The organism is Alishewanella sp. WH16-1 (assembly GCF_001441695.1).
GTDB lineage: Bacteria > Pseudomonadota > Gammaproteobacteria > Enterobacterales > Alteromonadaceae > Alishewanella > Alishewanella agri.
The window spans coordinates 57,672-113,206 of the sequence record NZ_LCWL01000001.1; the positions used below are offsets into that span (position 1 = coordinate 57,672).

The 55,535-nt window shown below is 52.0% G+C and carries 52 protein-coding genes and 1 riboswitch; of the genes, 25 read left to right on the plus strand and 27 right to left on the minus strand.

Going from position 1 to position 55,535, the window contains the following annotated elements; translation table 11 throughout:
• Positions 1-40: 40 nt before the first annotated feature.
• Positions 41-661 carry a TetR family transcriptional regulator gene (locus tag AAY72_RS00295; RefSeq protein WP_057785121.1) on the minus strand — a complete coding sequence of 207 codons (621 nt, stop codon included), beginning with the start codon at positions 659-661 and terminating at the stop codon, positions 41-43.
• Between the two features lie 151 nt (positions 662-812).
• Positions 813-1,241 carry an HPP family protein gene (locus tag AAY72_RS00300; protein ID WP_057785122.1) on the minus strand — a complete coding sequence of 143 codons (429 nt, stop codon included), beginning with the start codon at positions 1,239-1,241 and terminating at the stop codon, positions 813-815.
• Positions 1,242-1,438: 197 nt separating this feature from the next.
• Here AAY72_RS00300 and AAY72_RS00305 point away from each other — a divergent pair, with 197 nt between their 5' ends.
• The 3 genes from AAY72_RS00305 to AAY72_RS00315 are packed head-to-tail and all read left to right on the plus strand — an operon-like array spanning position 1,439 to position 6,431.
• The gene (locus tag AAY72_RS00305; protein ID WP_057785123.1) at positions 1,439-2,182 is read left to right on the plus strand and encodes a helix-turn-helix domain-containing protein; all 744 of its coding nucleotides are present in this window, start codon (positions 1,439-1,441) and stop codon (positions 2,180-2,182) included.
• 45 nt (positions 2,183-2,227) lie between these two features.
• On the plus strand, positions 2,228-3,346 hold the full coding sequence (locus AAY72_RS00310; RefSeq protein ID WP_057785124.1) for an efflux RND transporter periplasmic adaptor subunit: 1,119 nt from the start codon (positions 2,228-2,230) through the stop codon (positions 3,344-3,346).
• 10 nt (positions 3,347-3,356) lie between these two features.
• On the plus strand, positions 3,357-6,431 hold the full coding sequence (locus AAY72_RS00315) for an efflux RND transporter permease subunit (protein WP_057785125.1): 3,075 nt from the start codon (positions 3,357-3,359) through the stop codon (positions 6,429-6,431).
• Positions 6,432-6,476: 45 nt separating this feature from the next.
• Here the strand turns inward: AAY72_RS00315 and AAY72_RS00320 are convergent, their stop codons facing one another.
• The gene (locus AAY72_RS00320; RefSeq protein WP_057785126.1) at positions 6,477-7,334 is read right to left on the minus strand and encodes a DMT family transporter; all 858 of its coding nucleotides are present in this window, start codon (positions 7,332-7,334) and stop codon (positions 6,477-6,479) included.
• A gap of 261 nt (positions 7,335-7,595) precedes the next feature.
• Between AAY72_RS00320 and AAY72_RS00325 the strand changes: the two genes are divergently transcribed.
• Positions 7,596-8,873 carry a DUF3422 family protein gene (locus AAY72_RS00325; protein ID WP_008984122.1) on the plus strand — a complete coding sequence of 426 codons (1,278 nt, stop codon included), beginning with the start codon at positions 7,596-7,598 and terminating at the stop codon, positions 8,871-8,873.
• Positions 8,874-8,885: 12 nt separating this feature from the next.
• Positions 8,886-9,560: a lytic transglycosylase domain-containing protein gene (locus tag AAY72_RS00330; RefSeq protein WP_057785127.1), complete on the plus strand. Its 675-nt coding sequence runs from the start codon at positions 8,886-8,888 to the stop codon at positions 9,558-9,560.
• Here the strand turns inward: AAY72_RS00330 and AAY72_RS00335 are convergent.
• Genes AAY72_RS00335 through AAY72_RS00345 form a run of 3 tightly spaced genes read right to left on the minus strand, consistent with a single transcriptional unit; the run spans position 9,545 to position 12,179 of the window.
• Positions 9,545-9,988 (minus strand): HPP family protein, encoded by a 444-nt coding sequence (locus AAY72_RS00335; protein ID WP_057785128.1) that lies wholly within the window; start codon positions 9,986-9,988, stop codon positions 9,545-9,547. The two genes, AAY72_RS00330 and AAY72_RS00335, sit on opposite strands and share 16 nt — an antisense overlap.
• A gap of 11 nt (positions 9,989-9,999) precedes the next feature.
• Positions 10,000-11,118, minus strand: a complete 1,119-nt coding sequence (locus AAY72_RS00340) for a PilT/PilU family type 4a pilus ATPase (RefSeq protein ID WP_008984125.1) — start codon at positions 11,116-11,118, stop codon at positions 10,000-10,002.
• Positions 11,119-11,126: 8 nt separating this feature from the next.
• Positions 11,127-12,179: a type IV pilus twitching motility protein PilT gene (locus AAY72_RS00345; RefSeq protein WP_008984126.1), complete on the minus strand. Its 1,053-nt coding sequence runs from the start codon at positions 12,177-12,179 to the stop codon at positions 11,127-11,129.
• Between the two features lie 26 nt (positions 12,180-12,205).
• Between AAY72_RS00345 and AAY72_RS00350 the strand changes: the two genes are divergently transcribed.
• The 11 genes from AAY72_RS00350 (at position 12,206) to AAY72_RS00400 (ending at position 22,766) form a co-directional block, all read left to right on the plus strand.
• Entirely contained in the window at positions 12,206-12,904 is a 699-nt protein-coding gene (locus AAY72_RS00350) for a YggS family pyridoxal phosphate-dependent enzyme (RefSeq protein ID WP_082628907.1), read from the plus strand.
• Positions 12,897-13,712, plus strand: coding sequence for a pyrroline-5-carboxylate reductase (proC, locus tag AAY72_RS00355; RefSeq protein WP_057785130.1), 816 nt, complete (start codon positions 12,897-12,899; stop codon positions 13,710-13,712). The genes AAY72_RS00350 and proC overlap by 8 nt, the downstream gene beginning before the upstream one ends.
• Before the next feature lie 15 nt (positions 13,713-13,727).
• Positions 13,728-14,267 carry a YggT family protein gene (locus AAY72_RS00360; protein ID WP_008984129.1) on the plus strand — a complete coding sequence of 180 codons (540 nt, stop codon included), beginning with the start codon at positions 13,728-13,730 and terminating at the stop codon, positions 14,265-14,267.
• Positions 14,268-14,279: 12 nt separating this feature from the next.
• Complete coding sequence (locus AAY72_RS00365) at positions 14,280-14,714, plus strand: DUF4426 domain-containing protein (RefSeq protein ID WP_008984130.1); 435 nt, start codon at positions 14,280-14,282, stop codon at positions 14,712-14,714.
• A gap of 9 nt (positions 14,715-14,723) precedes the next feature.
• Complete coding sequence (rdgB, locus tag AAY72_RS00370; protein ID WP_057785131.1) at positions 14,724-15,329, plus strand: RdgB/HAM1 family non-canonical purine NTP pyrophosphatase; 606 nt, start codon at positions 14,724-14,726, stop codon at positions 15,327-15,329.
• On the plus strand, positions 15,326-16,468 hold the full coding sequence (gene hemW, locus AAY72_RS00375; RefSeq protein ID WP_057785132.1) for a radical SAM family heme chaperone HemW: 1,143 nt from the start codon (positions 15,326-15,328) through the stop codon (positions 16,466-16,468). Before rdgB ends, hemW begins: the two co-directional genes overlap by 4 nt.
• A 21-nt stretch (positions 16,469-16,489) precedes the next feature.
• Complete coding sequence (locus AAY72_RS00380) at positions 16,490-18,337, plus strand: DUF885 family protein (protein ID WP_057785133.1); 1,848 nt, start codon at positions 16,490-16,492, stop codon at positions 18,335-18,337.
• Positions 18,338-18,387: 50 nt separating this feature from the next.
• On the plus strand, positions 18,388-19,350 hold the full coding sequence (locus AAY72_RS00385; protein ID WP_057785134.1) for a magnesium transporter CorA family protein: 963 nt from the start codon (positions 18,388-18,390) through the stop codon (positions 19,348-19,350).
• A 28-nt stretch (positions 19,351-19,378) separates the two neighbouring features.
• A complete protein-coding gene (mgtE, locus tag AAY72_RS00390) occupies positions 19,379-20,728 on the plus strand; it encodes a magnesium transporter (protein ID WP_057785135.1) in 1,350 nt (449 codons plus the stop codon).
• 68 nt (positions 20,729-20,796) lie between these two features.
• Positions 20,797-21,714 (plus strand): 30S ribosomal protein S6--L-glutamate ligase, encoded by a 918-nt coding sequence (rimK, locus tag AAY72_RS00395; protein ID WP_008984136.1) that lies wholly within the window; start codon positions 20,797-20,799, stop codon positions 21,712-21,714.
• Positions 21,714-22,766, plus strand: coding sequence for a succinylglutamate desuccinylase/aspartoacylase family protein (locus AAY72_RS00400; RefSeq protein WP_008984137.1), 1,053 nt, complete (start codon positions 21,714-21,716; stop codon positions 22,764-22,766). The genes rimK and AAY72_RS00400 overlap by 1 nt, the downstream gene beginning before the upstream one ends.
• An 18-nt stretch (positions 22,767-22,784) precedes the next feature.
• Here the strand turns inward: AAY72_RS00400 and AAY72_RS00405 are convergent, their stop codons facing one another.
• The 4 genes from AAY72_RS00405 to AAY72_RS00420 all read right to left on the minus strand — a co-directional run bounded on the left by AAY72_RS00405 (position 22,785) and on the right by AAY72_RS00420 (position 26,573).
• Positions 22,785-23,486, minus strand: coding sequence for a DUF2884 family protein (locus tag AAY72_RS00405; RefSeq protein ID WP_057785136.1), 702 nt, complete (start codon positions 23,484-23,486; stop codon positions 22,785-22,787).
• Positions 23,487-23,646: 160 nt separating this feature from the next.
• Positions 23,647-25,305, minus strand: coding sequence for a FapA family protein (locus tag AAY72_RS00410; protein ID WP_057785137.1), 1,659 nt, complete (start codon positions 25,303-25,305; stop codon positions 23,647-23,649).
• A 212-nt stretch (positions 25,306-25,517) separates the two neighbouring features.
• Entirely contained in the window at positions 25,518-25,853 is a 336-nt protein-coding gene (locus AAY72_RS00415) for a hypothetical protein (RefSeq protein ID WP_008984140.1), read from the minus strand.
• Positions 25,854-25,910: 57 nt separating this feature from the next.
• Complete coding sequence (locus AAY72_RS00420; RefSeq protein WP_057785138.1) at positions 25,911-26,573, minus strand: DUF2982 domain-containing protein; 663 nt, start codon at positions 26,571-26,573, stop codon at positions 25,911-25,913.
• Positions 26,574-26,774: 201 nt separating this feature from the next.
• On the opposite strand from AAY72_RS00420, the gene AAY72_RS00425 reads away from it, so the two are divergent.
• Together AAY72_RS00425 and AAY72_RS00430 are read left to right on the plus strand one after the other, a co-directional pair.
• A complete protein-coding gene (locus AAY72_RS00425; protein ID WP_231728864.1) occupies positions 26,775-27,830 on the plus strand; it encodes an efflux RND transporter periplasmic adaptor subunit in 1,056 nt (351 codons plus the stop codon).
• Between the two features lie 2 nt (positions 27,831-27,832).
• Complete coding sequence (locus tag AAY72_RS00430; RefSeq protein ID WP_008984143.1) at positions 27,833-30,973, plus strand: efflux RND transporter permease subunit; 3,141 nt, start codon at positions 27,833-27,835, stop codon at positions 30,971-30,973.
• A 118-nt stretch (positions 30,974-31,091) separates the two neighbouring features.
• Here the strand turns inward: AAY72_RS00430 and AAY72_RS00435 are convergent, their stop codons facing one another.
• Positions 31,092-31,820: an SDR family NAD(P)-dependent oxidoreductase gene (locus AAY72_RS00435; protein WP_057785140.1), complete on the minus strand. Its 729-nt coding sequence runs from the start codon at positions 31,818-31,820 to the stop codon at positions 31,092-31,094.
• Complete coding sequence (locus AAY72_RS00440) at positions 31,813-32,781, minus strand: NAD(P)/FAD-dependent oxidoreductase (RefSeq protein WP_057785141.1); 969 nt, start codon at positions 32,779-32,781, stop codon at positions 31,813-31,815. The genes AAY72_RS00435 and AAY72_RS00440 overlap by 8 nt, the downstream gene beginning before the upstream one ends.
• 73 nt (positions 32,782-32,854) lie before the next feature.
• On the opposite strand from AAY72_RS00440, the gene msrA reads away from it, so the two are divergent.
• Complete coding sequence (gene msrA / locus AAY72_RS00445) at positions 32,855-33,388, plus strand: peptide-methionine (S)-S-oxide reductase MsrA (protein WP_008984146.1); 534 nt, start codon at positions 32,855-32,857, stop codon at positions 33,386-33,388.
• A gap of 61 nt (positions 33,389-33,449) precedes the next feature.
• Here the strand turns inward: msrA and AAY72_RS00450 are convergent, their stop codons facing one another.
• Both AAY72_RS00450 and AAY72_RS00455 read right to left on the minus strand, forming a co-directional pair.
• A complete protein-coding gene (locus AAY72_RS00450; protein ID WP_008984147.1) occupies positions 33,450-35,222 on the minus strand; it encodes a TonB-dependent receptor domain-containing protein in 1,773 nt (590 codons plus the stop codon).
• A gap of 35 nt (positions 35,223-35,257) precedes the next feature.
• A riboswitch (cobalamin riboswitch) is annotated at positions 35,258-35,479 on the minus strand.
• 70 nt (positions 35,480-35,549) lie between these two features.
• The gene (locus tag AAY72_RS00455) at positions 35,550-36,032 is read right to left on the minus strand and encodes a YajQ family cyclic di-GMP-binding protein (RefSeq protein WP_057785142.1); all 483 of its coding nucleotides are present in this window, start codon (positions 36,030-36,032) and stop codon (positions 35,550-35,552) included.
• Between the two features lie 81 nt (positions 36,033-36,113).
• Between AAY72_RS00455 and AAY72_RS00460 the strand changes: the two genes are divergently transcribed.
• Both AAY72_RS00460 and AAY72_RS00465 read left to right on the plus strand, forming a co-directional pair.
• Positions 36,114-36,476: a VanZ family protein gene (locus tag AAY72_RS00460; protein ID WP_057785143.1), complete on the plus strand. Its 363-nt coding sequence runs from the start codon at positions 36,114-36,116 to the stop codon at positions 36,474-36,476.
• Positions 36,446-37,333: a ketopantoate reductase family protein gene (locus tag AAY72_RS00465; RefSeq protein WP_057785144.1), complete on the plus strand. Its 888-nt coding sequence runs from the start codon at positions 36,446-36,448 to the stop codon at positions 37,331-37,333. Before AAY72_RS00460 ends, AAY72_RS00465 begins: the two co-directional genes overlap by 31 nt.
• Here AAY72_RS00465 and thiI read toward each other — a convergent pair.
• The 3 genes from thiI to pomA form a co-directional block, all read right to left on the minus strand.
• Positions 37,330-38,787 carry a tRNA uracil 4-sulfurtransferase ThiI gene (thiI, locus tag AAY72_RS00470; RefSeq protein WP_057785145.1) on the minus strand — a complete coding sequence of 486 codons (1,458 nt, stop codon included), beginning with the start codon at positions 38,785-38,787 and terminating at the stop codon, positions 37,330-37,332. The two genes, AAY72_RS00465 and thiI, sit on opposite strands and share 4 nt — an antisense overlap.
• Before the next feature lie 87 nt (positions 38,788-38,874).
• Positions 38,875-39,819, minus strand: coding sequence for a flagellar motor protein MotB (locus AAY72_RS00475; protein WP_057785146.1), 945 nt, complete (start codon positions 39,817-39,819; stop codon positions 38,875-38,877).
• Complete coding sequence (pomA, locus tag AAY72_RS00480; protein WP_057785147.1) at positions 39,816-40,586, minus strand: flagellar motor protein PomA; 771 nt, start codon at positions 40,584-40,586, stop codon at positions 39,816-39,818. Before pomA ends, AAY72_RS00475 begins: the two co-directional genes overlap by 4 nt.
• Before the next feature lie 210 nt (positions 40,587-40,796).
• Between pomA and xseB the strand changes: the two genes are divergently transcribed.
• From xseB to dxs, 3 genes are read left to right on the plus strand one after another with little or no spacing between them, the layout of a single operon-like run.
• A complete protein-coding gene (xseB, locus tag AAY72_RS00485) occupies positions 40,797-41,042 on the plus strand; it encodes an exodeoxyribonuclease VII small subunit (protein WP_008984154.1) in 246 nt (81 codons plus the stop codon).
• 1 nt (position 41,043) lies between these two features.
• Positions 41,044-41,931: a (2E,6E)-farnesyl diphosphate synthase gene (ispA, locus tag AAY72_RS00490; RefSeq protein ID WP_082628909.1), complete on the plus strand. Its 888-nt coding sequence runs from the start codon at positions 41,044-41,046 to the stop codon at positions 41,929-41,931.
• Between the two features lie 23 nt (positions 41,932-41,954).
• Positions 41,955-43,823 (plus strand): 1-deoxy-D-xylulose-5-phosphate synthase, encoded by a 1,869-nt coding sequence (gene dxs / locus AAY72_RS00495; RefSeq protein ID WP_057785148.1) that lies wholly within the window; start codon positions 41,955-41,957, stop codon positions 43,821-43,823.
• A 48-nt stretch (positions 43,824-43,871) separates the two neighbouring features.
• Here dxs and AAY72_RS00500 read toward each other — a convergent pair whose 3' ends face one another.
• From AAY72_RS00500 to glyA, 10 genes are all read right to left on the minus strand, one after another.
• The gene (locus AAY72_RS00500; protein ID WP_057785149.1) at positions 43,872-46,880 is read right to left on the minus strand and encodes a two-component regulator propeller domain-containing protein; all 3,009 of its coding nucleotides are present in this window, start codon (positions 46,878-46,880) and stop codon (positions 43,872-43,874) included.
• 27 nt (positions 46,881-46,907) lie between these two features.
• Entirely contained in the window at positions 46,908-47,384 is a 477-nt protein-coding gene (locus AAY72_RS00505; protein WP_057785150.1) for a phosphatidylglycerophosphatase A, read from the minus strand.
• The gene (thiL, locus tag AAY72_RS00510) at positions 47,384-48,343 is read right to left on the minus strand and encodes a thiamine-phosphate kinase (protein ID WP_057785151.1); all 960 of its coding nucleotides are present in this window, start codon (positions 48,341-48,343) and stop codon (positions 47,384-47,386) included. The genes AAY72_RS00505 and thiL overlap by 1 nt, the downstream gene beginning before the upstream one ends.
• A 42-nt stretch (positions 48,344-48,385) precedes the next feature.
• Positions 48,386-48,799 (minus strand): transcription antitermination factor NusB, encoded by a 414-nt coding sequence (gene nusB / locus AAY72_RS00515; RefSeq protein ID WP_008607569.1) that lies wholly within the window; start codon positions 48,797-48,799, stop codon positions 48,386-48,388.
• Positions 48,800-48,811: 12 nt separating this feature from the next.
• On the minus strand, positions 48,812-49,276 hold the full coding sequence (gene ribE, locus AAY72_RS00520) for a 6,7-dimethyl-8-ribityllumazine synthase (RefSeq protein ID WP_008607568.1): 465 nt from the start codon (positions 49,274-49,276) through the stop codon (positions 48,812-48,814).
• 76 nt (positions 49,277-49,352) lie between these two features.
• Positions 49,353-50,462 carry a bifunctional 3,4-dihydroxy-2-butanone-4-phosphate synthase/GTP cyclohydrolase II gene (ribBA, locus tag AAY72_RS00525; RefSeq protein WP_008951479.1) on the minus strand — a complete coding sequence of 370 codons (1,110 nt, stop codon included), beginning with the start codon at positions 50,460-50,462 and terminating at the stop codon, positions 49,353-49,355.
• Positions 50,463-50,473: 11 nt separating this feature from the next.
• Positions 50,474-51,124 (minus strand): riboflavin synthase, encoded by a 651-nt coding sequence (locus AAY72_RS00530; RefSeq protein ID WP_057785152.1) that lies wholly within the window; start codon positions 51,122-51,124, stop codon positions 50,474-50,476.
• A 1-nt stretch (position 51,125) separates the two neighbouring features.
• Positions 51,126-52,265, minus strand: coding sequence for a bifunctional diaminohydroxyphosphoribosylaminopyrimidine deaminase/5-amino-6-(5-phosphoribosylamino)uracil reductase RibD (gene ribD, locus AAY72_RS00535; RefSeq protein ID WP_082628910.1), 1,140 nt, complete (start codon positions 52,263-52,265; stop codon positions 51,126-51,128).
• A 1-nt stretch (position 52,266) separates the two neighbouring features.
• Positions 52,267-52,719, minus strand: a complete 453-nt coding sequence (nrdR, locus tag AAY72_RS00540) for a transcriptional regulator NrdR (RefSeq protein ID WP_008607564.1) — start codon at positions 52,717-52,719, stop codon at positions 52,267-52,269.
• Positions 52,720-52,839: 120 nt separating this feature from the next.
• Entirely contained in the window at positions 52,840-54,093 is a 1,254-nt protein-coding gene (gene glyA / locus AAY72_RS00545; protein ID WP_057785153.1) for a serine hydroxymethyltransferase, read from the minus strand.
• A gap of 232 nt (positions 54,094-54,325) precedes the next feature.
• On the opposite strand from glyA, the gene dinB reads away from it, so the two are divergent.
• Positions 54,326-55,459 (plus strand): DNA polymerase IV, encoded by a 1,134-nt coding sequence (gene dinB, locus AAY72_RS00550; RefSeq protein WP_057785154.1) that lies wholly within the window; start codon positions 54,326-54,328, stop codon positions 55,457-55,459.
• Positions 55,460-55,535 lie beyond the last annotated feature (76 nt).

Below are 55,535 nucleotides of genomic sequence, written 5' to 3' on the forward strand. Positions count from 1 at the left end.
TTGCTGATAAAAACCTCCGCTTAAGCGGAGGTTTTTGTTTTTACATGACGTTACAGCCTAAACGCTGAAAATAATCGTCGAGTAACTGTCGCGCAGTATCGATAGTGTTCAATTCGTCCGGCTCCCGCAGAATACTCAGATAGAGTCCCATCATATAGGCTTTTAACGCCAGTGCCGCGCGTTGTTCGTTAAGGTCAGCGGCCACCAGCCCCAGCTTTCTGGCTTGGCGAAAGAGCCCCTCACAACGCAGTTTTATGCGTAGGTGCAGATCCAAATTATGCTGATGTAAATCAGCCAGTTCCCCAACCTGCTCGCAGCGGGTTAACAGGATCGCATGCACCCGGTAGTGCCGTTCGTCTTCGAACAGTTGCAGCAAGCTGGCCAGACACATCTGATATAACGCCTGCAGCGGATTGGCTTCTTGCTCAATTTTTTGTTCAAACATCCGCTCCATCGGCAGTTTTACCCGCTGTAACATGGCTTTAAACACACTGACCTTATCGGTAAAATGCCAATAGATGGCGCCACGGGTGAAGCCACCGGCACGGGCAATCATTTCCAGTGAGGTTTTGGCATAACCGTGCTGCAAAAACATCCATTCCGCAGCATCTAAGATTTTATCGCGGGTATGTTCTGCATCCGCTTTACAGGGTCTGGCCATTGACTTTCCACTACACGACTGTACAACTAACGCCACAAACTAACATTCATGTATGTTTGTATCAACTATTTCTCGACCGGCAACCCGGTAGCAGCGATGGGGCTGGATGCATTCACCTTTGCGGCTTTGCCAGTTTGCGGTTTAGCTTAGTTTAGTTACGCTGCAGCAGCTCAGCGGCTAACCTGACAAAGTCTGAAGACGTCAAAATCCCCAGCAGCTTGTTTTGACTATTCACCACTGGCAGGCAACCATGCCGGTTTTGCACAAAAAAACTGGCGACCTGCTGCAGGCTTTGCTCCGGCGTCACCGTCGCAAAGTCTGTTAGCATTAATTCAGCAACCAGCTGCTGTTTTTCCTTACGCTCCAGGGCGCTGGCACCGTATTTGGCGAGCAGGCTCATCACCGCAGCAATCATCACTTTTTGGGTCAGCATCCCCACTAACTCGCCATTATCTTCAATAACCGGAATATGGCGGATATTTTTTTCGCGCATTAAATCATGGGCTTCTTTTAGCGTTGAGGCACGTTTTACTGATAATGGATCGGCAGTCATTAAATCAGCGACGGTGGTAATGTTCATTTCAGGCTCCCTTTACTTGATATGGTTTCTGGCGCATAACTGCGTCTTAATTGCCTGTATTAGTTATAGCGAATTATTGGCCGCTGCGACGCGCGCCAGATCAAATAAGGTTTGTTTTTTTCGCACTCAACTTGAACCTTGCTCATTTTTTGAATCTGGTTCATAATTTCGCATCCTTCATAAAACTGGTTGATCAGATGACGGTTAACGAACGTAAGGAGCGGCAACGCTTCGACAGAGAACAACTGTTTTTGGATAAAGCAGCCCAACTTATCGCCAGTGAGGGCATCCTGCAATTACAGATGGCGCCGCTGGCCAGAGCTTGTGAGTACGCGACCGGTACCCTGTATCAGCATTTCAGCTCGAAAGAAGATTTATTGTTAGCACTGGTAGCCCGCAACGGCTGCAACCAGTTGAAATTGTTTCAACAGATCGCTGCTTTAGCAATTTGTAACCGCCACAAGATCCTGGCGCTTTGCGTTGCCGAAGAGCTGGCACGGGAGTATCACCCCAGCCACGCCAGGCTGGAGCAATACGTTTTTACTGAGGTAGTTTGGGAAAATGCCTCCGCCAGCCGGCGCCAGATGATTCTGGATAACAGCAAACCTTTGTCAGAGCTGGTCAGTGGTATTGTCGGTGCTGCCCTGGCCGCCGGCGAGCTGCCAGATCATCAGTGTACCGCTCTGGAGCTGTCGATAGCCCCCTGGGCACTGTGCACTGGGAGCCATAATCTGGAACAAACCTCCGGCTTACTGGCCGCTTTTGGCTTGAATAAAGATCCATTGCAACGCTATCGCCATATGCACCTGCTACTAAATGGTATGCAGTGGCAACCGTTACAGGATTTAAACGACACCGCGGCGTTAGCCGCACAGTTACAGCAGTTACGACAACAGGTTGCACCGTTATTTAGTGGGCTTTGTCAGCTCACTGTGGAATAGATTTTACTTTCGTTAATCGGGCCAGCGCCCTTGCAAGGAGATATCATGCTTAAGCGTATGATTATTATGCTTATCCTCGTTACTGTGTTATTTGGCGGTATTTTCGGTTACAAAGCCGTCGGTAATTACTTTATGAATCAGTTCTTCGACAATATGCCCATGCCGCCGGCAGCGATAACCGCCAGCACGGTCAGCGCGGCACAGTGGCAACCGGCCGTAAATGCTATCGGCAGCTTTGCTGCCGTGAATAGCACCGAACTGACCACCGAAGCCAGCGGCATTATCAGTAGCATTCGCTTCGACAACGGCGCGTTAATTAAAAAAGGCGAACTGTTAGTACAACTGGACGATAGCGTCGACCAAGCTGAGCTGGCCCGGTTAAAAGCTGCCGAGCAGTTAGCCAAACTGGAGCAAAGCCGCCTGGAGCGTTTATTCCGCGATAAGGGAGTATCGGAGCTGGAGCTGCGCCGGCGCGAAAGTGAAGCCGCTCAGGCCAGCGCTGCTGTCGCCTCACAACAGGCACGTATTGCGCAAAAATCGCTGTACGCGCCCTTTGATGGTGTGGCCGGTATCCGTCAGGTCAGTCTTGGGCAGTTACTGACTGGCGGCACAACTGTCGTTAGTTTGCAGTCGCTGGACCCGATTTATCTGAACTTTACTCTGCCTGAGCAACAACTGGCGCTGATTGAAGTGGGTAAACCCTTAACGGTAAGGGTAGATGCTTATGGCGAACAAGCATTTAACGGTACAATCACCGCCGTCGCACCGGGCATTCGCGAATCAAGCCGCAGTATTGAAGTGCAAGCTACCTTTGCCAATCCGCAGCAGTTATTGCGCCCGGGTATGTTTGCCCGCGTCAGTATGACCACCGGTGAACCCAATACCGTTACCCTGATCCCACAAACCGCAGTGCAGTTTAACCCTTATGGCAACTCGGTGTTTGTGATCACCGAACAGGATGGCCAACAGATTGCACAACAGCGTTTTATTCGCACCGGTGAAGCGCGCGGCGATTTAATTGCCGTCACAGCCGGTCTGGAGCCGGGTGAGCAGGTCGCGACCTCGGGCTTGTTAAAACTGCGCAATGGCGCCGTGGTAAATATCGTTGAGAACAGTCAGGCTGAGCCCAGTGCTGAGCTGACCCCGACACCGGCTAACCAGTAAGGATTGCAGTATGCGCTTTACCGATATCTTTATTAAAAAGCCGATCCTGGCCAGTGTGGTCAGTCTGCTGATCCTCCTGCTGGGCCTGCGCGCCATCTCCGAAATGAATGTGCGGCAGTTTCCGGAAATCAAAAATGCGGTAGTAACGGTTAGTACCGTCTATGTCGGTGCTGATGCCGATCTAATCCAGGGCTTTATTACCACACCACTGGAGCGCGAAATTGCCGCAGCCGAAGGCATAGATTATCTGGTTTCTAACTCAGTATCCGGGGTCAGTACGATTCAGGCTTATCTGCGCCTGGACTATGATCCGAATGAGGCATTAACTCAGATTGCGGCCCAGGTGAATAAAATTCGCTCTGAACTGCCGGAAAATGCCCGCGACCCGGTCATTTCACTAAAAGTTGGCCAGAACGTGGCCGCGATGTATCTGTCGTTCTACTCAGAAGTGCTGGGGAACAATCAGATCACCGACTACCTGGTACGGGTGGTGGAGCCGCAGCTGGCGACGATACCGGGGGTGCAACGCGCCGAAATTCTGGGTGCCCGCACCTTCGCGATGCGAATTTGGCTGGATCCGGTGAAGCTTGCTGCCTATAACCTGACCGGATCAGACGTCAGTGCTGCACTACGTGGCAACAACGTACTGGCCGCTTTGGGCAGCACTAAAGGTCAGATGGTGGCGGTAGACTTAAATGCCGCAACCGATTTACGCTCAGCGGCTGAGTTTGAGCAACTGATTGTCAGCAGTGATGGCGCCGCGGTGGTACGACTGAGTGATGTAGCAACCGTTGAGCTGGGTGCAGAAAGTTATGACAGCTCGGTCAGCTTTAATGGTTTGGCCGCCACCTTTATGGGTATTGAAATTTCACCGGATGCCAATGCGCTGGATGTGATTGCCGAAGTACGTAAAGTTTGGGATCGCGATATTATCCCGCAGCTGCCACAGGGGCTGGATGCCGATATTCCGTATGACTCCACTGAATATATTGAAAACGCTATCGACGAAGTCGTGATTTCAATTGTGCTGGCGCTGGTGATTGTCGTACTGGTGATTTACGCCTTCTTAGGCTCGATGCGCAGTGTGATTATTCCGGCCGTGGCGATACCGGTATCGCTGGTGGGGACTTTCTTCTTAATGTGGATTCTGGGTTTCTCAATTAACCTGCTGACGCTGCTGGCGATGGTACTGGCAATCGGTATCGTGGTTGACGATGCGATCATTATGCTGGAAAACGTGCACCGTTTTATCGAGGAAGGCCATTCCCGCATCGATGCTGCGATTATGGGTGCACGCCAACTGGCCTGGCCGATTATCTCGATGTCGACCACACTGGTGGCGGTATTCCTGCCGATTGGTTTTGTTGGCGGCTTAACCGGCGTACTCTTTGTTGAGTTTGCCTTTACCTTAGCCGCTTCGGTGATCCTGTCAGGGGTAGTCGCACTGACACTGTCACCAGTAATGTGTGCCTATATCCTGAAACCACACAGTACTGACGGTAAAAAAGAAAAGTCGCTGGAGGCTTGGCTGGATGCACGTTTTGAGCAGTTGCGCAGCGCATACCAGCGGCAGTTACACAGTACGCTAAACACGATGCCGGTAGTGCTGACCTTTGCCGCCGTGGTACTGGTGTCCTGCTATTTTCTGTTTGTGACCAGCCCGTCCGAGCTGGAACCTGCCGAAGATCAGGGCTTTGTATTCTCAATTCTCAGTGCAGACAGTTACGCTACCCTGGATTATCTGGAGCGCAACACCGCTGAACTGAATAAATTACCGGCACAAGCACCCGAGATCCGCAACGTCTTTATTATCAATGGTATGGGCGGCACTAATACTGCTATCGCCGGCTTTGTGCTGGCGCCCTGGGATCAGCGTGAGCGCACCACCGCTCAGGTGCTGGAGCAGAATATTCAGCCGCATCTGGCCGGTATTCCGGGCTTAAACGCCTTTGCACTGGTACCGCCTTCGCTGCCCTCTTCTGGTGATGGTACGCCGATTGAGTTTGTGATTGGCTCAACCCAACCGTTCGCTGCCTTACAGGAAGTCGCACAAGAAATTCTGGGCCGGGCCATGGCATCGGGGCGCTTTATCTTTGTTGATAGTGACTTAAAAATCGACAAACCGAAGCAAACCGTGCTGGTCGACCGCGAAAAAGCTGCGCTGATGGGCGTCTCAATGCAGCAATTGGCGGCAGATTTAGGCTCGTTACTGGCCGGTGCCGATGCTGGCCGCTTTGCACTGGATAACCGCTCGTACCGGGTTATTCCGCAAATCGAGCGCAGTGAGCGGCTGAATCCGGCGCAGTTAAAGGACTACTATACCCGTAATCAGCAAGGCGAGCTGATCCCGCTATCCACGCTGGTGACGCTGCAGGAATCGGTACAACCCCAAGCCTTACGCGGCTTTCAGCAGCTAAATGCGGTAAAAATCTCCGGCGTACCACGCCCGGGCGTGCCCTTAGGTGAAGCCCTGGCGGTGTTGGATAATATTGCCGCTGAAGTCATGCCAGCCGGCTTTAGTATTGATTATGCCGGTCAGTCACGGCAGTACAAGCAGGAAGGTCAGCAACTGGTGATTACCTTCTTCTTTGCCCTGATTGTGATTTTCCTGGTGCTGGCAGCCCAGTTCGAATCGTACAAAAACGCCATTATCATTATGGTCACGGTACCGATGAGTGTCTGCGGCGCGCTGATCTTTACCAGCCTGGGTTTTACCAGCATTAATATCTACACCCAGGTCGGTCTGCTGACCCTGGTCGGTCTGATTGCCAAGCACGGTATTCTGATTGTTGAATTCGCTAACCAGTTGCAACAGGAGGGTAAGTCGAAGCGTGACGCCATTGAAGAGGCCACCGCGCTGCGGCTACGCCCGATTCTGATGACCACAGCGGCAACCGTGCTGGCGGTGATCCCGCTACTGGTCGCCACCGGTGCCGGTGCAGCCTCGCGCTATGCGATGGGCGTAGTGATTGCCAGCGGTATGACCATCGGCACTTTCTTTACGCTCTATGTGGTTCCGGCGATGTACCTGTTGTTGGCGCGTGACTATCGCCAGCAACCGGAAAAAGAAGTGACTGAGCAATAACTTCGCAAGACCAAGGCGGCTGCGGCCGCCTTTTTTAATCCGCGCTTAGTGCTTGGGATTTTTACTAAGCGTGCTGCCCAGCGAGGCGCTGATCACCAGCAAAATAGCCAGCCACTGGGTCAGTGTGAGCAATTCAGCCAACAATAAGAACCCTGCCAGGGCGGCAATTGCCGGCTCTAAACTCATTAACACACTAAAACTCTTTGCCGGTAACGCCTTTAACGCCACCATTTCCAGACTATAAGGTAAGGCACTGGACAGCGCCGCTACTGCGATTGCCAGCGGAATAACCTGCCAGCTAAATAAGCTGCTACCGGCACTAACTAAACCAATCGGGACTAAAAAGGCCGCAGCAACGGTCATCCCTAGGGCAACCGTAATGCCGCCTGAGGCCAGATTACCAGCGCGCTGGCCAAATAAAATATACCCCGCCCAACAGGCGCCGGCAGCCAAAGCTAACATGACCCCAACCGGATCCAACGCATCAACACTGGTCATATCTGGCAGTAACAGCAAGATCCCGCCCAAGGCTAACGCCACCCAGAGCAAATCCAGTTTCCGCCTGGAAGAAAACAGTGCTACCGCCAGGGGCCCGGTAAATTCCAGAGCGACACCAATGCCCAGCGGAATACGGGCGATAGCCAGATAAAAGAGCAAATTCATACCACCCAGGCAGGCGCCGTACACGATCACGGAGCGCCAGCCACGCCCCTGCGGTAGCTGCCGCCAGGGCCGGAATACCAGCCATAGCATCAAAGCCGAAAAACCGACCCGCAGCGCTGTGGTGCCCTCAGGGCCAATTACTGGAAAGAGTTGCTTGGCAATCGAAGCCCCACTTTGAATGGTGACCATTGCCAGGAGTACGCTGGCAACAGCCAGCCAAACCGCCTTGTTGGTTTGCATAACGACCTTGTTCGGATCCGGAATAGTGATATTTTACGCCATTCCCAAGCAAGCGTGTTGTGCTTTCAAGCATTGCACCGAAAACAGGCAACATGCCTGCTTCTGGCGCAAACAGGCAATAATAAAACCTCTCTCTCCCGAAGCATTGTCTTGGTAAATTCATCGTTCTGTTAAGCCTTTGTCATCAGCTGCCAGCAGAATATTCAAGCTGGCACATTACCTGCTATTAACCTGATAGTCTCAGTCACAGCGGAGCGCAATATGGAAAGCTTATCCCGCCGTAATCACCCGTTACGTGATGTACTGGATAAAGAATTACAGCAGCGCACCTTTGGCTCTATTAGCGCGCCCTGCCGGCTGTGCCACTTTATGCTGACAGTCAGCCCGGCATTACGCAGTGTGGAGTTGACGCTAATGCAACAACTGGCGCAACAGCAAGGTAAACAACTCAGTGATAATGCTCAGGATCTGACGCTGCCACTGTACGGTTTATGGCTGCGCTGGGAGCGGCATGGCGAATTCTCCAGCTATACCTTTATCCGCCCAGGCATCGCAGAGCCCTGGTTTGATGATCCACTGAGTTTTTTACCCAGCCGTGACTGGTTCAGCGAGCTACCGGGACAAATCTTCCGGATTGTGCAATTAACGATTTTAACCGCAGAGCAGTCACCGGCGGACACCTTAATCCGGCAAAGCTTTAATGCCGATAACTGTATCAGCAGTGAGTTAGCCGGCGGCCAGGCACGGATCTGGACTGATTTCCAGAAGCATGCTGAAGGCGCCGGTCGGATGCTGCTACTAAGTAAAGGTTTGACCGGCGACGCACTCGGCCGGCTGGCGCAACAACTGTTCGACCTGGGTAACTACCGTAAGCTATCGCTGCTGGGTTGGCCACTGGCTCGCCAGAGCCTGCAGCAGCTGAGCGAGCTCGAATTACAACTGGCTGGTTTAACCCAGAGTATTGAGCTGCAACAACGTAGTGATGAACAGTTACTGCATGATATTACCGGTTTGGCCGCGGCCACCGAGCGACTGATCGCCGAAAATAGCAACCGCTTACAGGCGACAGCGGCTTACTATCAGCTGACGTTGGATCGATTAAAGGCACTGCAGGAAAGTCCGCTCGCGGATCATCTGTCATTACAGGACTTTACCGAAAAGCGCCTCACCCCGGCGTATCGTACCAGTGAGGCAGTGCAGCGGCGGCAGCAGCTGCTGTCCAGCCGGCTGGGGCGTTGTACGGAGTTATTACGCACCCGGCTTAATCTGAAACTGGAGCAACAGAATCAGCAATTGCTAAGCTCAATGGAACAAAAAGCCAAACTGCAACTGAAGTTGCAGCAAATGGTGGAAGGCTTTTCGCTGGTTGCGATCAGCTATTACGCGGTACAGTTGGCCATAAAACTGCTAAGCAGCCTGCAATACTGGTGGCCTGAGCTTAACGTCGGACGCTGGCAAAGTATCGCCATTCCTGTCATTATTATTGGCGTGGCGGGGTTGCTGCGTTATCAGGCCGCCCGCTTAAAACGGAGTCTTTAAGGAAAGAGCGGCTTGACTGGCAATCTTAAGTGGATCCCCCTGCTGTTATTATTACTGGCACAGCCAGTAATCGCCGATGACAGCAAACCCGTGCAGCGGTTAAGTCCGCAAAGGCAGGCTTTGCCTGAGACCAAAAATACCGCACCACAGATCCTGGTTTATAAAAGTCAGCGCGAAGATGGTTCAGCTGTGTTTTCTGACCGGCCGCCTGCCAATCAGCAATATGAATTGCTGCGTTTCGATTGCTATGCCTGTGCGGTAAGCTCACCGATTGACTGGCATACAACACCCTTATTTCAACGCCGCTTCGCCCGGCTGATTGAACAGGTCGCTTCCGAGCTGGTATTAGATCCGGCGCTGATTCGCGCCGTTATTCATGCCGAGTCGGCCTTTAATCCACAAGCCGTCTCGCGGCGCGGCGCACAAGGTCTGATGCAACTGATGCCACAAACCGCCAGTATGCTGGGGGTCGCTGATCCAAGCCAACCGGAGCAAAATATCCGCGGCGGTAGCCGCTATCTGCAGCAACTTATCGATAGTTTTGATGGCGATCTGCGCCTGGCATTAGCCGCTTATAATGCCGGTCCGGGCGCGGTAAAACGCTTTGGCGGTGTCCCCCCTTATCCGGAGACCACCGCCTATATCGAGCGGGTATTGATTCTTCAGCAGCGCTATGCCGGTGGCTGAGCCGGTTTCACTGGTTTTGCCAGCAGTGCGGCCTTCATCAGATCTTTCCAGGATACCAACCCTAGCAAACGCTGCTGTGGATCTGCCACCAGTAAGCAACTGATATTATTTTCCACTAACAGGCTCGCCGCCTGCCGCACACTGGTGTCCGGCAGCACAGTAATAACGGGGGTTGACATGACCTGATGCACTTTACGGGTACGCATCATCAGGCCAGTAGCCTGTTCACCGGCCGCCTCCATCAGCGGGCTCAGCTCTTTGAAATAATCTTTCACCGAGACAATACCAACCACCCGATCCATACTATCGACCACCGGGACATGCTGGAACCGGGCCTGACTGAATACCGAACGCAGTGACGCCAGATTGGCATCACCGGAAGTGGTTAATAATCGGGTTCTGGGCGTCATAATCGCCAGTAATGACATGTCAGACTCCGTTAGTCTTTATCCAAGCCGTCGAGGGTGACACCCGATAAAAAGCCCGAACCTTTCACTTCATTATTGCGTAATTTGATCATCAGACGCAGATCATTTGGCGAGTCAGCATGGTGGATAGCATCGGTATAGCTGATGGTTCCCCGTTGATACAGGTCGTACAGTGCCTGATCGAAGGTTTGCATCCCCAGCTCGCGCGATTTCGTCATAACTGCTTTAATTTCACCAATCTCGCCTTTGCTAATCAGGTCGGCAACAAAGGGCGTATTCAACAGGACTTCAATTGCTGCCACCCGGCCGTGGCCATCTGCTGTCGGGATCAATTGCTGGGCAACAATACCACGTAAGTTTAACGATAAATCGAATAACAACTTATCATGCATCTCTTTCGGTACCAGGTGCATAATACGGTCTATCGCCTGGTTAGCATTGTTGGCGTGCAAGGTGGCGATACAAAGATGACCCGTCTCGGCAAAGGATAACGCAAATTCCATGGTTTCCTGCGAGCGGATCTCACCAATCAGAATCACATCCGGTGCCTGGCGCAGTGAACTCTTCAACGCGGCGTCAAAAGACTCAGTATCAATCCCCACTTCGCGCTGGGTAATTAAGCTGCGACCATGTTCATGCACAAATTCAATCGGATCTTCGATGGTCAGAATATGACCTTTGGCATTTTTATTGCGATAACCAATCAGTGCTGCCAGCGAGGTCGATTTACCGGTACCGGTACCACCGACAAACAGCACCAGGCCGCGTTTGGACATAATCACTTCTTTTAAAATCGGTGGCAGCCCCAAGTCTTCCACATTAGGAATGGTGGTAACAATACGCCGCATTACCATGCCGGCTTTGTCACGCTGCCAAAACGCCGAAACCCGGAAGCGGCCGGCATCATTGTGAATCGCGAAGTTACACTCTTTTTGCGTATTAAATTCGTGCTGTTGCTTTTCTGACATCACCGACAATACCAGCGCCAGCGAATCAATTTCGGTCAAGGGTTTATCATCAATAGGTGTTAACTCACCATTGATCTTTGCCGCCACCGGCATACCGGCGGTAACAAAGAGGTCAGACGCTTTAAGCTCGACCATTTTTTTCATGTAATTAACGATCTGCATACTTACCTCTAAAACCGGCCCATGGCACCGAAGGTATTCTTATCCTGCGCCTTGGCAGCAGCATCTTTTTGAGTGACCAAACCGCGGTTAACCAGATTGACTAAACATTGGTCCATGGTCTGCATACCATGAGCAGCGCCAGTCTGAATCACCGAATACATTTGGGCAATTTTATCTTCACGGATCAGATTTCGGATTGCTGGCACGCCAACCATAATTTCATGAGCAGCGATCCGGCCCCCCCCCACTTTCTTCAGCAGTGTTTGCGAGATAACGGCTCTGAGCGATTCCGATAACATCGAGCGCACCATATCTTTCTCCTCACCCGGGAAGACGTCGATAATCCGGTCGATGGTTTTTGGTGCTGAGGTGGTGTGCAGAGTACCAAAGACTAAGTGACCGGTTTCGGCGGCAGTCATCGCGAGGCGAATGGTTTCTAAGTCCCGCAACTCACCGACCAGGATCACATCCGGATCTTCGCGCAGGGCTGAGCGCAACGCATTACTGAAGCTATGGGTGTCACGATGTACTTCCCGTTGGTTGATCAGGCTGAGTTTGTTGCTGTGTACGAATTCGATCGGATCTTCAATGGTCAGAATATGATCAAAACGGCTGCTGTTGATATAGTCAATCATTGCCGCCAGAGTGGTACTCTTACCCGAGCCGGTTGGCCCGGTAACCAGGACTAAACCACGCGGGTTCTCGGCGATGGTTTTAAAGATATCCGGCGCGCCCAAATCGTCTAAGGTCAGCACCTCGCTGGGAATGGTACGGAAGACGGCAGCTGCACCACGGTTTTGCACAAAGGCATTGACCCGGAAACGGGCTAAATTCGGAATTTCAAAAGAAAAATCCGATTCGAGCCGCTCTTCGTACTCTTTACGCTGTTTGTCAGTCATAATTTCATAAACCAGTGCGTGCACTTCTTTATGATTCAGTGGCGGAATATTGAGTTTCCGCACATCACCGTCGACGCGGATTAACGGCGGTACACCGGCAGAAAGGTGCAAATCTGACGCTTTATGTTCCACACTAAAGGCTAATAATTCGGTAATATCCACAACCAGCAACTCCAACTTACCTATTTATGATGAATAACATAGCAGAACAACTGGCCCTCGCCTATCAGCAACTGCACAAATTCAGTGAAAGCCGCCCCGCAAGCTGGCCGCAGCCAAGGTTGATTGCGGTGAGCAAAACCAAACCGGTGGCCGACATTGTCGCCGCCTATGCTGCAGGTCAACGTCAGTTCGGCGAGAATTATCCGCAGGAACTGGCCAGTAAAGCCGCAGAACTAACCCATTTGGGTGAGTTAGAATGGCACTTTATCGGCCCGCTGCAGTCAAACAAGACCAAATTAGTCGCAGAAACCGCCAGCTGGGTGCACAGCATCGACCGGGAGAAAATCGCCCGTCGCTTGTCGGAACAACGCCCGCCGCAGCTGCCACCATTAAAGGTGTTGTTACAAATAAATATCAGCGCCGAAACTTCAAAAGCCGGTATTACGCCGGCTGAAATGCTCTCGCTGGCAGCGGCTGTGGCAAGCCTGCCCGGATTACAACTCTGTGGTTTGATGGCGATCCCGGAGGCACAGGGTAAAAACCTGGAGCAGGATTTTGCTGCGATGCAGCAGTTATCCCAGCAGTTACAGCAACTTTATCCACAAGCTATTGAATTATCTATGGGAATGTCAGATGACTGGCCACTGGCTCTGCGATATGGTGCAACTATGATAAGATTAGGTACCGCAATTTTTGGCGCAAGGAATTATGACAAGCATGAATGATAATAGGGTAGCCTTTATCGGCGCAGGAAATATGGCACGTTGTGTCATTGCAGCTATGGTTAAGGCCGGTTATCCGGTTGAAAATATTATGGCCGCTAATCGTAGCGAACCGAAACTATTAGCTCTGCAGGCAGATTTTGCGATTACCACCAGTTTAAGTAATAGTGAAGCGGCGCGCTGGGCCGACGTAATTATACTGGCGGTTAAGCCGCAGATGATGCAACAGGTGTGTGAACAGTTACTGGCAGAAGTACCAGAATGCCAGGAAAAATTGTTTGTTACGCTGGCTGCCGGCTTACCGGTAGCACGTTATGAGGCCTGGCTGGGTGAAATCCGGTTAGTCCGGGCCATGCCCAATACGCCCTCGCTGGTCGGTTTAGGTGTAACCGGTTTGTTCCCCAGCCGTTGCTCTAATTATGAAAGGGCCTTTGTTGACCATATCTTCAGCGGCACCGGGATGCGGGTGTGGCTGGAACAGGAAGCACAAATTAATCATATTATTGCTGTGACCGGCAGTGCTCCCGCCTACTTCTTTTACTTTATGCAGGCGATGCAACAAAAAGCTGAAGAATTGGGGTTTAACAACACCGAAGCTAAAGCCATGGTGGCACAAACTGCGTTAGGTGCCGCAACGATGGCATTACAAAGCGAACACAGCTTTGCCGAGTTACGGGCTCAGGTTACGTCCAAAGGTGGCACCACCCATGAAGCGGTCACCACCTTTAGTGAGCAGGGCTTAGAACAAATGGTAGCCAACGCCATGCAAGCGGCAATTGCGCGCGCTGAGGCCATGGCCAAGACGCTTTAAATTGGGAGCAGACAGATGAACGCCGTAATTTTTCTGATTAATACCGCTTTTACGCTCTATTTAATGGTGGTGATGTTGCGTTTATGGTTACAGCTGGCCCGTGCTGATTTCTATAATCCATTCAGTCAGTTTGTGGTAAAAGCCACCAACCCTTTGGTGCTGCCACTGCGTAAAGTTATCCCAAGCCTCGGCCAGCTGGACACCGCCACCTTACTGCTTGCTTACTTGATTGCGACAGCGAAATATATTGTATTACAGCTGGTGTTTTCGCCAGAGCTAAATCTGGGGGTAAGTTTTATTTTGGGTGCTTTGTTGCTGTTCAAAGAAGCCTTGAATTTGTTGTTCTGGGTACTGGTGATCCGCGCCATTATGAGTTGGTTTAGCCAGGGCCGTAACCCACTGGAACAGGTGTTTCATCAGCTAACAGAGCCTTTTTTAGCGCCGGTACGCCGTATTATTCCGCCCCTCGGTGGCCTGGATTTGTCGGTATTATTTGTACTGATTGCGCTGCAGTTTATTAATATTTTGCTGGCTGACTGGTTTAGACTGGTTTAATCGGAGTCCATCATGAGAAAATTAAGCTTAATGCTCAAAGGGGTAATGATACTGGCCGTGTTTTTAATGCAACCCGCGCAGGCGGAGCAGAAAAAAACGCTCGGTAACTGGGATATCCATTATATTGCCTTTAACTCCACCTTTTTAACGCCAGACGTCGCCCGAGCGGCTAACCTGAGCCGTAATAAAACTAATGCCATTATTAATATTTCGGTATTGGATAGCCAAAGCCAGCAAGCGCAACAAGTGGTAATCAGTGGTATTGCCCGTAACCTGCTGGGTCAGCAACGTGAGTTGACTTTTCGCGAAATTAAGGACGGTGACGCCATTTACTACATTGCGGTGATGCCATTTCGTAACGAAGAGCAGTTCCGCTTTAGCCTGGATATCCGCCAGGGTAATCAGCGCCAGCAACTGAACTTTGACCAGAAACTCTATACCGAATAGGACCTGCTGATGCAAAAAGTGGTATTGGCCACCGGTAATGCCGGCAAAGTCGCAGAATTGTCGGCCATGCTGACGCCCTTTGCGCTGGACATTGTGCCGCAAACCGTACTTGGGGTTAGTGATGCCGATGAAACCGGCCTGACCTTTGTCGAAAATGCGCTGTTAAAGGCCCGCCATGCAGCACAAATCACCGGCTTACCTGCGATTGCCGATGATTCAGGTCTCGCCGTTGCTGCTCTGGGCGGCGCGCCTGGCATCTACTCAGCGCGCTATGCCGGTGTTGGTGCCGGCGATCAGGCTAATATTGATAAGTTATTGCAAACAATGAATAGTGTTCCGGCCAGCCAACGTCAGGCGGCTTTTCATTGTGTGCTGGTATATTTGCAGCATGCAGCGGATCCGACCCCACTAATTTGCCATGCTAGCTGGCAAGGCGAAATCGCGTTGTCGCAAAGCGGTAGTGGTGGCTTTGGTTATGATCCGGTGTTTTATCTGCCTGAACTTGGCAAAACCGCAGCTGAACTGAGCAAAGCAGAAAAGCAACAGCTGAGCCATCGCGGCCAGGCCCTGCGACAACTGGTTGCCGCGCTGCAGGTTAAGGAGCGCGCGCTTTGAGTTTAAGCCTGCCGCCGCTATCACTTTATATCCATATTCCCTGGTGTATACAGAAATGTCCTTACTGTGATTTTAATTCCCATGCCGTAAAACAAGGGATCCCGGAGCAGGAATATATTGCCCACCTGCTGGCCGATTTAGATCAGGATCTGCCACTGGTTGCTGGCCGTCAGCTTAGTAGTATTTTTATCGGCGGCGGTACGCCCAGTGTGTTTAGCGCCGCCGGTATCACCCAAATTCTCGAAGGGGTAAAACTGCGGCTCCCTGTCGCTGCGGATTTAGAAGCGACAATGGAGGCCAATCCGGGCACCTTCGAAGCAGAGCGCTTTGCTGGCTATGTTGCCGGCGGTGTGACCCGTTTCTCAATCGGTGTGCAGAGCTTTCAAAGCGAACAACTAAAAGCTTTGGGACGCATTCATAATGCCGAAGAAGCCAAAGCCGCGGCGCGGCTGGCTGCTACCCTGCCACTGCAGAGCTTTAATCTGGATCTGATGCATGGTTTGCCTGGTCAGACACTGGCAGGCGCCCTGGCTGATTTGCAGCAAGCCATCGACCTTAACCCTCCGCATTTATCCTGGTATCAGCTGACGATTGAGCCGAATACCGCCTTTGCCAGCCGGCCACCGGTGTTACCCGAGGATGAGTTGTTATGGGATATCCAGCAGCAGGGTGCTGAGCTGCTGGCTGCAGCCGGTTATCAACAATATGAAACTTCAGCCTACAGCCAAGCCGGTCATCAGTGCCGGCATAACCTGAATTACTGGCGCTATGGCGACTATCTGGGTATTGGCTGTGGCGCTCACGGCAAAATTACCCTGCCTAGCCGCAACAGTATTCTGCGTACGGTGAAAATTAAACATCCGAAAGGCTATATGGATTTAAGCCGTGGTTATCTGGACGAGCGTACTCAGGTTGAGCCGGAAGATCGGCCCTTTGAATTTTTTATGAACCGCTTTCGCTTACTGGAGCCCTGCCCAATCAGTGACTTTAGCGCGCTGACCGGTTTACCCTTGGCTAGCATCAGCGCGCCTTTGGCAGAAGCTGAGCAAAAACAACTGATTACAGTAAGCCCGCAGCATTGGCAAATTACCGCCAAAGGTGCCCGCTATCTGAATGATTTACTGACACTCTTTATTTAAATAACCAAACAGAGGTCTGTTATGCGACAACATCTTCCCCTGAAAACCGCGGCCTTGCCGCTGCTGCTAAGTAGCTTACTGCTCAGCGCCTGTGGCCCAAAGACGGCTGAGCCTTCAGCAGTCGTTCCCGCCGCAACAGTCCAACAAGTTGATCAAAATGAACGCGCCAATGCGCTGTTTGAGCAAGTCTTTAATGAGCGGGTGCAGCGTAATCCGGTATTACAAACCAGCCTGGGTATTAAAGATGACTATGATAAATGGCAGGACCTGTCTGATGCGGCGTTTGAGGCAGAACTGGCGCTTACCCGTCAGCATCTGGCCTTACTGGAAGCTATTGATGTTGCCGCCCTGGATAAACAAACCCGCTTAAGTTATCAGTTAATGCAGAAGCAGCTGCAGGAAATGCTGGACGATGCACGCTGGCGTCTGTACAGCTATCCGGTAAATCAGATGTTTGGCGTGCATTCACAGGTGCCAGCACTATTAATCAACCAACATAAAATTGACTCTGTTGACGATGCCAAGGCGTATATTGCCCGTTTAAATGCCGTGCCGGAATTATTCCGCCAGTTACAGCAACTGCTCACGCAAAGTGCCGAAGCCGGTATCATAGTGCCGAAGTTTGTATTTCCGCATCTGTATTCAGCCAGCGAAAACCTGCTACAAGGCGCGCCCTTTTCAGAACAAGGCGACAGTACCCTACTGGCAGACTTTAGTGCCAAAGTTTCGGCGCTGCCGTTATCAGAGCACGAGCAAAAGCTGTTGCTGGATGAAGCCAGAGTGGCACTGATTACCAGTGTTGGGCCGGCCTATCGCAGTCTGATCAGCTTTTTACAGCAGTTAGAGCAGCAAGCCGGTACCGATGATGGCGTCTGGCGCTTTCCGGAAGGCGCCGCCTTTTATCAGAATCGGCTGGCCCGGATGACCACCACCGATTACAGTGCTGAGCAGATCCATCAGCTTGGGCTGCAACAGGTCGAGCGTATTCATAGCGAGATGCGGCAAATTATGCAACAGGTCGGCTTTGCCGGCGATCTGGCCGAGTTTTTTGTGTTTATGCGCGAGGCACCACAGTTTTATTATCCGGATACTGAAGAAGGCCGCGCGGCTTATCTGGCTGAGGCCACCGCAGTGATTGACGATATGCGTACCAGGTTGGATGAGCTGTTTTTGGTTAAGCCCAAGGCGGAGATGATCGTCAAAGCTGTTGAACCCTTTCGTGAGCAGACCGCCGGTAAAGCCTTTTATCAGCGCCCCTCAATGGATGGCAGCCGACCCGGTGTTTACTATGCTAATTTGTACCGCATGAGCGATATGCCTAAATACCAGTTGGAAGCACTCGCCTATCATGAAGGTATTCCGGGCCACCATATGCAGCTGGCCATTGCGCAGGAACTGGAGGGTATTCCGAAATTCCGCCGCTTTGGTGGTGCCACTGCTTATATTGAGGGTTGGGGCCTGTATTCTGAGTTGCTACCAAAAGAAATTGGCCTTTATCAGGACCCCTACTCTGATTTTGGCCGGTTGGCGATGGAATTATGGCGCGCTGCCCGTCTGGTAGTCGATACCGGTATTCACGCTAAAAAATGGAGCCGCGAACAGGCGATTCAGTATTTGGTCGATAACACCCCTAACCCGGAGGGAGACGCGGTAAAAGCCATCGAGCGCTATATCGTGATGCCGGGGCAGGCTACCGCTTATATGGTGGGTATGATTAAAATGCTGGAACTGCGCGAGCTGGCGAGAACTGAACTGGGTGAACGCTTTGATATCCGCGAGTTTCACAACGTCGTATTGCAAAACGGTGCTGTGCCACTGGACGTGCTGGAGCAGCTGGTCAGAGACTATATTGCCGCCAAAGGCGACTAACTGATGCTATTGCGCTGGTTGTTCTGGCAACCAGCGCCTGAGGGTAACGGATGATCACACTTCATTACTATGATCCAGAGTTAGGTGGCTGGCAGCAACAGCATATTACTCGTCTGCCAGATACCGCCCGGCATACTCCCCCTTTATGGTTGGATTTGCATAGCGCGACAGCAGCGGAAGAACAGCAATTGCTGCAGGATCTGCAGATTGCCCCGACGATGGCAGAAGACTTCAGTCGCGAGCGACACCCACCCAAATTTGAAGCACAGCATGACTTTGCGTTGTTAATCCTGCGCGGCTATGCCGATCCGGACTTTAGCGAGGTAACCCAACATGCCCAAGTTAATCTGCTGTTTTCACGCGAGGTGTTGATTTCAAAGGTGCAATGCCCGGACCCCGCTTTGCTGGCACAATTACAACCACAACTGGGTATGCTGAACAGTAATCAACTCAGCGATTGGGTTAAACAGCTGCTGGTAGCGGTCTCTGCCAGTTATCTGGGCAAGCTACTCAGTTTTGAAGATGAGCTGAGCGAGATTGAAGATCGGATGCTGCACAAAGGCAATGATGAACTCATGGCAACGATGATGCGCTATCGCTCAGTACTACGTAAAGTCCGGCGTAATCTGGCGTATCAGAAAGATATTTTTGCCGATGCATTGTATGAAGAGCAGCATGTGCTGTTTAAACACTTTGCGCTGGCTGACTTGCGCGATTTTTATGAAAAGTTTGAACGTCTGCATTCCATGACTGAAATGTACTACGATCAATTAAGCGATTTAGTACACGGCTATCTTTCTACCACCTCGCATCAAATTAACGAGCGGATGAAAGTGCTGACCATCGTGAGTAGCATCTTTATTCCGCTGACCTTTCTGGCGGGTGTCTACGGCATGAATTTTCGCTATATGCCAGAATTAGAGGCAGAAAACGGCTACTTTATTACGCTGTTTATTATGGGAGCGCTTGGCGTGGGTAGCTTGCTGTGGTTTAAATTCAGAAAGTGGTGGTAATAATTGCTAGCGATGTACAGGAGTCTTTATGGTTGACCACCCGCATTTAGATCTGGAAGAGATTGTCCGCGACAGCTTTGACGAAGATGAGCTGCAACAACTGCTGGCCCGCTTAACCGAGCTGGAGCCGGCCGAGCTGGCACTGGCATTGGAATCGATGCCGCTGGAACAACGCCTGAATTGCTACCTTGGCCTGGCCGTCAGCGATCAGATTGATGCGCTGATGTCTATGCGGGTCGACGCCCGGGAAAATATTTTCCGTCAATTGGACGACCAGCAACTGCGTACCCTGGTTGAGGAAATGGACGTTGATGCCCTACTGGAACTTCTGGATGAACTACCGACCCGACTTTATGATTATGCCTGCTCGCGGCTGGATGCCAGTCAAAGGCGCTGGTTAGAAACTGCGTTAACCTATGACGAAGACCAATGTGGTCGCTATGCCGATCATGACCTGCTGATAATTAACAAAAACGCCCGGGTTCGGGATGCGATCCGATTATTTCAGAACCTGCCGGATGATACGGAATATCAGGATACGCTGTTTGTGATTGACCGCACCGGTCGCTATGCCGGCCAGATCCAGGCCAGCCGTTTGCTGGGACAAGCGACGCATTTACCGGTCGATCCGCTGATCGATCATGACGCACCTGTGGTAGAGGGTGAACTGGACCTGGATCAGGGTTCAGATATTGTCTCGCGCTCGGGTTATACCGCACTGGCGGTGGTCGACAGCGACGGCAAGTTATTGGGCAGACTCTCGATTGGTGAAGCGCTAGAAAATGTCCGTCGCAGCCTGGAAAGCCAGTTTATGCATACCGCCGGTCTGGACGAAGAAGAAGACTTATTTGCCCCTATTATGATCAGTGCTAAACGCCGCGCACTCTGGCTTGGTATTAATCTGCTGACAGCATTTCTGGCAGCCTGGACCATCGGCCTGTTTGAAGCCACCTTACAGCAAGTGGTTGCCTTAGCTGTACTGATGCCGATTGTCGCCAGTATGGGCGGGATTGCCGGTAGCCAAACGCTAACGCTGATGATTCGGGGCCTGGCACTGGAGCAGATTACCGAACAAACCTATATGGCGCTGCTGCGTAAAGAAATGGGCGTAGCAGCGTTAAACGGTGTGCTCTGGTCAGTGGTCATTGCCATCATTACCTACTTCTGGTTTGGTGATTGGCTGATTGGCGGTATTATCGGCGCCGCTATCGTGATTAATATTGTGATTGCAGCGGTATCCGGCGTTTACATACCACGCTGGTTAGACAAACTGAATATCGACCCCGCCCTGTCTGGTTCAGTGATCCTCACTACGGTCACTGATGTGGTTGGTTTTTTTGCGTTCCTGGGCTTAGGTTCATTGTTTTTACTGGCATAATAGGGTCTCTAGCTGCCACCGCAGGCAGTGCTAACTGTTGTTCCACGCTTCGCGGAACAGGAGCCGATATGAAAATAGCGATTTTATCGCGCAACGCAGAGCTTTACTCAACCAAGCGTTTAGTGGAAGCCGCCACTCTGGCCGGACATGAAGTAAGGGTCATTGATCCCTTAATGTGTTATATGAATATCAACCGTATCAACTCGTCTATTCATTATAAAGGCGAGGTACTGGAGGGCTTTGATGCGGTGATCCCACGCATTGGCGCCTCAATCACCTTTTATGGTACCGCGGTATTGCGCCAATTTGAAATGATGGGGGTGTATGCGCTGAATGAGTCCGTGGCAATTGGCCGTGCCCGCGATAAGTTACGCTCACTACAATTATTAGCCCGTCAGGGTATTGGCTTACCTGTTACCGGCTTTGCCGATAAGCCTGGCGATATCCCTGACTTGATTGATATGGTGGGTGGTGCGCCGCTGGTGATTAAATTACTCGAAGGGACTCAGGGTATCGGTGTGGTGCTGGCTGAAACCCGCACTGCCGCCGAGAGTGTGATTGACGCCTTTATGGGGCTTAACGCACATATTTTGGTACAGGAATATATTAAAGAAGCCAATGGCGCCGATATTCGCTGTTTTGTGGTCGGCGATAAGGTCGTCGCGGCCATGAAGCGCCAGGCTAAAGCCGGCGAGTTTCGCTCCAATCTGCACCGTGGTGGGACCGCGACCAAAGTCAGCCTGACGCCGGAGGAACGCCGTACTGCACTGGCAGCGGCCAAAACCATGGGGCTGGATGTGGCTGGTGTAGACTTGTTGCGTTCAAATCATGGCCCGGTGGTAATGGAAGTCAACAGCTCTCCGGGTCTGGAGGGTATAGAGAGCGCTACTGGCAAAGATGTCGCCGGCGCCATTATTCAGCATCTGGAAAAACGGGTCAGCAGTTTTAAAGGCCGCAAGCCGGCCAAAACCAAAGGAACCGGCTAATGACTGAGCAACGCGCGTCTTTTTTCCTCGGCGACAGCCAGATCCCCCCCGGCAGCCGGGCAGTTGTGGATATCCCGTTTGGCAAACTTTACACCCACACTGAACTGAATATCGGCGCTCATGTGGTGCATGGCCGTCAGGATGGGCCAATCTTACTGGTGACCGCAGCCCTGCACGGTGATGAAATTAACGGCGTTGAAATCTGCCGCCGCTTACTGAAAGTACCGCGTTTAAATCGGCTACGGGGTACATTAGTAGTGGTACCCATTGTTAATACCTATGGTTTTGTACAACAGTCGCGTTACCTGCCGGATCGCCGGGATTTAAACCGCAGTTTCCCCGGTAGCGAAAAAGGCTCGCTGGGTAGCCGGATGGCCTTTCAGTTTACCGAACAAATTTTGCGCAAATGTACACACGCCATCGATCTGCATACCGGTGCCATTCACCGGAGTAACCTGCCTCAGGTGCGCGCCAGTGCCAAAGACAAAGTGGCGCTGAGTATGGCAGAGAGCTTTAACGCCCCTATTATTATTAAAGCAGCCAGTCGTGACGGCACTATGCGTGGTACGGCAAACAACCTGGGCATTCCGATTTTGCTGTATGAAGCAGGCGAAGCGCTGCGCTTTGACGAACAATCGATCAAAATCGGCGTTAGGGGTATCGTTAATGTGATGCAACAATTGGGCATGCTGAGCCGCGGCAAACGGCTGGGTAAAACGCGTTCGTTATTTTCCAAGAAAAGTAGCTGGGTGCGCGCTGAGCATGACGGCATTGCCCGCTATTACGTTAGTCTGGGGCAAACGGTACAGCAAGGCGATTTGCTGGCGCATATTTACTCGCCCTACTCCGATTTTGAAGTGGCCGTTACCGCAACGCTGTCCGGGGTCATTATCGGCCGCACCAACCTGCCGCTGGTGAATGAGGGGGAGGCCTTATTTCATATTGCCGAAGTCAGCTCGCTGGCGGAAGCAGAAAAAACCCTGGATGCCATCAGTGACGAAGTCGATAATGCGATGCCACTGTCGTTAACAGATGAGTACGGCGTCGTCTGAGCGTAACTGTTGACGCTGTTAAGGCGCCGCTTTTTCTACTACGACGTCGTATTCGACTAATGCAGGTAAACGTTGTTGCAGTTTGCTCTCTATTTCATCCAGCTCTTGCATCCGCTGGCAAAACAGCGCCGATTTTGCCTCCAGCTCGACCATTTTTTGATCCATCCCCAGCGTAATTTTATCCATCAGCTGATTTACTGATTGCCAATCCTGACTATCGGCTTTTTCAAAATTACTGTCTGACTGGCGCAGCGCATCACGTAACGCGCCCCAGACCGCGCCAACAGTATGGCGGGCTAGCATGGTTAATTGTGGCTTAAGCTCGCCATTCAGGAAATTATCCAGCTCATTCAGGCTCTGTGGTGCCAGATAAAAATGGTCGCCAGTGCGGACAAAACGGGATAAAAACTGAAACGTCGTCTCGCGGATCAGCGCCCGCCATTCAGCTTGTTGCGACTTGTTGCCCACTCCGGCAAGCATCGCTTCGATACTGGATAAGCCAACCTCTACGCCATCCACTGCCAGGCTAACAATTTCCGGTACAAACTTGCGCAAGCCATGCGCATACAGTTGCAACAGTTGCTGCGCTTCGGCATCCAACTGCTGCCATTCTCCTTTAATAAATAGCTGTTGATCGTGATTGATTTGGACAAAGGTGCGATTATTTTGCATTACCCTGATATGCTCAGGCGAAATCAGCACCCCGTATCGGAATGCCATATTACAGTTAGCTTGCAACGGCAAACTAAACAGAAAAAAGCAGCACACTAGCAGAAATCGCACAACAGTATCTCGATAAACAGGGTCTATGACAGCTTAGAAAAAAAGTGTCTCCGGCACAGCCCCCGCTATCGCAGCGGGGTACCGCTTGGTCGCATTATTACAATGGATTGATCGCAGGGTGACCATCCTGGACCGCAACCATTGACGGCCCATATTCCCGGCGACTGCGAATAATCTCTTTGCCAAATTGAAACTCCACCGCAGAAAATAGCTGTTGGCTTACTTTCACGTGTAACTGCGGCACTATCTGCAGCCGTTGTTCTTCCAGCTCCCGCACCTCATTAATCAGGGTTTTCGCCAATTGTTTTTGGTCCTCAAACTCCTGCTCTAAACGTTTTAACGTTTCGTCGACCTGCCCGGCGAGCAGTTTTTTCTGCTTGTCGATTCTCTGTTTGATTTCATCCATTAACACTCTGATCGGCGCTAACTGAGCGCGAATCGTCTCTTGTTGCTCGAATAATGGATTTAAACGCCGGTTTAATTTAACAAACACCACGCCGCTGGAAGGAGATCCAAGTTGACCACAATGTAGTGTCTGACCTAACAAGTAATGACCACCAACGATCTTGCCGGTTAATTTGTCCGGAGTGCCCGCGGTGACACGCTCGGCTTCTACCTGACAATGCATTAAGTACTTATTGGCCTGTAACTCCCCCTGACAATTAAAGGCTGAGTACTGAGCAATATTGCAATGAATATCGCCGGCGGCTTTCAGCACTGTGCTGTACTCGGCTTCAGCGGTACCCGGATTATTTAACTGATGGCCAATAATCGAACCCATTACAGTGATATCGCCACCGGCTTCAATCAAGGCGCCTTCCATTACCCCTTTTACAAAAACATTGCCGCCTGCCACCACTTTCATGCCGGAGATCACGTTACCGTTAATTACGACTGAGCCTTTAAAAATAATATGTCCGGACGCTAAATCGACATTTTTGACGGTAAACACATCGTCCACAGTCGCCCCATTATCGATGGCCCGAGGCAAGCCATCTTGCGCCGCCAAAAGTAAATCTGCGTCGGCCGGACTCAACTCAACACCTGCCGCAAGTTGCCACTCAATGGCCACACCGGGTGTGGGTGCCGTGATCACGCCTGTCACATCCACACCGGCCTCGCCGGCAGTTGGCGGATGCCGGCGCATCAACGGCTGGCCTTTGGCAACCGATGGAATAGCACCAAAATCACGCAAGTCGGCTTTAGCCTCCGATTCCACCAGTGGTTGGTTGCGTCGCCGCACCATGTCAGGAATCAAGGGTTCAAACCAGGAGTTCTTACCATCTTTTACCTGTCGGCCCTGCGCGATATCAATTTTTAAGCGGCTGCCAGGCTCAGCCCGGCTGGCTTGCTGCACCAGTTGAATTATTTGTTCTTTATTAAAACCAAAAATAATCCCGAACTGCTGTGCGGCCTTCACTAACTCATTGGCAGAGATTGGATTACCACCCCAGGCTGCGGTAATAATCGCCCAGGCGGTCATTTTATCATCGGAGAGTTCAAAGCTAAGTTGAGCGGCCCGTTTTTCGGCCAGTGGATAGCTCAATACCTTAGCACGCTCGGCCAGGGTTAAGGCTTTGACTTTTTGCTGTAACTGCTGGTATTCCACCAGCAAATTTTCTAATTGATTTTGCAGTAAAAAGCAGCGACCAAAACCAGCATCTTGTAACCCTTGCTTGATCGTCGCCGCATTAAGTGGTTCGGCAGTAACCGGCACTTTGATTATAATATTGTTATTGTGCTCAGCGAATTCCATGGTGCAGTCCCATTACTTCAGGGGAATCACAGAACATGACGCACCGGGACCTGTACCCGGTAATTTGCAAGAAGCTGGAGGCATAACCAGGTTCATCGCAGCATCAACCAACATTCTGTGTAATTTAACTGCTAATGAACCAAAAATTCATTGGAAAGGCAAGCGCTGTTTCTGCTTCGGGCGGCGATAACAGCGGAATACCCCAAAAGAATTCAGATATAGTTATCCTGATGTACCCGGATAAACATATCAGTACCTCTTTTAGTGAAGTCTACCTTGTACTCTTTATTATTCAGCGCCTGAATAAACAGCAGGGTTTTGGTCTCGCCGAAGACGTCAACGCTCGAGACATCAACCAGCTCCAGATAACGCTCTTTTGCTTCCAGCTTACTGGCCGGCACCTCGTCAGTGAACTCTTTTACACCATGCCGTGTAACGATTAAAGGTGGATCAATATCATCATTGATGATAATCAGATCCAACTTTTTATTCTTATGAATGATGGTGTTCCGGCCGCTTACCAGAAAAGCTTTTTCATAATTATTCATTACTGCTCTGCCACGTGACTAATTTAAGCGTATTATGATACAGGCCTTCCTGACTGTCTAGTTTGGATCTTGCAGCTGCGTCAGACGCTGTTTATTAATCGCCCGACACCAGCTTTCCGCCTGCTCCGGCGCGACATTAACCGGTACCATCAACTCCAGTCCGGTCGCGGCAGCTAACCGCAGCATCCGCTGCGCGAACACCGCCTTAACACCCTCATAGACCGCGACGGACGTTTTATACTGGTCTTTTTCGCGCAATAACTCCGTTGCGCATTGGCCGCTGCCGCAACTTTGACGCACGGCTTCCAGATAAAGCGGCCGTTGCTCTGTCATAATTTTCACTGCCAACCGCACCGGCAAGCCGGTGAGCAGGGCGTCAATATTGGTTACTTTAAAACCAATATAGGCAAGCGATTTACCCTCCATACTCGGTACCGCACAGTAACTAAACGCCGACCAGGGTAAACACCAACTGCCGCTACGATGCTGATAACGTACACCTTCAGCATCACACACCAGACTGTATTTCGGCTCAGCGAGTTTAGCCCAGCCCAGAAACAGCCCCAGCAAGGCGGCAATATACGCAATCGCGAGGATGGCGGTAAATTGCTGCGCCAAAAAGGCGGTGTAAAGCAACAAGCCAAGCAGTAATACCGCTGAGGCGATTAGCAAACGTGCACCGCCACTGCTGGCAGAGCCGGAGAAGGCCAAAGCTGACATCTAAATTCCTCTGCAAAAAGACCGGAAACACCATACGGTCATCTATTAATGGCAGATTAGCACAAAGTCAGCGCGGCTTCAGCTCCCGGCTTAGCGCCTGATACGACCAATACCCTGATGACTGCGATAACAGGAAATCTGAATTGGCTTTATTTCCATACAATAGCAGGAGTTGATTTTTTGGTTAATTTTGGAGTTCCCTTGGCGCCTTTACATTCTCGTTTGATTTGGTTCATTTTGCTGGCACTACTCTGTTTTGTTGGCTTTCTGTACTGGCAATCACAACAAAGTACCGAAAATGGTCGCGGCCCGGGCGGCGCAATCGCCGTAAAAACGGCCACAGTGCAAAGCCGGGCGATGAGCCGCGAAGTCAGCGCTATCGGTACGGGTATTGCCAATAATTCTATTCAGTTAATCGCACCCAGCAGTGAATTTTTAGTCGAATTGAATGTGAACGAAGGTAAAAAGGTCGCCCAGGGCGAGGTGATAGCCCGTTTAAATGATGTGCAGCAAAAAGCCCGGGTAGCAGAGTTAGAAGCGGTACTGAGTGAGCAAAAACGTCAACTGGACCGCTTAAAGAATCTGGCAACAACCCAGGCTACGGCACAATCTCTTCTTGACGAGCAACAAACCCGGGTGAACAGCACCCTGGCCCAGCTTGATACCGCCCGTAAGCAGTTACAGGATATGACCATCCGCGCCCCCTTTACCGGCCACCTCGGTTTACGTCAGGTTAGCCGGGGCGCCTATATTAATGCTGGCACCGTGATTACCACACTGGATGATATGCAGCAGCTGCGGGTTCAGTTTAGTATTGCCGAGCGTTATCTGGCTGAGGTAGCAGTGGGTATGCCCGTTACGGTAACTAACATCGCTTATGGCAATATTCCGTTTAAAGGAACGGTTTCGGCGATTGATACCCGCCTTGATCCGGTAACCCGCTCGGTGACAGTACACGGCATCATCGAAAACGAAAGTTTAAAACTGCGGCCCGGTATGCTGCTAAATGTCCGCTTGCAATTGGAAAACCGTGAGGTAGTGCAGGTATCAGAAAAAGCCCTGGTGCCGCAGCAAAACCGCCAATATGTATTTGTGGTTGACGCCGATAATAGGGTAACGCAAAAAGAAGTCGAAATTGGTCAACGTATTCCGGGCTGGGTGGAAGTGGTTACCGGTCTGGATGTCGGCGACGAAATTATTGTTGAGGGTGTGCAAAAAGTGCGTACCGGCGTGACCATCAGTAAAGTTGGGAGCTGAGTATGTGGTTATCTGATACCTCAGTAAAACGCCCGGTCTTTGCGACCGTTGTCAACCTGCTGCTGGTGATCTTTGGTATTGTTTGCTTCAGCATGTTGCCGCTGCGCGAATACCCGGATATCGACTCGCCAATCGTCAGTATTAATACCAACTATCCTGGGGCTTCGGCCGAGATTGTCGAAACCAAAATTACCCAAATGCTGGAAGACCGCATCAGCGGGGTAGAAGGCATTAAAAGTATCAACTCCAGCAGCCGCAACGGCCGCTCCAGCATCACCATCGAGTTTAATGTCGAGCGCGATATCGATGCAGCAGCGAATGATGTGCGTGAGCGGGTGTCCCGCGCCTTAAATAACCTGCCGGATCAGGCCGATCCGCCGGAAGTATTCAAGGCGAATGCCGATGAAGATACTATCGCCTGGTTCCTGCTTAACAGCGACAATATGACTACGCTGGAACTTACCGACTACGCCAACCGTTATATCGCTGAGCGTTTTTCAGTGGTCGATGGTGTAGCCCGTTTACAATTCGGCGGCGCCCGGGATTATGCGATGCGGATCTGGCTGGACCGTGATGCCATGGCGGCTCGCGGTGTTACCGTGCAGGACGTAGAAGCCGTATTACGCGCAGAAAACGTGGAGTTACCAGCGGGTAATATTAAATCTTTTGAGCGGGACTTTACGGTGCGGGTGGAACGTTCGTTCCGCAGCCAACAGGATTTTGAGCGCTTGGTGGTTAAACGCGGTGCCAACAACTACTTAGTGCGCTTATCTGAAATTGCCGATGTGATGCTGGCGGCAGAGGATGAAGAAGGCGAATTCCGTAGCGACGGGAAAAACATTCTCGGTATCGGTATTATCAAGCAATCTAAGGCCAATACGCTGGAGGTAGTGCGTAACGCCCGCGCTGAAATGGAGCGGATTAAAGCCAATCTGCCACCAGGCCTGACTATTGAACCTGGCTATGACTCTTCGGTCTTTATCGCCGAATCGATTAAAGAGGTTTATAACACCCTGGGGATTGCTATGTGCATGGTGATCCTGGTGATCTTCCTGTTTTTAGGGAATATTCGGGCAACTTTTATTCCAGCAATTACCGTACCCGTGGCTTTAGTGGCAGCAGTTACTGTGCTGTTTGCGCTCGATTTTTCGATTAACCTGCTTACCTTATTGGCCATGGTACTGGCTATCGGCCTGGTGGTCGATGACTCCATAGTGGTACTGGAAAATATTTACCGGCGGATTGAGCAAGGTGAAGCTCCGCTGCTGGCTGCTTATCGCGGTGCCCGCGAAGTGGGTTTTGCGGTTGTCGCGACCACGCTGGTATTAATCTCCGTCTTTGTCCCGCTGGTTTTTATGCAAGGCCAGCTTGGTAAACTGTTCACCGAGTTTGCCCTGGCGGTAGCAGCTGCTGTTGCGTTCTCCAGCGTGGTTGCCCTAACGCTATCGCCGATGCTCTGTTCGAAACTACTCACCCACCGCAAACGGGAGAGTAAGTTAGGCACCTGGTTACATCAGGCCTTTGCCAAACTGGAAGAGGCTTACAAAAGACAGTTGGCGGTTGTCTGTAACACCCGCTGGCCGGTTGTGATCGTTGTTGTACTGTGTTTTCTCGGCAGTTATCAGGTTTTCCGTTTACTGCCCAGCGAACTGGCACCACAGGAAGATCGCGGCACCTTCTTTGTGATGATGAGCCCGGCCGAAGGCGCCAGTTATGCCAGTAACAGCAGAAACATGCGGCTGATTGAAGATATTCTCACCCCTTACTATCAGGATGGCCAGCTGACCCGCATGTTAATCCGGGTGCCGGGCTGGGGTAATAGCGGCGGTATTGCTATCGTAGGTACCGAAAACTGGTATAACGGTAAACGCCGTACTCAGGATCTGGTGACAGAAATCGGCGGTAAGATTAATGAATTACCAGACGTCCGTGCTTTTACCTTTATGCGTGGCGGCCTGGGTGGTGGCGGCGGTGGTAACAGACCGATCCAGTTCGTTATTCAAGGCAATACCTATGCTGAGTTAGCGCAATGGCGGGATATTATCCTGACCAAGGCAGCAGAAAATCCAAACTTACTGATGCTGGACCATGACTATAAAGAAACCGTGCCACAGGTACTGATCGATATCAATATCGACCGGGCCGGTGATCTCGGTATCTCTGTCGGCGCCATCGGCCGCGCGCTGGAAGCCATGCTCGGTGGCCGGCGGGTTACGACTTTCCTTGACCGCGGCCGTGAATATGATGTGATTATTGAAGGTCTGGACGACGATTTCCGGGCACCCAGTAAAATCAGTAATGTTTATATTCGTTCTGATAACAGCGGTGAGCTGATTCCACTGGATAACCTGGTGACCTTACGCGAGGAAGCAACAGCGTCCAGTTTAAACCGCTATAACCGGATGCGAGCCATTACCATTACCGGTGGTTTGGCGCCGGGTTACAGCCTGGGTGAAGCCCTGGAATATCTGAACAATATCGTGCGTACCGAAATTGATGCACCGGTTGGTATCGATTATAAAGGGGAATCACTGCTATTCCAGGAAAGTGGTAAATCGACAGCGCTGGTGTTTATTCTGGCACTGGTCATTACCTATCTGGTACTGGCCGCGCAGTTTGAGAGCTTTATCCACCCGCTGGTCATTATGATTACCGTGCCATTGGGGCTGATTGGCGCCCTGTCCGGACTCTATTTCTCTGGCATGACGTTGAACATTTACAGTCAGATTGGCATGGTGATGTTGATTGGCCTGGTCGCGAAAAACGGTATCTTGATTGTCGAGTTCGCTAACCAGCTACGGGATGCCGGTATTGCCTTTGAAGAGGCGGTAAAACGCGCGGCGGCACAACGCTTACGCCCTATTGTGATGACCGCTTTTACCACTGTCATGAGTAGCCTGCCATTAGTACTGGCAACCGGACCTGGTTCCGAGAGCCGGATGGTGATCGGTATGGTGATCCTGTCAGGTGTGGCCTTTGCAACCTTACTCACTATTTATGTGGTGCCGGTAATGTATATCGCACTGGCCCGTAACACCGGTTCGCCACAGGCGCTTAGCCGAGAGTTAGCACGCCTTGAGCAGGAAAACCCGAACGAACACGCACACGATGAGGTGGTGCCTGTGGAGCCAAACAAGCCATAAGCGACACCCGTTCGTGTTAACACCCTAATGAAAAACGGAGGCCGCAGCCTCCGTTTTCATTATCTCCTGCCAAAACAGCTAAACGTAACGATGCTATTGCGTTGTCATCAGCCAGCATCTAAAAAGCTAATACCTTGCCATCCCAGTTAACTAATAAGCCAGTCTCTGCCTCACTAACAGCGCGAATCGTCGCCAGTAAATAGCCGGCTGTATCGGCGGGCGTTTTTAGTTGCCCTGCCGGCAAATTTTGCTGAAAAGGTGCCGACAGCGGGCTATCCGTCGTACCGGGGTGCAAACTAAATAACACCGCGCTTTTGTTAAAGCGGCCTAATTCAATACTGCTGCATTTTACCAGCATATTCAGTGCCGCTTTTGCCATCCGGTAACTGTACCAGCCACCGAGGCGGTTATCACTGATACTGCCCACTTTAGCACTCAGCACCGCCACTTTAATACCAGGCTGTTTCTGCAGCCAAGGCAGTAGCGCTTGCAGATAAAATGCCACGCTAAATAAGTTCACTTCCAGGCTTTGCTGCAAGCTTTGCCGGGTTAGCTGCTTCAGGCTTTTTTCCGGCAGCATACCGGCACCATGCAACCAGCCCTGACAGAGCACTACGGCCGTCACGCCCTGACTAAACACCTGCTGCAACACCGCGGTTAGTTCCGGTGACACCTCAGCGCCATTATCGGCAGGTGTGGCTGACTGATACCAGCTAAGTTGCGGCTGTGGCGCAGGCGCGGCCTGCCGACTGATTGCTGAGACCCGGTGTCCCTCAGCCAGTAATTGTTGAATTAAGCCCTGCGCGATGCCGCCGGCGGCACCAATGATTAACCAATGTTCAGCCATAGGTAAGTTGCTCCGCAATGTCGATACCACTTAACCAGGCATTCTCTACCCGGCCACCTTTAGTCCAGTCACCAGCCAGCCATAAGCCCTGGCTTAATGCCTGTGTTGCTGTGGCCTGACTGGCGGGATTAATTTGTGCGTAGCGCCAGCGATGGCAAAGTATCGATTTGCTGCTGATATCAGCTGATAAAATCTGGGCTAGACAGGTCACAGCGCTTTGCTGCCAGAAGCTATCGTCTTGCTCCAGATGCTGCTGACTAAATGCCGGCGTAAAATGCACTAACCAGCTTTCACTGTGCATGCGCCCTGGCTTGCTGTTTTGCCGGCTCAGCCAACTCACCGGCAAGGCTGGATCTTTAACAAAGATGCCGCCGGCCGGCACGCCACTTGGTGCCACCAGTTCAATATTCACCGCCCAGCAGGGGATCAGGCTGGCAGTCGGCAAGGATGCCGCCAGCTCTGCTGGCAGCATAGCCGCCGCCTGGGCCGGAGGAATACTTAACACCACCGCTGAAAACGGGCCAAGTTGCCGCGCCTGGCTATCAGTAAGCCACCAGCCCGCTGCGTCGTATTGTAGCTTGGTCAATTGCCACTGGTACTGTACGTTAAGCCCCATTGCCAGCTGTTTTACTGGGCTGTGCATCGCCGGCACGCCAATAAACCGGTATTGCGAGTCTGGAGATGGCTGTAACTTACCCTGCTGATATTGCCAGACGGGTGCTAACCAGGGGGCAACCACGCCTTGCTGCTGCCAGTGTTGCACCTGTTTGATAAAACGTGGCTCCCGGGCAGTAAAATATTGCGCGCCCAAATCCAGATACCCATGCGTCGTGCGCTTACTGGTCATGCGCCCTCCCGGGCCGCGCGCCTTATCAAACACCTCCACCACCATGCCAAGCTCTGTCAGCCGCTTGGCACAGGCCAAGCCCGCTATCCCTGCCCCTACTACTGCAACCTTCATTCTTTACTCACTTATGTTAATCTGGCTTGCTGCAGCTTACGTTTAACCTGCAACAGACGATCAGGAGAACATCATGACCGAACAACTTGCCACCTTCGGCGCCGGCTGCTTTTGGTGCCTGGAAGCCGCGTTAAATGAAACGGCTGGCGTAACCGAAGCATTAAGCGGCTATATGGGCGGTCATACCGCTAACCCCGATTATCAGAGTGTCTGTAGCGGCCAAACGGGGCATGCTGAAGTGGTGCAGGTTCGGTTTGATCCCGCTCTGATTAGTTTTGCAGAGCTTTGTCAGATCTTCTTTGCCTTACATGATCCGACGCAACTTAACCGTCAGGGTAATGATATTGGCAGCCAGTACCGCTCGGTTATTTTTTATCATGATCAGCAACAGCGGCAGCAAGCGCAAAGCTTTATCGCGGAATTAAGCCGGGCACAGGTTTTTAGTGATAGCATCGTCACTGAATTAAGCCCTGCCAGTCAGTTTTATCCGGCCGAAGCCTATCATCAGGGCTATTACCGGCAGCACCCGACTCAGGGCTATTGCCATTGGATCATTACGCCTAAGATGCAGCAATTCCGGCAGCAATTTAAAGCGCGGTTAAAATAAACGGCGAGCCGCCTGCGCCGCCCGCCGTTTATCAAATTAGCCAACATCCTGCCTTGCCGCTTTAAAAAGCGCGGTAATTCAGGTTTAAACCAAAGGTCAGGCCGGCGGTGTTGTAACCATCGCTGCTTTGATAATTTTTATCCAGCAGGTTATCGATATTCGCCCGCACCGTGAGTTTTGAACTCAGCGGATAAGCTGCGCCCAGCCCCCACAGCGTATAACCACCAAGATAACTACGACTGGCGTAGGGCCCCTGAAAACTCTCACTCTGGTAACTGGCACTTAGGTAAGTGCTAAGCTGCCGCCATTGGTATTCCAAACGCCAATTGAGGTTATGCTTTGGCCGTCTCGGTAGTGGCTCGCTGGTGAGCTGATTCTCCGTGTCCAAAAAGGTATAGGCAAACTGTTGCCGTAACTGGGCTAAGGTCACATCCACCTGCAGCTCGGCACCGGTGATCCGCGCCTGACTAATATTCTCCGGCAAATAGGTCGCCAGGTTAAACTGGATCAGATCGCTGACATCGCGGGCAAACCAGGCCAGTTGCACACTGCCATTATCAGTGTAGTAACTTAACGCCAGCTCATCGGCGATGGCCCGTTCCGGTGCCAACTCCGGGTTGGCACTACCCGGATAATACAGATCATTAAAGGTTGGCGCTTTAAAAGCTGCCCCGCGGCTGGCGCGAACTAGCCAGCCATCAGCAAACTGATAGCCTGCCGCCACTTGCCAGGTATTATTACCGCCATAACGCTGGTTTAGATCGCGTCTGGCCGAGCCTTCCAGCAGCCAGCCAGCCTGTTGCCAGTTCAAACCGCTAAATAATGCCCGGTTGATGCGGCTCTGCTCCAGATACGGCACAGCAGAACGGTCGACCTGTTCAGCATACCAATTGACGCCGCCGTGCCACTGTAGCTGCTCAGTCAGACTCAGCGAGCTCTGATAACTAAACTCATCCCGTTCAGTAATAAAAGGGCTGCGCGAAGCCGGGCCATAGCTGGTATCCTGATCGTAAATACGGCTCAGCTGCGCCTGCTGTTGCCAGCGCGCGCCATCATGCTGCCACCCCAGACGGTAACTGCGCTGCAGTACGGCACTCTGATCTTCAGTGCCCCAACCGGTATCAAATTCGGTGTTACCACTATTGATATCGGCTTGCGCCTGTAGGGTGCCAAAGGATGTTTGATAAGTGGCCGCAAACTTAGCAAAACGCTGCTGATAGCCATCGCGATCCGGATCTAAATCTTCTCGTACGTTAAAACCATCAGCGCGGCTATAGCCCAGAGATGCATTAAGTTGCAGCCGGTCTTGCTGCCAACCGGTACTCAAATCAGCCCCCGCCTGGCCATAACTACCAAGATTAGCATTAAGCTCAGCACCGGCACTTTGCCGGGTAGTAATAGCGATAACGCCGGCTAACGCATCCGCACCATACCAGGCGGCGCGTGGTCCGCGGATTACCTCAATCCGCTCGACCAGTTCAAGCGGCACCAGTGCCAGCGCTTTATAGCCATTGGTAGCCGCCCCGGCGCGAATACCATCGATCAACACCAGCGTATGACCGGTGTTACCGCCACGTAAATAAAGGCCACTATTCTGGCCACGACCACCGTCCCGGGAAAGTTGAACGCCCGGTAGTTGCGCTAACAAAGCGGGGAGATCGCGGGCCTGCCGTGCTTGAATATCTGCTAGCTCCAGCACCGTAACACTGGCTAGGACTTCACTTTCCGACATAGGCGTATGGCTGGCATAGACACTGATCCGTTCTACCGGCTCTGTCGCTACCGCCATAGCAGACGATGCAAGCATTAAGCTTGCCCAACTGAATTTAAACATAGTCACTCCACACAGTGCCCACCGCACTGTGAATCAGGTTAGGGGAATTTTCAGGCCGGTCTCCGGGCTTGTTACCTGGTAGCACAGGGCTACCGTCTATTTCGCCTTCCCATCTGAGCGCCTGTAGTAAGCGACTTATGACAGTGGCATCTGAAATAAACACAGTAAGTTACCGTTGCGGGGGCAGCTCTGGTGTTACACCAGATTCCCGTTTAACCTTGCCTGGCTGGCAAAGCACCTGAAAACAAAACGGCTTTTACCCTAAGATAAAAGCCGTGGCAGTTTACGCTTCTGCGCCAGATTGTCAACAGACATCTGGAAGTCTAGTTAATCGCGAAAATTAGTAAATTGAAACGCCTGTTCCAGCTCGGCGCCGCGTACCAGCGCAATCACTTCTTGCAAATCATCGCGTTTTTTACCGGTCACCCGGACTTGCTCGCCCTGAATAGACGCCTGCACCTTGGCTTTGCTGTCTTTAATCAGCTTTACCAACTTTTTCGCCATTTCAGTTTCAATACCTTGCAGCAGATTTAACGCCTTACTACAGGTCTTGCCGGAGAAACTGACACTGCCCTCTTTAAAGGAGCGGATATCAATGCCGCGCTTTACCGCCTTGGTCAGGAAAATCTCGACCATTTGTTGTAACTGGAATTCTGCTTCAGCCGTTAGCGTGACGATTTTATCCTTCAACGCAAACTCGGCGGTAATACCACGAAAATCAAAGCGGGTTTGCAGTTCCCGGTTGGCGTTATCAACGGCATTCAGCACTTCTTGCTGATCCACTTCTGAGACAATATCAAAGGACGGCATCTTGTTCTCCTATAAGCTGTTTGCTGGTGATTATACCCAGAAAACTGCTACAATCCGAGCGACTTTCGCGGAGGTTGTATCGTGCCCCAAGCTTTTTATCGTGTACTGTGCTGGTTTGTCTTACTGTTATCGACCTTCGGTTTTCTGGCAGAACTTAGTGGTCATCGCATTGGCGTCGGTGTTGCTAACCTCGACAAGCTGGCGCATTTTCTGATCTTCCTTGTACTCAGCTGGTTGTTTTTTAAAGGTTTCCGGCCGGTTTTCTGGAAGTTACTGCTGTTTTTAGGCATTTATGGCGCCCTGATTGAGGTGGTGCAGGAATACTTTACCCGCCGCCACGGTGACGTCTGGGACTGGGTAGCCGATATGGCCGGCGTCCTGACCTTCTATCTTGGCCGTAAACTCTGGCATTTATGGCGTCCGCGCAACCGCAGTGCAGCATAGTTGGCCAGGGCGCCATCGGCTTACTGGCAGCTAGCCGACTCCAACTGGCTGGTTGGGCGGTTGATCTGTGGTTGCGTCAGCCAAACCCGCTTCGGATCGATTTTCAGCCATTACAAGGTCCTGGCCAAAGCTTAAACTTTGCTGCCTGCCAGCGACCGGCAGAGCTGTTGTTTATTCCGGTTAAAGCCTATGCCGCTTTACCGTGTTTACAACAGCTGCAGCCACTTCTGCAGCCCGGCACTCAAATCGTGATTAGCCATAATGGCATGCCGGATCTGGCAACTTTACAACGTCATGTTACTGTCAATCAGGGTTTATGGTTTCTCAGCACCAGTCAGGCAGCAATGCGCACCGCCACAGGTGTCAGGCATACCGGTGCCGGTAGCAGTGTGCTGGCAGCGCTAAATGACACTGCCCTGAGCAGCCAGCCCAAGGTCGAACCCTGGCTGAATACGGCGCTTGGGCCACTGACCATCACCGCAGATATTCAACCGGCACTCTGGCGCAAACTGGCTATCAATGCCGCTATTAATCCCCTTACCGCTATTCATGGCATTAACAATGGCGCTTTGGCGGCGGCGGAATTCCAGGCTCAGCTCGAAGCGATAGTCAGCGAAGTCTGTTTGGTGGCCGCAGCCGAGGGCATGCACCTGCCACTTGCAGAGACGCTGCAGCAGGTGCAGCAAGTGATAGCAGCCACCGCCGCGAATTACTCATCCATGTTACAGGACGTCAGAGTAGGCCGGCGCACTGAGCTGGCAGCGATCACTGGCTACATAGTCAACACGGCAGCACGGCATGGTTTAGCCGTGCCGGCAAATCAGGCGTTGTGGCAAGCGCTGGCAAGCACCGCTTAGGGGCGATAAACTGCCACATTCTGATAGCCCTGCTCCTGGAGCAGTAGCGCTTGCAAACGGCTCATCACGCCGCGATCGCAATAGCAGTAATACTGCTTGCTCTGATCCAATTGTGGGAACTGCGTTGCCAGTCGGAAGAACGGGATTTCCAAAACCTGATGACTGTGCAGCTGTAAAGGTCGGCTCTCGGTTTCATCCGGGGCGCGAATATCCAGCACGACCGCATCCACCGGCAGCACCTCTTCAACCGCTACCGTACGGGCCTGTTGCTCGGCCTGATATTCTACGGTGCGGATATCCAGCACCTTAGCCTCCTGAACGACACGCTGCAGAATAGTACTGTCAAAGGCGGCTTCGGTGGCTTCAACTTCTGCCAGTACCGCATTCACCGTCGGGCTTTTGGAAATCACGCCACAGTATTCCGGCATAGTGCGGGCCAGCTCTTCCACGCCAATGTGCTTCGCCAGGTCGATAATCTCCTGCTTATCCTGATAAATCAGTGGCCGCAGGATCAAGGTATCGGTTACCCGATCAATTACCGCCAGATTAGCAATGGTCTGACTGGCAACCTGGCCAATACTCTCACCCGTCACCAGTGCTTTGATACCTAAATCTGCTGCTACCTGACTGGCCGCCCGCATCATCATCCGTTTTAACACTACGCCCATCAGACCAGATTCGACTTTCTCCAGAATCTCCGTCACCACAGGCGCGAAATCAACACTGACAAATTTTACCCGGTGCGACAGGCTGTATTTTTGCCACAGATAGAAGGCCATTTCCCGCACCCCGGCTTCATGCGCCGCACCACCCAGGTTAAAAAACAGGTAGTGGGTACGTAACCCCTTGCGGATCATCAGATAGCTGGCAACCGCCGAATCATAACCACCGGAGATCAGTGATAGCACGTCAGACTGTGATGGCAGCGGAAAGCCGCCCATACCAGCAAAGCTCTCGGTGACCAGCAGAAATTTATCCTGCTTAATTTCGAGCTTGATGGTCAGATCCGGCTTTTTTAACTGCACGCGGGCACTGGCCACGCGCTGATTCAGCCCGCCACCAATATAACGCTCCGCCTCCAGCGAGCTAAAACTGTGACTGCCCTGCCGCCGCACCCGGATACAAAAACTTTTGCCGGCCAGTTGCGGCTCATAGACAGCGGTAACCTGCTCAAACATGTCATGCAGATCGGAAAAACTGCGGGTTTGCATTTGTGAGAAACTGACAATGCCGGGAATACAGCTTAAACGCTCTATCATTTGGCTGCGCAGTTCAGGTTCAACCCTGCTGCTACGCACTGTCAGGTGATCAAAGTTATTTAATACCTCAACCTGCTCATCCAACTGTTTGAGGATCGTTTTCAGATTCCGTTCCAGCAGTAAGGTTTGGCGTTTGCGGACAGACTTACTTTTGATCGAGATTTCCGGATGCAGTTTGATGATAAATTCAAGCATGATTGACAGTCAGTAGCAAAAAAGGCGCGCATTATAGCGGAAAAGCCGGCAAACCGCTAACTCGCGGTCTGCCGTAACAGAACATGTTTAGCCGGGATTACTGATTGGCTCCAAACTGACGGGTTCCGACTCTTTGGGTTTGCCTTGCATAATCGCAATTTCTACACGGCGATTACGCCGCCGGTTCAATTCGCTGTCATTGGGGACCAGTGGCCGGGTATCAGCATGCCCCACTACCATCAAACGATTACGATCAAAACCAGGTGCCCTAACCAGTTCAGATGCAACCGATACTGCCCGCTTCGCCGACAGATCCCAGTTATTTAAATGCAGCTCATCAGCCACCTGAAAATCATCGGTATGACCGCTGACAGTAATCTCCCCCGGAATATCGACCAACATCCGGCCAATCTGTTGCACAATCGGCCGAAACCGCGGCTGTAAGAACGACGAGCCTGACGGGAAAGCGCCGTTCTCGCGAATACGGATAATAATCTGTTGTCCCAGCGATTCTAACTCGATAGCACCATCAACAATTTGTTGCTCTAACTCTTCCGCCAGCTTTTTAACCGTCTCATTGACTCTTTCCTGCGCCGCCTCTGCCAGCGCTTCGGCGACTTCCTGCTCCTCGGCATTTAACGCTGACTGACCACCGGTTTGATCTTCGCGTTGTTCTTGCCGACCACCGGCGGAGTCTTCCTCACCGGCCTGAAACTCGATCACCTGTTGTGTCATTTCCATGGTTTGTTGCTGGATGGTTTCAATTGGCGTCGGATCGGGTCGCCCCGGCCGGAATTCCATGGCAATCACACTGGTGCCTTTTGGAATATCGTCCACTTCAATTTTATTCTGTACGCCAAAGGCAAACTTCATCGAGCCGGCAATCTGCTTAAATTTCAGTACGTCCATCTCAGAAAACGCCAGCAACAACACAAAAAAGCACATCAACAGCGACATCAGATCGGCAAAAGTTGCCAGATAGGCAGGTGCCCCCGGTGGTGGACATTTGCATTCTTCTGGCATGTCACTCATGCGGCTTCTCCGGCAACTTCGCGTTTACCCTGCGCCAGATAATTACGCAAAATACCCTCGATCACTTTCGGGTTCTGGCCATCCTGAATGCCTAATACTGCATCCAGAATCAACATATTATTCAGTTTTTCCTGCTGGTTACGGATGGCTAATTTGTCCGCAATCGGAATCGCAATGACGTTAGCAATAAAGGCACCATACAGGGTGGTTAACAGGGCTACCGCCATCGCCGGGCCTATTGCTTTGGGGTCGTCCATATTGGATAACATCGCAACCAGACCGATCAGGGTGCCGATCATCCCCATTGCCGGCGCCACATCACCTAAACTTTTAAATATCGCGATAGCACTTTCGTGACGTTTTTCGGTTAAGGATATATCTTTTTGCAAAGTGGCGCGTACCACATCGGCATCATGGCCATCGACCAGCATATTGATGCCTTTTTGCATAAAGGCATTAGGAATATCCGCCTCTTCCAAAGCCAAAAAACCGCCTTTGCGGGCCGAGTCGCCCAGCTGCACCGCTTTTTCAATCAGTTCTTCCGGCGCCTCAATTTTAAACATAAAGGCTTTAGCTGCCGCCTTACCTGCACCCAGGAATCCAGCTAATGTAAACTTCGACAGCACCACAAAAACCGAACCACCAAGCACAATCAGTACTGAAACCAGGTCGCCAAACATTCCGGGATCGCCGGCACTGCCGATAATCATCGCCATCACGATAAAACCGATGGCTCCTACCATTCCGATTAGCGTCGCTAAATCCACTTCTCACTCCTTAATCGTCAGACACCTTGTGGGCTGCAACAGGTTGCTATTTGCTTATATTATCTTAGGCAACGTACAGTTATCGACCTATGTTAACGAACATTAAGCAATAAATCGTCAGAAAATACCAATTTAGTCGTTTCCAAGTATCGCAGCATTGACCATAATAGCCTGCTACGATAAGGTTGCGCACAGTTTTTGGGGAGTGGCATGAGTAAAAAAAACGCAGATTCGTTACAGTTCGAGCAGTCCATGCAGGAGCTGGAGCAAATTGTGCAACAGCTGGAGCAAGGTGAGCTGACACTGGAGCAAGCGCTGAGCCAATTCGAGCGTGGTATTGCGCTGGTTAAACACAGCCAACTGCAATTACAAAGTGCCGAACAAAAAGTGCAAATCCTGTTGCAACAACAGCAACAAGAACAACTGACTGCATTTACCCCGCAGGCGGGAGACTAACTTGATCCCTGCCAGTTTACCAAGGTTTCAGCAACGTCTGGAACAGCAACTTCAGCAATTAATGCAACAGGGCCTGCCGGACACTGCGGTGTTGGAACCAGCGATGTCGTACAGTTTATTACTGGGTGGCAAACGCATTCGCCCTTATCTGGTCTATGTTACCGGGCAACTGTTGGGTGCCCGCCTGGAAGATTTAGATGCCCCGGCGATGGCCATTGAAGCCTTGCATACCTATTCGTTGATTCATGATGATTTACCGGCGATGGATGATGACGATTTACGCCGCGGTAAAGCGACCTGCCACAAAGCCTTTAACGAAGCCACAGCCATTCTGGCCGGTGATGCTTTACAGGCTCTGGCATTCGAGATACTGAGCCAGCATCCCTATCAGCAGGTCAGCAGTGCATGCCAGATCAAAATGGTGCACGCCTTAGCCCGAGCAGCCGGTGCTGCCGGCATGTGTGCCGGCCAGGCGATTGATCTGGCTCAGACCAATCAGCAAATCGATTTACACCGGTTAGAGCAGATGCATCGCCTGAAAACCGGTGCCCTGATTGAATGTAGCGTTAAAATGGCCTATTACTGCAGTCCGTGTCAGGATCCGCAGGTGTTAGCAGCATTATTAACCTATGCCAGTGCGCTGGGTCTGGCCTTTCAGGTGCAGGATGATATTCTGGATATTGAGAGCGATACCGCAACCCTGGGTAAGCCGCAGGGCTCAGATTTAAAAGCGAATAAATCAACCTATCCGGCCTTGTTAGGTCTGGAAGGTGCCAGGCAAAAAGCCGGGCAACTGTACCAGGACGCCCTGGCAGCACTGGATACCGTGCCGGGTGACACCAGTGAATTACGGGCCTTTGCCCACTATATAATCGCCAGAACGTTTTAACCAAGGCATGTGGTAGACAAGCTATGCATATTGATATGACGGATTATCCGCTGTTGGACAAAGCAAACCTGCCGGAGCAACTCAGACAGTTGCCGCAGGAGCAATTACCACAGCTAAGTCAGGAACTGCGGCAGTTTTTATTAAAAACGGTCAGTCAGAGCAGTGGCCATTTTGCCTCCGGCCTGGGTACAGTCGAACTCACCGTGGCTTTACATTATGTCTATAATACGCCCTTCGACCGGCTGATTTGGGATGTAGGCCATCAGGCCTACCCACACAAAATATTGACTGGCCGCCGCGATCGCATGCATACCATCCGCCAGAAAGATGGCTTGCATCCGTTTCCGTACCGCGAAGAAAGTGAGTACGATGTGCTGTCAGTCGGCCACTCCAGTACTTCCATTAGCGCTGCCCTCGGCATGGCAATTGCTGCCCGGCAAGCGAAAAGTCAGCGTAAAGTAGTCGCAGTCATTGGTGATGGTGCCATCACTGCCGGCATGGCATTTGAAGCGCTGAATCATGCCGGTGAAGTTAAACCGGACATGCTGGTAATTCTCAACGACAACGAGATGTCTATTTCTGAGAATGTTGGCGCCCTGAATCAGTATTTCGCCCGGATTTTATCCGGCAGTTTTTACACCAGCCTGCGCGAAGGCGGTAAGAAAATCCTGCGTGGTGTGCCGCCATTACACGAGCTGGCTAGTCGCGCCGAAGAGCACTTTAAGGGCATGGTCACGCCAGGCACCTTCTTTGAAGAGCTGGGATTTAACTATATCGGCCCTATTGATGGCCATGATGTGCTGGGGCTGGTGGATACTATCCGTAATATGCGGTCATTAAAAGGGCCGCAACTGCTGCATATCGTTACCAAAAAAGGTAAAGGTTATGCCCCGGCTGAAGCCGATCCCATTGGTTATCATGCGGTCTCGAAATTTGACCCGGCGCAACACAAGCAGCCGGAGAAAAAAGCCGGCAAACCCAGCTTTTCGAATATATTCGGGCAATGGATTTGCGATATGGCAGAGCAGGATGAGCGGCTGCAAGGTATTACGCCGGCGATGCGCGAAGGCTCGGATCTGGTGGCCTTCTCCAAACGTTTTCCAAAGCGCTACTTTGATGTCGCGATAGCCGAACAACATGCCGTCACTCTGGCTGCTGGTCTGGCGATTGAAGGCTTAAAGCCGGTGGTGGCGATTTACTCCAGTTTTTTACAACGCGGCTATGACCAACTCATCCATGATGTGGCCCTGCAAAACTTAGATGTGCTGTTTGCGATTGACCGTGCCGGTATCGTGGGTGCCGACGGTCCAACCCACCAGGGTGCCTTTGATATCAGTTTTATGCGCTGTATTCCGAATCTGGTGGTGATGGTGCCATCCGACGAAAACGAATGCCGCCAGATGCTATATACCGGCTATCAGTATCCGGGGCCTGCTGCTGTGCGCTACCCGCGCGGCAGTGGTACTGGCGTCACAGCTAGCGAGCAAATGGAGCTATTAGCTATCGGCAAAGCCCGGTTAGTGCGTCAGGGTAAGCAACTGGCAATCCTGGCTTTTGGCCCGCTGCTGGCGGCCTGTCAGAGTGTAGCGGAAGCGCTGGATGCTACCCTGGTGGATATGCGTTTTGTCAAACCTCTGGATGCTGCGCTGTTACACCAGCTGATGGCTGAGCATCAGGCCATCCTGACGGTGGAAGACAATGCCATTATGGGCGGTGCCGGCTCTGCGGTTAATGAATTTCTGCTGGCACAGCAGTATGCTGGCAAGGTGGTTAACCTTGGCTTACCGGATGAATTTATAAAACAGGGCACCCAACAGGAAATCTATAGTGAACTGGGGCTCGATAGCGCTGGTATTTTGCAACAGGCCTCGGCTTTACTGAGCAAAATCTAACCAGTACACATCAATAAGCTCTTACTCTCAGGCTCCACCCGGGGCCTGCTATTCCTGTTGTAACCAGATTAAGCCTTCAGCCTGCAGCCTTAACACCTGCCGCTCTAGATCAGTGCTCTCTTCAAACTCAAAGGCATCAACCTGCCCGGCAAATTGCAGACTGGCGACCCCTGGTGTGGCATTTTGCAGTAGCTGACTGGCGGACAGACTGGCCAGTTGCAACGACACTTCCCACCCCAATAGCTGCCCGCCCAATAGCGGCAAAGGATAAAGCGCATAACCGCCATAGACTTTTAGGCGCTGCTGACTGTTGCCTTCACTTAATGTTAAAGCCGACAGCTGCTCAGCCAGTTTTTTACCGTAGGCGCCCACCTGAGACAGCGGAATATCCCGGAACACCACGACAAATTGCCAGTTATCCAGTCGTACAACATAATCCGAGCCGCGGGTCTCACGACTCAGTACTGCGCTAAAATGCTGCAACAGGCTATCGGTAATCCCCTTGCCGTGCTGTTGTACCAGCGGTGCCAAAGCTTCGGGTTGCAACACCAATAGCGCGATACTCTTACCCTGGGCTTGCAGTGAGGCCAGATTACGCTGGAAGTGCTCAATGTCTTTCGGCAATTGCTCGTGTAAGAACCGGCTATTGCGTAATCCGGTTTGACTATCGCGATGAGTCAGTTGCTGCAACTCTTCATTAAGCTCGTTTAAACGCTGATTGGAGTTTTCTAACTCCTGTGTCCGCTGTCGCACCAAACGCTCGAGCTGCTCCTGTTTTAACAGCGCATTCTGCCGGTACAGCCAAAACAAACCGTACAAGGAGCTGATAATCAATACCAGCCATAATAAGCGATATAGCAGCGTTTCATCAAAATGGCGCGGGATCACCAGTTGCAGTTGTGCTTGCACCGCTTCCTGCCAGCTCTGATGTCGGTATTTGGCCTGTACCACGAAGTCAAAGCTACCGGGTGGTAAATTGGTATAAACCGCTTCCCGCCGCTCGGCAGCGCTGTACCATTCTTCATCAAAGCCCTGCAGCTGATAGCGAAACTCCAGACTTTCCGGCCGGCTAAACTCCAAAGCCGTATAACTGATGGTCAGATTACGCTCATATTGCTCCAACACTAAGCGACGCTCAGTTGCTGTTAACGGATATAAACGCGGAGTTTGGACCTGTTTTACCCGTAACTGAATATCAGGCAAGGCCGTACCTTGTGGTTGTTCAGGTACTGCTACCACGCCTTTTAAAGTTGGATACCAGAGCTGTTGTTGCCAATAGGCCACTTTAGCCTGACCGGCACCATTACAGCATCGACTGGAGAGTGAGCCCATCTGACGATCAAAAGGCGATAGCACCTCTTCGATACGATACCCCTCTTGTGGCAACTGATTTAGGCTGGCACGTTCGAGGCGGAAGATGCCTTTGTGCGTACTGATCCAGATCCAACCGCTTTGTTGATGGAAGTAAAAACTGACCGCAGGTCCGTGTAACAAGCCATTACCGCTGTGTAGCTGCTGCCAGCTCTGCCCTGGCTGCAAAATAAAAATACCGTCATCCAGGGTACTGACCAGTATCGTTTGATCGGGGAGCAACAGTATCGCCATAATATAGGCATTATAGAGCGCAGTACCCGAGCCGAGCCGGGTTAAACGTTGTTGTTGCCAGCGATACAAACCGCGGCTGGTACCCACCAATAACTGCTGTTCACTCTCATCCAGCGCCGTAATTTGCCGCGATTCCAGCTCCGCGTTTTCACTCCAATACTCCAGCTTGGTTGCGGTTGCGAAATACAAGCCCTTTAAAGCCCCCAGCCAAACGCCACCGGCTCTGGCGCCCTGGATCACTCTGACGGCCTGCCCCTGCAGCTCCGGAAATAATGGTTGTAAACTACCCTTTTCGAGTGTTAGCTGAAATAAACCTCGCTCTAAGCCAAGCCACAACGTTGTAGGCTCAGGCCAATACATCGCGTGCACCGTTTGTCCTTGCAACTGTTCTGCCACCAGGATTTGCTGGTAATCACCGTCTTTACTCAGCACGCCTAACTCGGTCTGCGCTGCCAGTAGCAGTTGCCCCTGTGGTGTCAGCGCCAAGCTGCGGATCACCGGATCCGGAGCCGGTTGCAAGCGCCGGATTTGGGTCAGGCCGGCACGATAGATACCATCGCTAAAACTGGTTAACCAAAGTTGCTGATTCTGATCCTGATACAGCGCACTAAACCAGGGATAATTCCCTAACTCCTGCACGGTCACAGTTTGCCAGTCTTGTTGCTGAAACCGGTAAAATAATTTCCGATAGGCCGAAAGCCACATAGCGCCGTTGCTATCCTGTAACACCTGGTATACCGGAACCTTACTGTTATCCGGCAATGCCTCAGCCACTACGCCTGCAGCAGTGAGTCGGTAAAGACCAGGCTCCGCAGCTAACATCACGCCGCCACTAGTCCAACTGACGTCATACACCGGTGTCTGACGCAACTCCGGCGGCAATTCAAATTGCTGCCAGCTACCATCGGCATCACGTTGATAGAGGCTTTCTGCCGCCACCACCCACACCTGCTGCTGATGGCGGGTTAATTGACTGACAACGGTTTTAACCTGCTCAATCCTTTGTAATTGCCCCTGCTGCACCTGAAACAATTGGTCTGCAGCCACCCAGACTTCACCCGGAGCCATTTCGATCAAGGAGGTAACTTCATTAAATAACGGCAAGCGCTCAAAGCTCAGCTCTTGCGGTTGTAGCACCGATAAGCCGGCTTTGGTACCGATCCAAATCCGCCCGTCACTGTCGGTTAATAACTGTGTGATAGCATTGCTGGCAAGGTGGGGGTGAGTTTCAGTGGTAAAGACTTCAAATTGTTGGCCATCGAAACGATGCAAACCATAGAGGGTTCCGAACCACAGATAGCCTTGCTGATCCTGGGTCACTGCCCGCACCGAGTTACTGGCCAGACCATCAGCACTGGTCCAGTGTTTGATATCGTAGTCAAAGACTGAGGGAGTTGCAGCCTGTAGCGGCAGTAGCCACAACAGCATCAAAATACTGCAGAACAGTCGCATGACTCCCTCCCTAGAATAGATTTACCCTTACAACCAATTGAGCTGCACTAACAGCTGTAAAATCAGCAGCGCCGGCAATGCAGCGAGCAGATCGTCCAGCATAATGCCAACACCACCATGCACCCGCTGATCAAACCAACGGATCGGCCAGGGTTTGACAATATCAAAGAAGCGGAATAATACAAAGCCCACTAACAGACTGCTAACAGAAATTGGCACCATTAACATCGTCAGCATAAAGCCGATAATCTCATCCCAGACAATAGCACCGTGGTCATGCTCACCGGCATCCGCCGCGGCTTTGCCACAAATATAGCAACCCAGAGCGGTGCCAAATAGCAAAAACAGCCCGTACCACAGGCTGCCTAACTGACTGAATAATATGATTAGAGGCACCGCCGTTAAGGTACCAAAGGTACCCGGTGCTTTTGGTGCTAAACCACTGCCAAAGCCGAGGGCTAAGAAATGCTGCCATTTAGACAGCTGAAATTTAGTTTTCTGCATCAGAAATGAACAAAGCCGGTATGTTGATAACTAATAGCCTGTTCACCGGCTTTTAATTCCAGTTTGCCACTGGCGCCGGTAATGCGGCCGATACAGGTAACAGGTACGCCATAAGGGCTTAACAGTACATCCAGGGCACCACGGCGGCTCTCCGGCACCGTGAACAGCAACTCATAGTCTTCACCACCGGATAAGGCCAACTGTAAGGCTTCGGCTTGATCGCAACTGTCTTTTAACGCTTGCGACATCGGAATGCGATTGACATCAATAAAGGCGCCAACACCGGACCGGCGCAAAATATGCGGTAAATCACCGGCCAGACCATCAGAGATATCCATTGCACTACTCGCCAGATTGCGCAGCGCCTGTCCCAAAGCCACCCGGGCTGAAGGGTAATGAAACCGCTGCAGCAGGTAGCCCTGATGTTTCTTACTGACCTGATGCTGACCTTGCACCAACTTTAAACCGAGCGCGGCATCGCCCAAAGTGCCGGTAACATAGATATAATCACCGACCTTGGCTCCGCTGCGGGTAATGGCTTTACCATGCGGCACCAACCCCTTGGCAATCATGGTCAGACTAAGTGGTCCGCGGGTAGTATCACCACCAATCAACTGGCAGTGATAATAGTCGGCAGTTTCATGTAAACCGGCAGCAAATTCCGCCAGCCAGTCTTCGTTAACTTCCGGTAACGTAAGGGCTAGCGACAACCAGGCAGGTTCCGCGCCCATCGCTGCTAAATCACTGACGTTAACCGCCACCAGCTTATGACCGAGGGCTCTGGGATCCACATCGGCAAAGAAATGGGTGCCACAGACCATAGTATCGGTGGTGATCACCAGATCATAGCCATCCCGCACCCGCAGTACAGCACCGTCGTCACCGATCCCCAGTTGGGTATCAGCGCGTTTTGCCCCGGCCTGACTAAAGTACCGGGCAATTAAATCAAATTCACCCATACAGATTAAAAAGCCGACTTACGTCGGCCTCCATAAAGCAGGTTATGCTGGTCGTAATACCCGGACGGCTTTGTCCAGGATACCATTGACGAATTTGTGGCTGTCATCCGCGGCGAAGGCCTTGGCCAATTCAATTGCCTCATTAATGACAACTTTATAAGGCACATCCAGGCGATATTTCAGCTCATAAGCCGATACCCGTAACACCGCTTTCTCGACCAGATCGATATCTTCAAACGGCCGTTCCAGAAAAGGTTTAATGGCTTCATCGAGCTTACTGTGATGTAACACCACGCCACGCAGAATATCCTGGAAGTAAGGCACATCCAGATGTTTGACATTGTTTTCCAGCAACAGCTGCTGTTCAATATCGGCAATTGGATTCTGACTGACTTGCCAGCTGTAGATACCTTGTACCGCTAACGAGCGGGACTGACGACGCACATTTGGTTTCATGCCGGTTTCCTGTTACAGCTGCTCAAGCACATTAATCATTTCCAGTGCCGACATCGCTGCTTCACCGCCTTTATTGCCTGCCTTGGTACCGGCACGCTCGATCGCCTGCTCGATACTGTCGACCGTCAGCACGCCAAATGCAACCGGCAGGTCAAACTGCATCGCGACCTGAGCGATACCTTTGACACATTCGCCGGATACATATTCAAAGTGCGGCGTGCCACCGCGGATCACCGCGCCCAGCGCAACGATAGCGTCATATTTTTTGCTGGCAGCAACCCGCTGCACCGCTAATGGCAGTTCGAAGGCACCGGGAATGCGTACCACGGTAATATCTTCAGCGGCGATATTGCCGACACGCTGTAAAGTATCTACGGCGCCGCTAAGCAAACTTTCGACGATAAAACTGTTAAAGCGCGCGACCACGATCGCGATCTTTTTACCTGTTGCAGCATAGCCTGCTTCAATCACCTGCATTGCCAGTCCTTACTTGTTAACTGCCACTAAAATCAGCCGCGCATAATAGCATAGTTTGCGACATTCTGGCAGAGGCTTATTCAGAAACGTAATCCACCACTTCCAGGCCAAAACCCGACAGCGCATGATACTTTTTCGGTTGGCTTAACAGCCGCATTTTCCGCACACCAAGGCTGGCCAGAATTTGCGAACCAACGCCAACATTACGGGAGGTACCTTTCCAGGGCGCCGAGCGGGGTTTTTCACCTTTATCTTCAGCCTGGAAATTCTGCACCATTTGCACCAGCTCGTCAGTCGACTCGTGCTTACCCAGTAGCACCAGCACCCCGCCCTCATCAGCAATACGCTGCATGGCGGTATGCAATGGGAAACTCAGGTTAGCGCCACGGTTGCTCAGTAATAAATCACTGAAGGTGTTATGTAAATGAACCCGCACCAAGGTTGGTTGTTCTGGCTGGATTTCCCCTTTCACCAGCGCAAAGTGCAGCTGATTATCGATAGTATCTTTAAAAGTCACCAGTTCAAACTCACCCATCTCCGTTGGCAGCTGGCAGGTTGCCACCTTTTCGATGGTGGTTTCATTCAGATTACGGTATTCAATCAGATCGGCAATGGTGCCAATCTTAATATTATGTTGCTTGGCAAAAACTTCCAGATCCGGGCGCCGCGCCATAGTACCGTCATCATTCAGGATCTCGACAATCACGGCGGCCGGCTCCAGGCCAGCCAGGCGCGCCAGATCACAGCCGGCTTCGGTATGACCGGCCCGCACCAGTACACCGCCGTCCTGCGCCATTAACGGAAAAATATGGCCGGGCTGCACGATATCTGCCGGACTGGCATCACGTGCAACCGCCGCTTTCACAGTGCGGGCGCGGTCTGCCGCCGAAATACCGGTGGTAACGCCCTCGGCAGCTTCAATCGATACGGTAAAATTGGTCGAGAACGGCGATTTATTGGCATCAACCATTAACGCCAGATTAAGCTGCTTGCAGCGCTTTTTGGTCAGGGTTAAACAAATCAGACCGCGGCCATATTTGGCCATAAAGTTAATCGCTTCCGGCGTGACATATTCAGCCGCCATCACCAGATCGCCTTCATTTTCACGATCTTCATCGTCCATCAGGATCACCATCTTGCCCTGACGGATATCTTCAATAATTTCAGCGGGGGTATTCAGTTGCATAACTAACCTTCTTATAAAAAGCCGCGCTGCGCCAGCAACGCCAAATCAACACCGCCCTTAGGCGCCGCAACCGGTGTGGTTAACAGCCGCTGGATATAGCGGGCTAACAGATCCACCTCTATATGCACCCGACTGCCTTTTTGCAAGGTCAGTAAGGTAGTTTGTGCTGCCGTATGCGGCACTATGGTTAAGCGAAAACGGTCAGTCAGTACTTCATTTACGGTCAGACTAATGCCATCGATAGTCACCGAGCCCTTGTGGGCAATAAAGGGCGCCAGTTCTGCCGGCAGCGCAAACCACAGTTGCCAGGCACGGGCGCTTTGTTCCATGGCCAGCAAAGACGTCACCCCATCGACATGACCACTTACCAGGTGCCCGCCGAGACGCCCGGTTGCCAGCAGTGCCTTTTCCAGATTCAGCAACTGCCCGACCTTATATTCACCAAAGCGGGTCAGGGCTAAGGTTTCAGCCGACAAGTCGGCACTAAAAGACTGGGCACCCAGCGCAGTGACCGTCAAACAGACACCATTCGTCGCGATACTATCGCCCAATTTGACGTCGCTAAAATCCAGACTACTGCTCTGGATGGTGACACTGAGATCACCGCCCCTGGGGCTAAGCCGGCTCAGGGTGCCGGTGGCTTCAATAATACCGGTAAACATCTTATTCCTCGCTCAGGCGGGCGCGCAGGCGCAGGTCCGGCCCCAGACTAATAACCTCATTAAACGCCAGTTTTGGCGTCTGCGCCAGTTGCTGAAAATCACCCAGTACCGCCAATGGCCGGCCTTGTTCGCCCAGCAGCAGCGGGGCCTGATACAGCAGTAATTCATCGACTAAGCCAGCTTTTAGCAAACTGCCCGCTAATATCGCGCCGGCTTCCGTCCACAGACTATTAATCTGTCGCGCTGCGAGTCGTGTTAGCAGCTGAACCAGGTCCAACTGACCGTCAGCGCTTAACGCCAGCGGCAATTGTTCCACTGTGACCTTTGTCTCGGCTAACTTACGCGGCGCGGCGTCAGCGGCATAACACAGCAGCACCGGACCGCCTTCATTAAACAGCGGCTCGCTGCCGGTTAACCGCTGCTGCCGGTCCAGAATCACCCGCAGTGGCTGGCGTAAACTGCCATCGGCAAGCGGCCGGATTAGCTCTGCGCCAGCAGCGCTACTTTGCCGTACCGTTAAGCGCGCCGCATCGGCGAGCACGGTACTGGCAGTGGATAAAATCGCGCTAACCTGCGCCCGCCATAGCTGCACGTCAGCACGTGCGGCGTCGCTTGTTAGCCATTGACTCTGGCCATTCGCCAGGGCGGTACGCCCATCCAAACTGGCCGCCAGTTTCAGATACAGATAAGGCCGCTGCCGCTCCATCCGGCTTAAGAAGCCCGGATTAAGCGCTCTGGCTTCCTCTGTTAATAAACCGTACGCAACGCTAATGCCAGCTTGTTGCAGTATGGCAACGCCCTTACCAGCGACCAGCGGATTCGGATCCAGCATTGCAATCACCACCCGGGAGACACCGGCTTTTACCAGCGCTTCCGCACAAGGTGGCGTGCGACCATAGTGGGCACAGGGCTCCAGCGTCACGTAACAGGTCGAACCCCGGGCGGCGCTACCGGCTTGTTGTAAGGCAAAGACTTCAGCATGCGGGCCGCCGGCTTGCTGATGAAAGCCTTCGCCGAGCACCTGGCCATCTTTAACCACCAGCGCCCCGACATTGGGGTTGGGATCAGTGGTAAAGAGGCCCTGTGCTGCCAGCGCCAGCGCGCGGCGCATAAAAGCATGATCGGCCTGACTAAAACTCACCTTATTGCTCTCCGAGGCGGGCAATTTCTTCACCAAATTCGCGAATATCCTTAAAGGAGCGGTACACCGAGGCAAAGCGCACATAAGCAACTTTATCAACTTTCACCAGCTCATCCATTATCAGATTCCCCAGCAAATTACTGGCGACTTCACGTTCACCGGTGGCCCGCAGCTGGGATTTAATTTTATTAATCAGTTGCTCAATTTGTTCGGTCGCCACCGGCCGCTTTTCCAGCGAGCGTAATAAACCGCTGCGTAACTTATCTTCATTAAAGGGTTCGCGGGAGCCGTCACGTTTAATAATTCGTGGCATCACCAACTCTGCCGCTTCAAAGGTAGTAAAGCGTTCGTGGCACGCCAGGCACTCGCGACGACGGCGTACCTGATGACCATCGGCGACCAGACGCGAGTCAATGACCTTGGTATCATCGGCATTACAAAAGGGACAATACATACTGACCTTTTACCCCCTAGCTAACTGTTCAGGACAAGGCGCTAACAGCCTGTTTAGCCGGCGCTTTGCATAAAAGAATGGCCGCATTAGCGGCCATCACAGCATAGCACGAGTTATGCCTTAGGCATAAACCGGGAAGCGGCCACAGACTTCAGCTACCTGGGCGCGTACCTTGGCAATTACCGCCTCGTCACCACGGCTATCCAGCACATCACAAATCAGGTTAGCAACCAAACGTGCTTCGGCTTCTTTAAAACCACGACGGGTAATAGCCGGGGTACCGATGCGCAGACCGCTGGTAACAAATGGCGAACGCGGGTCGTTCGGTACTGAGTTCTTGTTTACCGTAATATGCGCCTGCCCTAACCAGGCATCGGCATCTTTACCGGTGATATCTTTATCAATCAGATCCATCAGGAACAGATGGTTCTCGGTACCACCGGATACAATCTTATAGCCACGGCTGATCATCTCAGTACACATGGCTTTAGCGTTCACCAGCACCTGCTGTTGATAAACTTTAAATTCCGGCTGCAGCGCTTCTTTAAAGGCTACCGCTTTCGCCGCGATCACATGCATTAACGGGCCACCCTGTCCGCCCGGGAACACCGCTGAGTTCAGTTTCTTCTCAATGGCTTCGTTCTTACGGGCTAGGATCAGACCGCCACGAGGGCCGGCCAGGGTTTTATGGGTGGTGGTGGTCACCACATCGGCGATAGGCACCGGGTTTGGATACAGACCTGCCGCCACCAGACCGGCAACGTGCGCCATATCCACCATCAGGTAGGCACCGACTTTATCCGCAATCTCACGGAAGCGCTGCCAGTCAACAATACCTGAGTATGCCGAGAAGCCGGCAATAATCAGCTTCGGCTTGTGCTCTAAGGCCAGCGCTTCAGCCTGATCATAATCAATCACACCCGTTTCAGGATGCAGACCGTACTGTACCGCATGATACAGCTTACCCGAGGCGCTTACTGTGGCACCGTGAGTCAGGTGACCGCCATGGGCCAGACTCATACCCAGAATAGTATCGCCGGCATTTAACAAGGCCAGGAATACCGCTGAGTTCGCCTGTGAACCTGAGTGCGGTTGCACGTTGGCGTAGTCGGCACCAAATAATTCTTTCGCGCGGGCAATGGCTAAATCTTCCGCGATATCCACATACTCACAGCCGCCGTAGTAACGTTTGTGCGGATAGCCTTCAGCATATTTATTGGTTAATTGTGAACCTTGCGCCTGCAGCACCCGGGGGCTGGCATAGTTTTCTGACGCGATCAGCTCAATGTGAGCCTCCTGCCGCTCAGTTTCCTGAACCATGGATTGCCATAATTCCGGATCAAAATCCGCAATATTCATATCACGCTTTAACATGCTTTCTCCTGGGCGCGGCTATCACGCTTAACGTTAACGACAGTTTGAAAAACTGGCGGCTATTCTACCCTGAAATAAAAATTGTTGCACCGAAAAAACAGCCGTCCAGACTTCTGCAAAACAAAATATGCCACCCGCGCCGTTTTTACCAGGCTAAAAATGTGCAGCAAAGTTGCCAAAGCCGCAGTCATCAGCTACATTACTGGTTATTCATACAGCACCTTGATTAGCGATGACTTCGACGCGGAAAATTATTCATCTGGATATGGACTGCTTCTTCGCCGCCGTGGAGATGCGCGATAATCCGCGGCTGCGTGATATTCCGCTCGCCATCGGCAGTGACGGTAAACGGGGTGTCGTCGCCACCTGTAATTATCCGGCGCGGGCCTTTGGTGTGCGCTCCGCGATGTCCAGTCATGAGGCATTAAAGCGTTGCCCGCAGCTGACTTTTGTCCGCGGCAATATGGATAAATATCAGGCAGTCAGTAGGCAGATCCGCCAGATCTTTTTGCGCTACACACCGTTAGTCGAACCCCTATCTCTCGATGAAGCCTATCTTGATGTCAGTGCTAGCCCACATTTTGCCGGCAGCGCCACGTTGATTGCTGAAGATATCCGCCGTAGCGTGTTCGCGGAAACCGGTCTGACCGTCTCCGCCGGGGTGGCACCAAATAAATTTCTGGCGAAAATTGCCAGTGATGAAAATAAGCCGGATGGGCTCTTTGTGTTAACGCCGGCTAAGGTAGCCGACTTTGTCGCCGCGCTGCCGCTACGCAAAATTCCCGGCGTCGGCCCTAAGGCAGCGGAGAAGCTGGCCAGGCTGGGACTACAATTTTGCCGCGATATTGTACCGCCGGGTGGTGAAGTGCCGCTGCCGTTACTAAGCGCTCTACTCAAAGAGTTTGGCAGTCAAACCGCCAGTTTGTTAGAGCGCTGTCAGGGTATCGATCTGCGCGAGGTGCAACCGAGCCGGGAGCGCAAATCGGTCGCGGTGGAGCGGACCCTGGCCAGCGATTTACACCAGCTAACTGACGCCCAGCAGATGCTGCAACAGTTATTGCCGGATTTACAACGCCGGCTCGAGCAAAGCGGCAAGGCGCATTTACTGGCTAAAATCGGCGTGAAATTAAAGTTTAGTGATTTTCGGCTGACCACAGTCGAGACGCAAAGCCAGCATCTGGACCCGGTATTACTAAACGAGCTGTTAACACAGGCCTGGCAAAGACGCGCGGATCAGGGTATTCGCCTGTTGGGATTGCAATTGGGCTTTAAAACACAGTGCGAAGAGCAGTTAAGCCTGCCATTTGAGGTGGCGCTAACCCATCCTAATGAATTTAATTATAGTGCGGCCTGTCTGCCTGGTTAAGCCAGCGGGTTTGAATCACGGCAGCAGTGCCAACTAAGCCGGCAATAAAGTCGGCAATCGAGTAGGAGGCGGGATC

What these genes read in the sequence shown, in the direction of transcription:
- AAY72_RS00305 (WP_057785123.1), top strand. Translation starts at nt 1,439, where the DNA reads ATGACGGTTAACGAACGTAAGGAGCGGCAACGCTTCGACAGAGAACAA.
- AAY72_RS00475 (WP_057785146.1), bottom strand. Translation starts at nt 39,819, where the DNA reads ATGAGTGACATGCCAGAAGAATGCAAATGTCCACCACCGGGGGCACCT.
- ribE (WP_008607568.1), bottom strand. Translation starts at nt 49,276, where the DNA reads ATGCAGGTGATTGAAGCAGGCTATGCTGCAACAGGTAAAAAGATCGCG.
- AAY72_RS00400 (WP_008984137.1), top strand. Translation starts at nt 21,714, where the DNA reads ATGACTGAGCAACGCGCGTCTTTTTTCCTCGGCGACAGCCAGATCCCC.
- thiL (WP_057785151.1), bottom strand. Translation starts at nt 48,343, where the DNA reads ATGGGTGAATTTGATTTAATTGCCCGGTACTTTAGTCAGGCCGGGGCA.
- glyA (WP_057785153.1), bottom strand. Translation starts at nt 54,093, where the DNA reads ATGTTAAAGCGTGATATGAATATTGCGGATTTTGATCCGGAATTATGG.
- AAY72_RS00350 (WP_082628907.1), top strand. Translation starts at nt 12,206, where the DNA reads ATGATGAATAACATAGCAGAACAACTGGCCCTCGCCTATCAGCAACTG.
- AAY72_RS00530 (WP_057785152.1), bottom strand. Translation starts at nt 51,124, where the DNA reads ATGTTTACCGGTATTATTGAAGCCACCGGCACCCTGAGCCGGCTTAGC.
- AAY72_RS00315 (WP_057785125.1), top strand. Translation starts at nt 3,357, where the DNA reads ATGCGCTTTACCGATATCTTTATTAAAAAGCCGATCCTGGCCAGTGTG.
- thiI (WP_057785145.1), bottom strand. Translation starts at nt 38,787, where the DNA reads ATGCTTGAATTTATCATCAAACTGCATCCGGAAATCTCGATCAAAAGT.
- AAY72_RS00380 (WP_057785133.1), top strand. Translation starts at nt 16,490, where the DNA reads ATGCGACAACATCTTCCCCTGAAAACCGCGGCCTTGCCGCTGCTGCTA.
- AAY72_RS00320 (WP_057785126.1), bottom strand. Translation starts at nt 7,334, where the DNA reads ATGCAAACCAACAAGGCGGTTTGGCTGGCTGTTGCCAGCGTACTCCTG.
- AAY72_RS00450 (WP_008984147.1), bottom strand. Translation starts at nt 35,222, where the DNA reads ATGTTTAAATTCAGTTGGGCAAGCTTAATGCTTGCATCGTCTGCTATG.
- AAY72_RS00340 (WP_008984125.1), bottom strand. Translation starts at nt 11,118, where the DNA reads ATGCAGATCGTTAATTACATGAAAAAAATGGTCGAGCTTAAAGCGTCT.
- AAY72_RS00385 (WP_057785134.1), top strand. Translation starts at nt 18,388, where the DNA reads ATGATCACACTTCATTACTATGATCCAGAGTTAGGTGGCTGGCAGCAA.
- ribBA (WP_008951479.1), bottom strand. Translation starts at nt 50,462, where the DNA reads ATGCAACTGAATACCCCCGCTGAAATTATTGAAGATATCCGTCAGGGC.
- AAY72_RS00430 (WP_008984143.1), top strand. Translation starts at nt 27,833, where the DNA reads ATGTGGTTATCTGATACCTCAGTAAAACGCCCGGTCTTTGCGACCGTT.
- proC (WP_057785130.1), top strand. Translation starts at nt 12,897, where the DNA reads ATGAATGATAATAGGGTAGCCTTTATCGGCGCAGGAAATATGGCACGT.
- AAY72_RS00300 (WP_057785122.1), bottom strand. Translation starts at nt 1,241, where the DNA reads ATGAACATTACCACCGTCGCTGATTTAATGACTGCCGATCCATTATCA.
- dxs (WP_057785148.1), top strand. Translation starts at nt 41,955, where the DNA reads ATGCATATTGATATGACGGATTATCCGCTGTTGGACAAAGCAAACCTG.
- xseB (WP_008984154.1), top strand. Translation starts at nt 40,797, where the DNA reads ATGAGTAAAAAAAACGCAGATTCGTTACAGTTCGAGCAGTCCATGCAG.
- AAY72_RS00405 (WP_057785136.1), bottom strand. Translation starts at nt 23,486, where the DNA reads ATGGCATTCCGATACGGGGTGCTGATTTCGCCTGAGCATATCAGGGTA.
- AAY72_RS00465 (WP_057785144.1), top strand. Translation starts at nt 36,446, where the DNA reads ATGGCGTCCGCGCAACCGCAGTGCAGCATAGTTGGCCAGGGCGCCATC.
- dinB (WP_057785154.1), top strand. Translation starts at nt 54,326, where the DNA reads ATGACTTCGACGCGGAAAATTATTCATCTGGATATGGACTGCTTCTTC.
- AAY72_RS00420 (WP_057785138.1), bottom strand. Translation starts at nt 26,573, where the DNA reads ATGTCAGCTTTGGCCTTCTCCGGCTCTGCCAGCAGTGGCGGTGCACGT.
- AAY72_RS00415 (WP_008984140.1), bottom strand. Translation starts at nt 25,853, where the DNA reads ATGAATAATTATGAAAAAGCTTTTCTGGTAAGCGGCCGGAACACCATC.
- AAY72_RS00410 (WP_057785137.1), bottom strand. Translation starts at nt 25,305, where the DNA reads ATGGAATTCGCTGAGCACAATAACAATATTATAATCAAAGTGCCGGTT.
- AAY72_RS00435 (WP_057785140.1), bottom strand. Translation starts at nt 31,820, where the DNA reads ATGGCTGAACATTGGTTAATCATTGGTGCCGCCGGCGGCATCGCGCAG.
- msrA (WP_008984146.1), top strand. Translation starts at nt 32,855, where the DNA reads ATGACCGAACAACTTGCCACCTTCGGCGCCGGCTGCTTTTGGTGCCTG.
- AAY72_RS00455 (WP_057785142.1), bottom strand. Translation starts at nt 36,032, where the DNA reads ATGCCGTCCTTTGATATTGTCTCAGAAGTGGATCAGCAAGAAGTGCTG.
- mgtE (WP_057785135.1), top strand. Translation starts at nt 19,379, where the DNA reads ATGGTTGACCACCCGCATTTAGATCTGGAAGAGATTGTCCGCGACAGC.
- nrdR (WP_008607564.1), bottom strand. Translation starts at nt 52,719, where the DNA reads ATGTATTGTCCCTTTTGTAATGCCGATGATACCAAGGTCATTGACTCG.
- AAY72_RS00365 (WP_008984130.1), top strand. Translation starts at nt 14,280, where the DNA reads ATGAGAAAATTAAGCTTAATGCTCAAAGGGGTAATGATACTGGCCGTG.
- AAY72_RS00440 (WP_057785141.1), bottom strand. Translation starts at nt 32,781, where the DNA reads ATGAAGGTTGCAGTAGTAGGGGCAGGGATAGCGGGCTTGGCCTGTGCC.
- AAY72_RS00325 (WP_008984122.1), top strand. Translation starts at nt 7,596, where the DNA reads ATGGAAAGCTTATCCCGCCGTAATCACCCGTTACGTGATGTACTGGAT.
- AAY72_RS00295 (WP_057785121.1), bottom strand. Translation starts at nt 661, where the DNA reads ATGGCCAGACCCTGTAAAGCGGATGCAGAACATACCCGCGATAAAATC.
- AAY72_RS00505 (WP_057785150.1), bottom strand. Translation starts at nt 47,384, where the DNA reads ATGCAGAAAACTAAATTTCAGCTGTCTAAATGGCAGCATTTCTTAGCC.
- nusB (WP_008607569.1), bottom strand. Translation starts at nt 48,799, where the DNA reads ATGAAACCAAATGTGCGTCGTCAGTCCCGCTCGTTAGCGGTACAAGGT.
- AAY72_RS00500 (WP_057785149.1), bottom strand. Translation starts at nt 46,880, where the DNA reads ATGCGACTGTTCTGCAGTATTTTGATGCTGTTGTGGCTACTGCCGCTA.
- rdgB (WP_057785131.1), top strand. Translation starts at nt 14,724, where the DNA reads ATGCAAAAAGTGGTATTGGCCACCGGTAATGCCGGCAAAGTCGCAGAA.
- rimK (WP_008984136.1), top strand. Translation starts at nt 20,797, where the DNA reads ATGAAAATAGCGATTTTATCGCGCAACGCAGAGCTTTACTCAACCAAG.
- AAY72_RS00310 (WP_057785124.1), top strand. Translation starts at nt 2,228, where the DNA reads ATGCTTAAGCGTATGATTATTATGCTTATCCTCGTTACTGTGTTATTT.
- AAY72_RS00335 (WP_057785128.1), bottom strand. Translation starts at nt 9,988, where the DNA reads ATGTCATTACTGGCGATTATGACGCCCAGAACCCGATTATTAACCACT.
- AAY72_RS00360 (WP_008984129.1), top strand. Translation starts at nt 13,728, where the DNA reads ATGAACGCCGTAATTTTTCTGATTAATACCGCTTTTACGCTCTATTTA.